This window comes from Cellulomonas triticagri (assembly GCF_003696205.1).
Taxonomy (GTDB): Bacteria; Actinomycetota; Actinomycetes; order Actinomycetales; family Cellulomonadaceae; genus Cellulomonas; species Cellulomonas triticagri.
Genome location: NZ_RFFI01000001.1, coordinates 57,672 through 115,342, shown reverse-complemented (window position 1 = coordinate 115,342; position 57,671 = coordinate 57,672). Strand labels below are relative to the sequence as shown.

Annotated in this window: 51 protein-coding genes and 3 tRNA genes (1 of these 54 only partly in view); 32 read left to right on the top strand and 22 right to left on the bottom strand. The window is 73.3% G+C overall.

Going from position 1 to position 57,671, the window contains the following annotated elements; translation table 11 throughout:
- From EBM89_RS00485 to EBM89_RS00465, 5 genes are all read left to right on the top strand, one after another.
- Positions 1-61 carry part of the coding region annotated (locus EBM89_RS00485) for a discoidin domain-containing protein (RefSeq protein ID WP_233571441.1) on the top strand (this coding region is incomplete at its 5' end). 728 nt of the annotated region lie to the left of the window's left edge, so 61 of the 789 annotated nt are shown.
- Between the two features lie 109 nt (positions 62-170).
- Complete coding sequence (gene trxB, locus EBM89_RS00480; RefSeq protein WP_122147491.1) at positions 171-1,232, top strand: thioredoxin-disulfide reductase; 1,062 nt, start codon at positions 171-173, stop codon at positions 1,230-1,232.
- A gap of 7 nt (positions 1,233-1,239) precedes the next feature.
- Positions 1,240-1,578: a thioredoxin gene (gene trxA, locus EBM89_RS00475; protein ID WP_122147490.1), complete on the top strand. Its 339-nt coding sequence runs from the start codon at positions 1,240-1,242 to the stop codon at positions 1,576-1,578.
- A gap of 90 nt (positions 1,579-1,668) precedes the next feature.
- Positions 1,669-3,009 (top strand): aminotransferase-like domain-containing protein, encoded by a 1,341-nt coding sequence (locus tag EBM89_RS00470; RefSeq protein WP_122147489.1) that lies wholly within the window; start codon positions 1,669-1,671, stop codon positions 3,007-3,009.
- A gap of 126 nt (positions 3,010-3,135) precedes the next feature.
- Complete coding sequence (locus tag EBM89_RS00465) at positions 3,136-4,098, top strand: D-alanine--D-alanine ligase family protein (RefSeq protein WP_122147488.1); 963 nt, start codon at positions 3,136-3,138, stop codon at positions 4,096-4,098.
- Positions 4,099-4,203: 105 nt separating this feature from the next.
- Here EBM89_RS00465 and EBM89_RS00460 read toward each other — a convergent pair whose 3' ends face one another.
- The 8 genes from EBM89_RS00460 to rpmH all read right to left on the bottom strand — a co-directional run bounded on the left by EBM89_RS00460 (position 4,204) and on the right by rpmH (position 12,570).
- Positions 4,204-5,457: a ParB/RepB/Spo0J family partition protein gene (locus tag EBM89_RS00460; protein ID WP_122147487.1), complete on the bottom strand. Its 1,254-nt coding sequence runs from the start codon at positions 5,455-5,457 to the stop codon at positions 4,204-4,206.
- The gene (locus EBM89_RS00455) at positions 5,454-6,341 is read right to left on the bottom strand and encodes a ParA family protein (RefSeq protein ID WP_147463400.1); all 888 of its coding nucleotides are present in this window, start codon (positions 6,339-6,341) and stop codon (positions 5,454-5,456) included. The genes EBM89_RS00460 and EBM89_RS00455 overlap by 4 nt, the downstream gene beginning before the upstream one ends.
- Positions 6,342-6,436: 95 nt before the next feature.
- Positions 6,437-7,201, bottom strand: coding sequence for a 16S rRNA (guanine(527)-N(7))-methyltransferase RsmG (gene rsmG, locus EBM89_RS00450; RefSeq protein ID WP_199731917.1), 765 nt, complete (start codon positions 7,199-7,201; stop codon positions 6,437-6,439).
- 2,820 nt (positions 7,202-10,021) lie between these two features.
- Positions 10,022-10,531 carry a Jag family protein gene (locus tag EBM89_RS00445; RefSeq protein ID WP_122147486.1) on the bottom strand — a complete coding sequence of 170 codons (510 nt, stop codon included), beginning with the start codon at positions 10,529-10,531 and terminating at the stop codon, positions 10,022-10,024.
- A 46-nt stretch (positions 10,532-10,577) separates the two neighbouring features.
- Positions 10,578-11,723 carry a membrane protein insertase YidC gene (yidC, locus tag EBM89_RS00440; protein ID WP_122147485.1) on the bottom strand — a complete coding sequence of 382 codons (1,146 nt, stop codon included), beginning with the start codon at positions 11,721-11,723 and terminating at the stop codon, positions 10,578-10,580.
- 20 nt (positions 11,724-11,743) lie between these two features.
- Entirely contained in the window at positions 11,744-12,055 is a 312-nt protein-coding gene (gene yidD, locus EBM89_RS00435) for a membrane protein insertion efficiency factor YidD (RefSeq protein WP_122147484.1), read from the bottom strand.
- On the bottom strand, positions 12,052-12,417 hold the full coding sequence (gene rnpA / locus EBM89_RS00430) for a ribonuclease P protein component (RefSeq protein WP_122147483.1): 366 nt from the start codon (positions 12,415-12,417) through the stop codon (positions 12,052-12,054). The genes yidD and rnpA overlap by 4 nt, the downstream gene beginning before the upstream one ends.
- A gap of 15 nt (positions 12,418-12,432) precedes the next feature.
- Positions 12,433-12,570, bottom strand: a complete 138-nt coding sequence (rpmH, locus tag EBM89_RS00425) for a 50S ribosomal protein L34 (protein WP_010849920.1) — start codon at positions 12,568-12,570, stop codon at positions 12,433-12,435.
- Between the two features lie 517 nt (positions 12,571-13,087).
- Between rpmH and dnaA the strand changes: the two genes are divergently transcribed.
- The 15 genes from dnaA to EBM89_RS00355 all read left to right on the top strand — a co-directional run bounded on the left by dnaA (position 13,088) and on the right by EBM89_RS00355 (position 29,240).
- Entirely contained in the window at positions 13,088-14,527 is a 1,440-nt protein-coding gene (dnaA, locus tag EBM89_RS00420) for a chromosomal replication initiator protein DnaA (RefSeq protein ID WP_233571443.1), read from the top strand.
- 797 nt (positions 14,528-15,324) lie between these two features.
- The gene (gene dnaN / locus EBM89_RS00415) at positions 15,325-16,455 is read left to right on the top strand and encodes a DNA polymerase III subunit beta (protein ID WP_122147481.1); all 1,131 of its coding nucleotides are present in this window, start codon (positions 15,325-15,327) and stop codon (positions 16,453-16,455) included.
- A gap of 152 nt (positions 16,456-16,607) precedes the next feature.
- Positions 16,608-17,540: a phosphogluconate dehydrogenase (NAD(+)-dependent, decarboxylating) gene (gene gnd / locus EBM89_RS00410; protein ID WP_122147480.1), complete on the top strand. Its 933-nt coding sequence runs from the start codon at positions 16,608-16,610 to the stop codon at positions 17,538-17,540.
- Positions 17,541-17,544: 4 nt separating this feature from the next.
- A complete protein-coding gene (gene recF, locus EBM89_RS00405) occupies positions 17,545-18,771 on the top strand; it encodes a DNA replication/repair protein RecF (protein WP_122147479.1) in 1,227 nt (408 codons plus the stop codon).
- Positions 18,761-19,369 (top strand): DciA family protein, encoded by a 609-nt coding sequence (locus EBM89_RS00400; RefSeq protein ID WP_233571440.1) that lies wholly within the window; start codon positions 18,761-18,763, stop codon positions 19,367-19,369. The genes recF and EBM89_RS00400 overlap by 11 nt, the downstream gene beginning before the upstream one ends.
- Positions 19,370-19,557: 188 nt before the next feature.
- Positions 19,558-21,612 carry a DNA topoisomerase (ATP-hydrolyzing) subunit B gene (gyrB, locus tag EBM89_RS00395; protein ID WP_122147478.1) on the top strand — a complete coding sequence of 685 codons (2,055 nt, stop codon included), beginning with the start codon at positions 19,558-19,560 and terminating at the stop codon, positions 21,610-21,612.
- Positions 21,613-21,682: 70 nt separating this feature from the next.
- Positions 21,683-24,301 carry a DNA gyrase subunit A gene (gene gyrA, locus EBM89_RS00390; protein WP_122147477.1) on the top strand — a complete coding sequence of 873 codons (2,619 nt, stop codon included), beginning with the start codon at positions 21,683-21,685 and terminating at the stop codon, positions 24,299-24,301.
- A gap of 46 nt (positions 24,302-24,347) precedes the next feature.
- Complete coding sequence (locus tag EBM89_RS00385) at positions 24,348-25,055, top strand: DUF3566 domain-containing protein (RefSeq protein ID WP_122147476.1); 708 nt, start codon at positions 24,348-24,350, stop codon at positions 25,053-25,055.
- A 69-nt stretch (positions 25,056-25,124) separates the two neighbouring features.
- A tRNA-Ile gene (locus EBM89_RS00380) sits at positions 25,125-25,198 on the top strand.
- Positions 25,199-25,224: 26 nt separating this feature from the next.
- Positions 25,225-25,344 (top strand): DLW-39 family protein, encoded by a 120-nt coding sequence (locus EBM89_RS21940; protein WP_233571439.1) that lies wholly within the window; start codon positions 25,225-25,227, stop codon positions 25,342-25,344.
- 33 nt (positions 25,345-25,377) lie between these two features.
- Positions 25,378-25,450, top strand: a tRNA-Ala gene (locus EBM89_RS00375).
- A 30-nt stretch (positions 25,451-25,480) separates the two neighbouring features.
- Positions 25,481-26,074, top strand: coding sequence for a dihydrofolate reductase family protein (locus EBM89_RS00370; RefSeq protein WP_122147475.1), 594 nt, complete (start codon positions 25,481-25,483; stop codon positions 26,072-26,074).
- A gap of 42 nt (positions 26,075-26,116) precedes the next feature.
- A complete protein-coding gene (locus tag EBM89_RS00365; protein ID WP_122147474.1) occupies positions 26,117-26,791 on the top strand; it encodes a class II aldolase/adducin family protein in 675 nt (224 codons plus the stop codon).
- Positions 26,788-27,621: a phosphotransferase family protein gene (locus EBM89_RS00360; protein WP_158609421.1), complete on the top strand. Its 834-nt coding sequence runs from the start codon at positions 26,788-26,790 to the stop codon at positions 27,619-27,621. Before EBM89_RS00365 ends, EBM89_RS00360 begins: the two co-directional genes overlap by 4 nt.
- On the top strand, positions 27,618-29,240 hold the full coding sequence (locus EBM89_RS00355; protein ID WP_122147472.1) for a glycerol-3-phosphate dehydrogenase/oxidase: 1,623 nt from the start codon (positions 27,618-27,620) through the stop codon (positions 29,238-29,240). The genes EBM89_RS00360 and EBM89_RS00355 overlap by 4 nt, the downstream gene beginning before the upstream one ends.
- Before the next feature lie 84 nt (positions 29,241-29,324).
- On the opposite strand, the gene EBM89_RS20955 is transcribed toward EBM89_RS00355, so the two are convergent.
- A complete protein-coding gene (locus EBM89_RS20955; protein ID WP_158609420.1) occupies positions 29,325-30,245 on the bottom strand; it encodes a hypothetical protein in 921 nt (306 codons plus the stop codon).
- Positions 30,246-30,407: 162 nt separating this feature from the next.
- On the opposite strand from EBM89_RS20955, the gene EBM89_RS00345 reads away from it, so the two are divergent.
- Positions 30,408-30,947: a peptidylprolyl isomerase gene (locus EBM89_RS00345; protein WP_122147501.1), complete on the top strand. Its 540-nt coding sequence runs from the start codon at positions 30,408-30,410 to the stop codon at positions 30,945-30,947.
- Between the two features lie 7 nt (positions 30,948-30,954).
- The gene (locus EBM89_RS00340) at positions 30,955-31,815 is read left to right on the top strand and encodes a rhomboid family intramembrane serine protease (protein WP_122147471.1); all 861 of its coding nucleotides are present in this window, start codon (positions 30,955-30,957) and stop codon (positions 31,813-31,815) included.
- 214 nt (positions 31,816-32,029) lie between these two features.
- Here the strand turns inward: EBM89_RS00340 and EBM89_RS00335 are convergent, their stop codons facing one another.
- Positions 32,030-32,278, bottom strand: coding sequence for a cell division protein CrgA (locus EBM89_RS00335; RefSeq protein ID WP_122147470.1), 249 nt, complete (start codon positions 32,276-32,278; stop codon positions 32,030-32,032).
- A gap of 118 nt (positions 32,279-32,396) precedes the next feature.
- Here EBM89_RS00335 and EBM89_RS00330 point away from each other — a divergent pair, with 118 nt between their 5' ends.
- Genes EBM89_RS00330 through EBM89_RS00320 form a run of 4 tightly spaced genes read left to right on the top strand, consistent with a single transcriptional unit; the run spans position 32,397 to position 34,888 of the window.
- Complete coding sequence (locus EBM89_RS00330) at positions 32,397-33,317, top strand: DUF881 domain-containing protein (RefSeq protein ID WP_233571438.1); 921 nt, start codon at positions 32,397-32,399, stop codon at positions 33,315-33,317.
- Positions 33,314-34,102, top strand: coding sequence for a class E sortase (locus tag EBM89_RS00325; RefSeq protein WP_122147469.1), 789 nt, complete (start codon positions 33,314-33,316; stop codon positions 34,100-34,102). The genes EBM89_RS00330 and EBM89_RS00325 overlap by 4 nt, the downstream gene beginning before the upstream one ends.
- On the top strand, positions 34,102-34,260 hold the full coding sequence (locus EBM89_RS21735) for a hypothetical protein (RefSeq protein WP_199731916.1): 159 nt from the start codon (positions 34,102-34,104) through the stop codon (positions 34,258-34,260). The genes EBM89_RS00325 and EBM89_RS21735 overlap by 1 nt, the downstream gene beginning before the upstream one ends.
- Before the next feature lie 4 nt (positions 34,261-34,264).
- On the top strand, positions 34,265-34,888 hold the full coding sequence (locus EBM89_RS00320) for an aminodeoxychorismate/anthranilate synthase component II (protein ID WP_122147468.1): 624 nt from the start codon (positions 34,265-34,267) through the stop codon (positions 34,886-34,888).
- 104 nt (positions 34,889-34,992) lie between these two features.
- On the opposite strand, the gene pknB is transcribed toward EBM89_RS00320, so the two are convergent.
- From pknB to EBM89_RS00285, 7 genes are read right to left on the bottom strand one after another with little or no spacing between them, the layout of a single operon-like run.
- Positions 34,993-36,987 carry a Stk1 family PASTA domain-containing Ser/Thr kinase gene (gene pknB / locus EBM89_RS00315; protein WP_122147467.1) on the bottom strand — a complete coding sequence of 665 codons (1,995 nt, stop codon included), beginning with the start codon at positions 36,985-36,987 and terminating at the stop codon, positions 34,993-34,995.
- Positions 36,987-38,372, bottom strand: a complete 1,386-nt coding sequence (locus EBM89_RS00310; protein WP_122147466.1) for a serine/threonine protein kinase — start codon at positions 38,370-38,372, stop codon at positions 36,987-36,989. The genes pknB and EBM89_RS00310 overlap by 1 nt, the downstream gene beginning before the upstream one ends.
- Positions 38,369-39,826 carry a peptidoglycan D,D-transpeptidase FtsI family protein gene (locus EBM89_RS00305; RefSeq protein ID WP_122147465.1) on the bottom strand — a complete coding sequence of 486 codons (1,458 nt, stop codon included), beginning with the start codon at positions 39,824-39,826 and terminating at the stop codon, positions 38,369-38,371. The genes EBM89_RS00310 and EBM89_RS00305 overlap by 4 nt, the downstream gene beginning before the upstream one ends.
- Positions 39,823-41,304 carry an FtsW/RodA/SpoVE family cell cycle protein gene (locus tag EBM89_RS00300; RefSeq protein ID WP_122147464.1) on the bottom strand — a complete coding sequence of 494 codons (1,482 nt, stop codon included), beginning with the start codon at positions 41,302-41,304 and terminating at the stop codon, positions 39,823-39,825. The genes EBM89_RS00305 and EBM89_RS00300 overlap by 4 nt, the downstream gene beginning before the upstream one ends.
- Positions 41,304-42,629: a Stp1/IreP family PP2C-type Ser/Thr phosphatase gene (locus tag EBM89_RS00295; RefSeq protein ID WP_122147463.1), complete on the bottom strand. Its 1,326-nt coding sequence runs from the start codon at positions 42,627-42,629 to the stop codon at positions 41,304-41,306. Before EBM89_RS00295 ends, EBM89_RS00300 begins: the two co-directional genes overlap by 1 nt.
- A 7-nt stretch (positions 42,630-42,636) precedes the next feature.
- Complete coding sequence (locus EBM89_RS00290) at positions 42,637-43,140, bottom strand: FHA domain-containing protein FhaB/FipA (RefSeq protein WP_122147462.1); 504 nt, start codon at positions 43,138-43,140, stop codon at positions 42,637-42,639.
- A 21-nt stretch (positions 43,141-43,161) separates the two neighbouring features.
- Entirely contained in the window at positions 43,162-43,875 is a 714-nt protein-coding gene (locus EBM89_RS00285) for an FHA domain-containing protein (protein ID WP_122147499.1), read from the bottom strand.
- 245 nt (positions 43,876-44,120) lie between these two features.
- Here EBM89_RS00285 and EBM89_RS00280 point away from each other — a divergent pair.
- Positions 44,121-44,203: transfer RNA gene (locus EBM89_RS00280), tRNA-Leu, on the top strand.
- Positions 44,204-44,373: 170 nt separating this feature from the next.
- Here the strand turns inward: EBM89_RS00280 and EBM89_RS00275 are convergent.
- Positions 44,374-45,519 (bottom strand): acyltransferase family protein, encoded by a 1,146-nt coding sequence (locus EBM89_RS00275; RefSeq protein ID WP_158609419.1) that lies wholly within the window; start codon positions 45,517-45,519, stop codon positions 44,374-44,376.
- Positions 45,520-45,918: 399 nt separating this feature from the next.
- Here EBM89_RS00275 and EBM89_RS00270 point away from each other — a divergent pair, with 399 nt between their 5' ends.
- Together EBM89_RS00270 and EBM89_RS00265 are read left to right on the top strand one after the other, a co-directional pair.
- Entirely contained in the window at positions 45,919-49,458 is a 3,540-nt protein-coding gene (locus EBM89_RS00270; protein WP_147463398.1) for an RHS repeat-associated core domain-containing protein, read from the top strand.
- Positions 49,459-49,897: 439 nt separating this feature from the next.
- On the top strand, positions 49,898-50,350 hold the full coding sequence (locus tag EBM89_RS00265; RefSeq protein ID WP_122147459.1) for a universal stress protein: 453 nt from the start codon (positions 49,898-49,900) through the stop codon (positions 50,348-50,350).
- A 37-nt stretch (positions 50,351-50,387) separates the two neighbouring features.
- On the opposite strand, the gene EBM89_RS00260 is transcribed toward EBM89_RS00265, so the two are convergent.
- The 4 genes from EBM89_RS00260 to EBM89_RS00245 all read right to left on the bottom strand — a co-directional run bounded on the left by EBM89_RS00260 (position 50,388) and on the right by EBM89_RS00245 (position 53,711).
- Positions 50,388-51,662 (bottom strand): aminotransferase class III-fold pyridoxal phosphate-dependent enzyme, encoded by a 1,275-nt coding sequence (locus tag EBM89_RS00260; RefSeq protein WP_122147458.1) that lies wholly within the window; start codon positions 51,660-51,662, stop codon positions 50,388-50,390.
- An 8-nt stretch (positions 51,663-51,670) separates the two neighbouring features.
- Complete coding sequence (locus tag EBM89_RS00255) at positions 51,671-52,444, bottom strand: hypothetical protein (RefSeq protein WP_122147457.1); 774 nt, start codon at positions 52,442-52,444, stop codon at positions 51,671-51,673.
- On the bottom strand, positions 52,438-53,082 hold the full coding sequence (locus EBM89_RS00250; RefSeq protein ID WP_233571437.1) for a TetR/AcrR family transcriptional regulator: 645 nt from the start codon (positions 53,080-53,082) through the stop codon (positions 52,438-52,440). Before EBM89_RS00250 ends, EBM89_RS00255 begins: the two co-directional genes overlap by 7 nt.
- Before the next feature lie 119 nt (positions 53,083-53,201).
- Entirely contained in the window at positions 53,202-53,711 is a 510-nt protein-coding gene (locus EBM89_RS00245; protein WP_122147456.1) for a small multidrug efflux protein, read from the bottom strand.
- Positions 53,712-53,865: 154 nt separating this feature from the next.
- Between EBM89_RS00245 and EBM89_RS00240 the strand changes: the two genes are divergently transcribed.
- From EBM89_RS00240 to EBM89_RS00230, 3 genes are all read left to right on the top strand, one after another.
- A complete protein-coding gene (locus EBM89_RS00240; protein WP_122147455.1) occupies positions 53,866-55,059 on the top strand; it encodes a sensor histidine kinase in 1,194 nt (397 codons plus the stop codon).
- A complete protein-coding gene (locus tag EBM89_RS00235; RefSeq protein ID WP_122147454.1) occupies positions 55,056-55,658 on the top strand; it encodes a response regulator transcription factor in 603 nt (200 codons plus the stop codon). The genes EBM89_RS00240 and EBM89_RS00235 overlap by 4 nt, the downstream gene beginning before the upstream one ends.
- A 187-nt stretch (positions 55,659-55,845) precedes the next feature.
- Positions 55,846-57,483 carry a methyl-accepting chemotaxis protein gene (locus tag EBM89_RS00230; RefSeq protein WP_122147453.1) on the top strand — a complete coding sequence of 546 codons (1,638 nt, stop codon included), beginning with the start codon at positions 55,846-55,848 and terminating at the stop codon, positions 57,481-57,483.
- Positions 57,484-57,671: the final 188 nt, after the last annotated feature.

The window sequence follows — 57,671 nt, the reverse complement described above, 5'->3', positions numbered from 1 at the left end:
GCTCTCGCAGACCCCTGACGGCGCCAACAAGGTCGAGCTGTCGAACGTCGCCGTCTCCTGACCAGCCCGGCCACCCGGAGCGGCCACCCGGCCGACCGGACGTGGAACAGACCGCGCCTAGGATCTGTTCTCCCGGCACCCGCCCCACCCCGGACCCCGAAGGAAGCACCGTGACCGAGACCCCCGTCCGCGACATCGTCATCGTCGGCTCCGGCCCCGCCGGGTACACCGCGGCGATCTACGCGGCGCGCGCGGGCCTGGCCCCCTACGTCGTCGCGGGTTCCGTGACGGCGGGCGGCGCGCTCATGAACACCACGGACGTCGAGAACTTCCCAGGCTTCCCCGACGGGATCCTCGGCCCGGACCTCATGGACAACCTGCAGAAGCAGGCCGAGCGGTTCGGCGCCGAGGTCGTGTGGGACGACGCCACCGAGCTCGACCTCACCGGCCCGGTCAAGACCGTCGTCACCGCGGGCGGCGAGACCGTGCGCGCCCGTGCCGTCATCCTCGCCACCGGCTCCGCGTACCGCGAGCTCGGCCTGGACGACGAGAAGCGGCTGTCCGGCCGGGGCGTGTCCTGGTGCGCGACCTGCGACGGGTTCTTCTTCAAGGACCAGGACATCCTCGTCGTCGGCGGTGGCGACTCCGCCGTCGAGGAGGCCACGTTCCTCACCCGGTTCGGCAAGTCGGTGACGATCGTGCACCGCCGCGACGAGCTCCGGGCGTCCAAGATCATGGCCGACCGCGCCCTCGCCGACCCGAAGATCCAGTTCGCCTGGAACAGCGAGGTCGTCGGCATCCAGGGCCAGGACAAGGTCACCGGCGTCACCCTGCGCGACACCGTCACCGGCGAGACCCGCGAGCACGGCGCCACCGGCCTGTTCGTCGCGATCGGCCACATCCCGCGCACCGACCTGCTGCACGGCCAGGTCGACCTGGACGAGAACGGCTACATCGTGGTCGAGGGCCGGTCCACCCGGACCAACCTGCCCGGTGTGTTCGCCGCGGGCGACGCCGTGGACCACACCTACCGCCAGGCGATCACCGCCGCCGGCTCGGGCTGCTCGGCGGCGCTCGACGCGCAGCACTACCTCGCCGCGCTGGGCGACGTGGACCCGGCCTCGCCGTCGGACATCCCCCCGGCCCTCGACGACGCCGACGTGGACGCGGCGGACGCCGTCGCGGCCCGCGGCGCCGACACGGCCGCTGCCGCAGCCGCCGCGGGGCACTGAGTCCCGGATGGCCACCGCGGTCACGGCGGCGGACTTCGAGGCGCAGGTCCTGCGCTCCGAGGTCCCCGTCGTGGTCGACTTCTGGGCCGACTGGTGCGTGCCGTGCCGGATGGTCGCGCCCGTCCTCGACGAGCTCGCCGTCACCTACACGGGGCGGCTGCGGTTCGTCGCCGTCGACACCGAGGCGGAGCGCGACCTGACCGACCGGTACGGCATCGTGTCGATCCCGACGCTCTACGTCTTCCACCAGGGCGAGCTCGTCCGTGCCCTGCCGGGAGCGCGGGAGAAGCGCGCGTACGCCGACGAGCTCGACGCCGCCCTCGCGGAGATCGCCACCTGGTCCTGACGGCCCGGCTCGTGGGGGTGCCGTGCACGTCCGGCGCGCCCGTCGTGGACGTCGCCGGGGCGGGCCCGGGGGTCGTGGCACACTCGGGAGATGACTGAAGAGACGCGTCCCGGCGAACCGCTGTCGGGCCCCACTCCGACTCCGGCCGCCGGCACGCGGCTCGACCGCTGGCTCGGTGCCTACGCCGCCCGCACGCACGGCATGCGGGCCTCCGAGATCCGCGCCCTGTTCGCCGTCGCGAACCGCCCCGAGGTGGTCTCCCTCGCCGGGGGCATGCCGTACCTGGAGGGCCTGCCCCTCGACGTCATCGGCGAGCTCGCCCAGCGCGTCGTGCAGACCCGCGGCACCACCGCCCTGCAGTACGGCTCCGGGCAGGGCGACGAGGGGCTGCGCGAGCAGATCCTCGAGGTCATGCGCCTGGAGGGCATCGAGGCGCACCCCGACGACGTCGTGGTCACCACCGGCTCGCAGCAGGCGCTCGACCTCGTGACCCGCCTGTTCGTCGACCCGGGGGACGTCGTCGTGGCGGAGGCGCCGTCCTACGTCGGCGCGCTCGGCGTGTTCCGGGCGTACGAGGCCGACGTCGTCCACGTCCCGCTCGACGCGCACGGCATCGTCCCCGAGGCGCTGGAGACCACCCTGGCGGACCTCGCCCGTGAGGGTCGCCGGGTCAAGTTCCTCTACACGATCCCGAACTTCCACAACCCCGCCGGCGTCACGCTGTCCCGGGAGCGCCGCCCGCGCATCCTGGAGATCGCGCAGCGCCACGGCGTCCTCGTCGTCGAGGACAACCCGTACGGCCTGCTGGGCTTCGAGGGCGACCCGCTGCCCGCGATGCGCTCGGTGGACGACGAGGGCGTCATCTACCTCGGGTCCTTCTCCAAGACCTTCGCGCCCGGCTACCGCGTCGGCTGGGCCGTCGCACCGCACGCCGTGCGCGAGAAGCTGGTGCTCGCGTCCGAGTCGGCCATCTTGTGCCCCTCCAACGCCTCCCAGCTCGCCATCAGCGGCTACCTGGCCACGTGCGACTGGAAGGGCCAGGTCAAGGCTTTCCGCGAGCTCTACCGGGAGCGGCGCGACGCCATGATCGGGGCGCTCGCCGAGCACCTCCCGGACGCGACGTGGACCGTCCCCGACGGCGGCTTCTACACCTGGGTGCGGCTGCCCGACGGTCTCGACGCCAAGGCCATGCTGCCCCGCGCCGTCACCGCGCGCGTCGCCTACGTGCCCGGCACCGCGTTCTACGCGGACGGCCAGGGCGCCGACCACGTGCGGCTGTCGTTCTGCTTCCCGACGCCCGACCGCATCCGCGAGGGCGTCCGGCGGCTCGCGGGCGTCGTCTCGGCCGAGAGCGAGCTCGTCTCGCTGTTCGGCACCGGCGGTGCCCGACCCGGCGACGACATGCAGTCGCCCGGTCCCGACCTGGCCTGAGCCCCCGGACCGGTACGGTCGAGGGGTCGGCGCGGTGCCCGCGCCACGCCGACCCGCACCCGCCTCACCAGCACCGACGTCGGCCCACCGGCCGGCGACCGCACCCCGCACCGGAGGACCGCACCCGTGCCGCACGATCCCGTCAGCGCCCAGCCCCGTGTCGTCGTCCTCGCCGGGGGCCTGTCGCACGAGCGCGACGTCTCCCTGCGCTCCGGACGCCGCGTCGCCGAGGCGCTGCGCTCCACCGGGCTCGAGGTCACCGTGCACGACGTGGACGCCGACCTCGTCCCCGCGCTCACCGAGGCCCGCCCCGACCTCGTGTGGCCTCTGCTGCACGGTGCGAGCGGCGAGGACGGCTCCGTACGCGACGTCCTCGAGCTGCTCGGTGTGCGCGCGCTCGGCACCGGGCCGCGGGCCAGCCGCGTGGCGTGGAGCAAGCCCATCGCCAAGACCTCGGTCACGCGAGCCGGCATCGCCACCCCGGATTTCGTCACGCTGCCGCAGAGCCTGTTCCGGGAGCTCGGAGCGAGCCGTGTTATGGACGCCGTCGTCGCCCGCCTCGGGCTGCCGCTCGTCGTCAAGCCGTCCCGCGGCGGCTCCGCCCTCGGCGTGACCCTGGTCCGCACCGCCGACGAGCTGCCCGGCGCGATGGTCTCCTGCTTCGCCTACGGGGACACCGCGCTCATCGAGCGCGCCGTCGAGGGCACCGAGCTCGCCATCAGCGTCATCGACCTCGACGGCACGCCCCAGGCGCTCCCCGCCGTCGAGGTCGTCACCGACGGCCCGTACGACTACGACGCCCGCTACAACCCCGGCCGGACCGAGTACTTCGCCCCGGCCCGGCTCCCCGACGACGTCGCCGCCCGCGCCGCCGAGACCGCCGTCGCCGCGCACCGCGCCCTGGGACTGAGCCACCTGTCGCGGACCGATCTCATCGTGGACGCCGACGGCGTGCCGTGGTTCCTCGAGGTGAACGTCGCTCCCGGCATGACCGAGACGTCCCTGTTCCCGCAGGCCGCCGAGGCCGGGGGGCACCACCTGGCGGACCTGTACCGGAGGCTGGTCGAGGCCGGTCTCCGCCAGGGCTGACCACGCTCCACTCCCCCGCCGACGGCGGGCCCGGACCCGCACGTCCCCGACGACGAGAGCCCACCGGCGCGTGCCGGTGGGCTCTCGTACTGCTGGGGTGCGCGGTCAGCCGCGCAGCAGGCCCGGGTCGTCCGGGGCGAGGCTGGACAGGATGCGGTTGAGGTCCTGCACCGAGGCGAACTCCACCGTGAGCTTGCCGCGCTGCTTGCCCAGGTCGACCTTCACCCGTGTCTCGAACCGGTCCGAGAGGCGGCTCGCGAGGTCGTCCAGCGCCTCGTTGCGGACCCCGGCGCGCGGACGGCGCTGCTGCCGCCGGCCCTCGCCCTCGGTGCCCAGGGCGACGATCTCCTCCGTCGCGCGCACCGACAGGCCCTCGGCGACGATCCGCTGCGCCAGGCGCTCGATCGCCGCGCCGTCGGCCAGGCCGAGCAGCGCCCGCGCGTGGCCGGCGGACAGCACTCCCGCCGCCACCCGACGCTGCACCAGCGGGGGCAGCCGCAGCAGGCGCAGCGTGTTCGAGATCTGCGGCCGCGAGCGGTGGATCCGCGTCGCGAGCTCCTCGTGCGTGCACCCGAAGTCGTCCAGCAGCTGCTGGTACGCCGCCGCCTCCTCCAGCGGGTTCAGCTGCGAGCGGTGCAGGTTCTCCAGCAGGGCGTCGCGCAGCAGGTCCGCGTCCTCGGTCTGCCGGACGATCGCGGGGATCGTGTCCAGGCCCGCCGCCTGGGTCGCGCGCCAGCGGCGCTCGCCCATGATCAGCTCGTAGCCGTCCTCGACCGGACGCACGACCACCGGCTGCAGGACGCCGATCTCCTGGATCGAGCCGACCAGCTCGTCCAGGGCGTCCTCGTCGAAGACGCTGCGCGGCTGCCGGGGGTTCGGGCGGATCGCCGTCACCGGGAGCTCCGCGAACGCGGCCCCGGGCACGGGCAGCAGGCCGCCGTCGTCGACCACCGTCGTCGTGGTCGTGGCGTCGCCGGACGCCACGCGGCCCTGAGCCGTCGGGCCGCCCGGTGCGCCGTCGTCGTCCGAGCCCGCGGTGCCGGCCGGGACCGCCGAGTCCGTCGAGTCGGTCGAGCCCGCCGAAGGCGTGCTGCCGGGCTTGACCGCGCGGTCCGTGGACGACGGGGTGGCACCCGCTCCCCCGTCCGTCGCGCCGACACCGCCCGCCGTCCCGGAGGTCTCGGCGGGAGCGTTCGCGCTGGTCAGCGCGTCGTCGACGGCCACCGCCTGCTCGCGCTCCGCGCTGCGGTCCGGGAAGAACACGTCGACCGGGCGCGCCCCGTCGCCGCTCCGCGTCTCCAGGCCCGTCGGGATGAGGGCCCCCAGGCCCCGGCCGAGCCCACGCCGCTTCTCGCTCACACGTCCTCCTTCAACCGGGTCGCGGTGGTCCCGCGGTCCGCGAGCTCTCGGGCTGCCTCCAGGTAGGCGAGCGCGCCGCTCGAGCCCGGATCGTACGTCAGCACCGTCTGCCCGTAGGACGGCGCCTCCGACACCCGGACCGAGCGCGGCACGGTGGTCCGCAGCGTCTTGTCCGGGAAGTGCTCCCGAACCTCCTGCGCGACCTGCTGCGCGAGGTTGGTCCGGCCGTCGTACATCGTCAGCAGGATCGTCGACACGTGCAGCCCGGGGTTCAGGTGCGCCTGGATCAGCTCGATCGACTTGAGCAGCTGGCTCAGACCCTCCAGGGCGTAGTACTCGCACTGGATCGGGATCAGCACCTCGTCCGCCACGACGAACGCGTTGACCGTGAGCAGGCCCAGGCTCGGCGGGCAGTCGACCAGGACGTAGTCGATGCGCGGCTCCCCCCGCTGCTCCCGCTCCGCGAGGTACGTCGTCAGGGCGTTCCGCAGCCGGGTCTCCCGAGCGACGAGCGAGACGAGCTCGATCTCCGCACCGGACAGGTCGATCGTGGCCGGGACGCACGTGAGGTTCGGGATGTCGGGGCACGGGTGCACGGCGGACGCCAGCGGCGCGCCGTCGACCAGCACGTCGTACACCGAGGTGATCCCGGCGTGGTGGTCGATGCCGAGCGCCGTCGACGCGTTGCCCTGCGGGTCGTTGTCGATCACGAGCACTTGGAGGCCCGACTGGGCCAGCGCCGCCGCGAGGTTCACGGTGGTCGTGGTCTTGCCGACCCCGCCCTTCTGGTTCGCGACCGTGATCACCCGGGTGCGGTCCGGTCGCGGGAAGACGCGGCCGCGCAGCTCGATCCTGCGGCGGGCGTCCTGCCGCAGCTCCGCCATCAGCGGCGTGTCCTCGTCCGCGGAGGGAAGGCTCTCCACGAGCGCAGCGCGGCGACGCTCCTCGGAGTCCTCGGCCCACGGGTTCAGGTCGGTCGTCACGCGCGGGGTCCCTTCGTCGAGCGGCGCGCGCGGCGCGACCGGCTCTCTGTTCCACGTGAAACTGGTGTCGGCGCGGGTGCGGTGCCCCGCGAGGTCCGCTCGACGACCACCACGCTGGTCGACTCCAGCCCGGGCGCGGTGGGCGCCTCCAGGATCCGGGCCGCTCCCCCACCGAGCCGCACGCCCGTCGCCTCGGCGGCCACGGCCTCGTCCGCCGCCCGGCCACCCTTGAGCGCGACGAGCCGCCCGCCGACGCGCAGCAGCGGCAAGGTCCAGCCGTAGAGCTTGTCCAGTGCCGCGACGGCGCGAGCAGTGACCGCATCGGCCTCCAGCAGGCCGATCTGGTCCTCCGCCCGACCGCGCAGCACGCGGGCGTTGTCCAGGCCCAGCGTGTCGACCACCTCGGACAGCCAGTCGGTGCGGCGCTCCATCGGCTCCAGCAGCACGACCTCGGCGTCCGGACGCATCGCCGCGACCACCACGCCCGGCAGTCCCGCGCCGCTGCCGACATCCACGATCCGCCCCGTCTCGGGGAGGAACGGCACGACGGCGGCCGAGTTCACCAGGTGACGCTCCCACAGCCGGGCGACCTCGCGGGGGCCGACGAGGCCGCGAAGCACGCCCTGGTCACGCAGCAGGCCGTGGAAGCCCTGGACGGCAGGCCACGACGCACCGAAGAGCGTGGGGAGCCTCGGGTCGTCCTGTAGCGGGTCGACCAGGTGGTCACCCGCGTCCGGTGCCGGGACCGACTCTGACCGCACAGCTCTCCCGGTGGCTCGTGACGTGGTGGCTGCACCCGCCGTCCGTGGGTGGCGCGCGGTGCGGGGTCAACGCTACCCCGCAGCGCCGACAGGTTCCGAGCCCACCACGCGTTCGGGCGCACCGACTCTCCCCGTGCCGCCGACCCGACCCGGCACTCCGACGCCGCGGCGCGCGGGGTCCGGACATCGGGCCGTGCGCGCCGCTGGTTCCACGTGGAACTTCGGACGACACGACCGTCACCCGGGACGTCCCCGCCGTCCGGCCCCGAGGCTGCGGCGGAGGTGACCGGCCGGGCACACCAAATATCGCCGCCGCCACACCCTGTGGCTGCGCGCCGCGTTTCCGGGGCTCCTCGATCGGGCCTCGGTCGCTGATCCACGTGGAACTGGCCGTTTCACGTGGAACCGCTGACCTCAGCGGTCGCCGCTCGTTTCACGTGGAACGGGCGAGCTCCGCGGTGGGGCCACCTGCCGTCCGCGCGGTCCGATCCGACACGCCCCGTATCGGCCCTGCCACGGGCCGTTCGACCACAGGAGCCTGGTAGGCGCACTCTCGCCATTGCCGACGCGTCGGAGCCGCGGACACCCTGCTCTCCGGACGTCAGCCCGCCCCTCTGCGTCACCCCTTGCCGAGCGGGAACACGCGCGAGGTCGTGGCGGCAGCCCTCCTTGCCCCAGCGGTGCCCTCTCGGCGCGTTGACCTCGCTACCGGGACGTCCTCTGCCCGTTGCCGACGTGGTCTCCGTGGCATCCGGGCGCCTGCCCCACAGCTCCGAGCATCCGACAGGACCACCGCCAGCGCGGTCCGTCCGCCGTGCTTCGTCGGTTCGGGCTGATGATGCCCGAACCGGCCCACCAGCTGGGGCGATCTCGTCCCGCACGACCACCTCGCGAGCCGCCTGCAGGACGCGCTCCTCCGCATCACGCGTCGGCGTCTCGACCCCGGGCCCGTGCGGCGTCCTCCCGCGACGCTAGGGGCGCGGCCCGCACGCGCGGTCGGCCGTGTCGCAGAGACGGTTCTCCGCGTTCCACGTGAAACGCGGCGTCAGAGGCGACCGTCCTGCGGCACTGTGCTGCGTCACGGAGAACCCGGCGCGTCGGACCAATCCCCACATGTCCGCCCTGCGATCTGTCCGCAGGGCGCGCGCCTGACTCGCCGGCCGGGGCTCGGCGCTTCGCTCCCCCGCTCTTCGCTCACCGCGCTGAGCGACCCTCGCGCGATCCGATCGTCGGACCCGGTTCTCGAGCCGGCACCGGCCGGTGCGCCTCGGTGGTCTCGAGAGCCGCGGCAGCAGCCGCACTCAGACGTCCCGTTCCACGTGGAACCGGACGCCGTCGTCGCCCGAGAGGAACAGGATGGATGCCGCCGGCTCCGGCACGCAGCGCGCCTCGCGCGTCCGTGTCGAGACCAGCGACCTGCCTCGTCGGTCCCGTCTCACGCGGCCATCGATGCGGTGCGGTCGACCCCGTTCCGCCGGACGGCGGGCCACACCTTCCGGCCTACGTCCTCTCGTGCGCGCGGCACACACGGCGGGGACAACGTCGCCGAGGCACGGCTCCTCCCCTCCCCCGACCGATCGCTCCCGCCGACCCCACCGGCGCCCGCGCGGAGGAGGCGTGGAGCAACGGCACGGGTCTCCCCAGCGGCGGCGCCCGACGACGACCACCGTCACGACCGGGCTCGACGGGGCACCTCCGTTCACCAGAGCGCGCGTCGACCTGGTGTGGCCTCGCGAACGCGGACCACGCGAGGCACCGCGAGCTGCTGGCGACCACGCGCCCCGCCCTTGATCAGGGCGCGTTCCACGTGGAACCGACCATGATCGACACGGCGCCGGCTCCGGGAACCCGACGCACCGGCTCCCACGGCTCAGACCGGCAGCGCCGCCGGCACGCGCGTGACCCGACGAGTTCTCGGCCCACTCAGGACCCGAGACGCGCCCGGACCGCCCGTACCGCCAGACGATCGAGCGCCTCCGAACTGCTGTCGTCCGGGTCGGGGGCTGCGGGCGGCGGCGACCTCGGCCACCGCTGCCTGCCCGCGCAGCCTCCGACCCCGGAGTCGCATCGGCGAGACACGGGTGCGGCAGACGACCGATTCCGCAGAACCTCCCAGCCGCGTGCACCCGGCGCGACGGTACCGGACCCGTCACCACCAGCGCCCGCGCCCAGATCCGTCCGGCACCGCGTCACATGGCCCGAGCCGGGAACGCTCTGCCCCAGGGCACCCTCTCTCACTCGCCGGAGCCGGCAGCGGCGTCGCACCGCAGCAGCAGGACGCGTCGTGCGCGCCGGCCTTCCCGCACCCGCAGACTCTCGCACCCGCAGGCCCTCGCACCCGCAGGCCCTCGCACCCCTTCGCCCGTGCACCCCACAGCCCGTGCACCCCTTGGTGCGCGCATGGCCATCTGCTCTCGCACCCCGTGGTACGCGCACCCCGCGGTTCGCGCACCCCGTCGCTCCCGCACCCTCGTGTTCGCGCACGGCTTCGTTCGTGCGCCCCGACGCCCCCGCGCGCCGTGGCCGGCATCCCACCACGACGCGGCCGCATGCGAGCGGCCCCGAGGACGGCCGCACCCGCGGGCGCACGCTCGCCACCGAAACCGCGAGACGACGACACCGGGTGACCGACCGCCCGCCACGCCCTCGTGCCTGCCGAACGGCGTGCTTGGCACTATCGCGCCCTGCGCGACATTCCTGCCGCTCGTTCACCCACGAACGACCTCGCCTCAAAGCCACCTCCGTCGCGACACAGAAACGCGAGAGGCCGGTCCCGAACGGGACCGGCCTCTCGGCGCAGCAGGGCGAACGCCCTCGGCGTCAGCTCGCGGGCTTGATGACCACGTACCGCCCCGGCTCGACGCCGTCGGAGTCGGACGTCAGCCCGGCGGCGGCGACCGCGTCGTGCACGACCTTGCGCTCGAACGGGTTCATCGGGTCGAGGGACACCGACTCGCCGGAGGACTGGACGCGGCCGATGGCCTCGCGTGCGACCTCCACGAGCTCGGCCTTGCGCGCGGCACGGAACCCCGCGACGTCGAGCATGAGCCGGCTGCGGTCGCCGGTCTTCGCCTGGACCGCGAGGCGGGTGAGCTCCTGGAGGGCGTCGAGGACCTCACCGTCCTCACCGACGAGGCGGTCGAGCGCGCGCTCGGCCCCCTCCTCCGCGACGATCTCGACGGCGGCACGCCCGTGGTCCACGTCGATGTCGATGTCGCCGTCGAGGTCCGCGATGTCGAGGAGCTCCTCGAGGTAGTCCGCCGCGATCTCGCCCTCTTCCTCGAGGCGGGTGGGGGACGCGGTGCCGGCGTCGCCGGACGGTGTGGTCATCTCTGCTCCTTGCTGGGGGAACGGGGCGCGCGCGGCGCGCGGGGTCTCAGTCCTCGGTCGCGCTGCTGGAGGTGGAGCCGCCGGTCTTCCCGGAGCCACCCTTCCCGCTGGCGCCCGACGTGCCGCCGGCGGGTCGCTTCTTCGCGGGCGTGCCGGCGCTGCCCGACCCGGAGGCGCCCGAACCCGTGGGGCGAGCACCGGAGCCACCCTGCGGGGTGGTGGGCCGCTTCTTCGCACGGGCCTTGCCGACGGGCTGCTGACGCTGGCCGGAGGCGGGACGGCTCTCCTCGATGCCGGGGGCGTCCTCCTCGATCGTGATGCCCTTGGCGGCGGCCTTCTTGGCCTGGCGCGCCTTCAGCGCCGCCTCGGCCTGCGAGCCGGGCGCCGGCATCTTGCGGATCGTGTAGAACTGCTGGCCCATCGACCACAGGTTGGTGGTGGTCCAGTAGAGCAGCACACCGATCGGGAAGTTCACGCCGGAGAAGGCGAAGATCAGCGGGAAGACGTACATGAGCATCTTCTGCTGCTGCGCCATCGGGCCCTCGAGGGCGGCCGGCGGCATGTTCTTCATGGTCAGCTGGCGCTGCGTGAGGAACGTCGTGAGCGACATCGCGACGACGAGGATGACGGTGACGATGCGGACGTGCACGGCCTGGTCGCCGAACTCGGCGGCGTTCATGAACGTCGACGACAACGGGGCGCCGAGGATGGTGGCGCTCTCCGCCTGGGCCGCGAGCTCCTGGTTCAGGGGGCCGAGGTTGGGCCGGCTGTACTCGCCGGACGCGAGCTGCGGCAGCGAGTTCAGCACCCGGAACAGGGCGAAGAAGATCGGCGACTGCGCGAGGATCGGCAGGCAGGACGAGAACGGGTTGGTCCCGTGCTTGCGGTAGAGCTCCATCGTCTCGCGGCTCATGGCCTCGCGGGACGCGGGGTCGGTCTTCCCCTTGTACTTCGCCTGGATCTTCTTCATGTCCGGCGCCAGCAGCTGCATGCCGCGCGACGCCTTGATCTGCTTGAAGAACAGCGGGATCAGGATGATCCGCATGACGATCACGAGGCCCACGATCGACAGGCCCCAGGCGAGGCCGCCGGCCGGGTCGAGGCCCAGGAAGTCGAACAGCGAGTGGAACTGGACCATGATCCAGGCCACGGCGACCATGATCGGGTACAGCAACGTGTCGAACCAGGCCATCGGAAGACTCTCCAGAAGGGTCAGTGCGCGGAGGCGACCGCGCCGTGCGGGTGTCGACGGTGCGGCCCCGCCGGTGGAACGTCGTCGACGCCGCCCCGGTTCCACGGGTTGCAGCGCAGGATCCGCCAGACCGCCAGCCGCGTGCCCTTGACCACGCCGTGCCGCTCGAGGGCGATCACGGCGTACGCGGAGCACGACGGGTAGAACCGGCAGGTCGGCGGGGTGAGCGGGGACAGGAACCGCTGGTAGCCCCGGATCGCGAGGACCAGCACCCGGCGCGGCAGCCGCACCACGGCCCGCAGCGTCGACGCGACGGACCGCTCGCTGCTCACGGCCGGTCCCCGCGTTCGGACCGCCGTCGGCCCGCAGTGCGCAGGGCGCCGTCCAGGTCCTGCCCGAGCGTCGCGTAGTCGGCGTCCGCGGCGGGCGCGAGCGCCCGAACGACCAGGTCGGCGTCGGCGGGCAGGCCCCCCAGGCGCTCGTGGGTCAGCGCACGCAGCCGCCGCTTGACGCGGTTGCGGACGACCGCGTTGCCGACGCCCTTGGACACGACGAAACCGACCGCCGGACCAGGTCCGGGGTCGGTTCGCGTCACGAGGTGCACCACGAGCGTGTTCCGCCCGGCGCGCGCACCCTGCCGCACGGTCCGTTCGAAGTCGACGGACCGACGCATCCGGTGCGCGGCGGGCAGCACCGCGTCAGGGTGCTGTCAGGCCGACAGCTCGGCGCGACCCTTGCGCCGACGGGCGGCGAGGATCGCGCGGCCGGCACGCGTCCGCATGCGCAGACGGAAGCCGTGGGTCTTGGCCCGACGCCGGTTGTTCGGCTGGAAGGTCCGCTTGCTCACGATGGTCTCCAAGGTACTTCGGTGCGGTCGACCGTACGCGCGCGTACGGTCAGGTCTGTGCCGTGCTCGACTGCTCCGGTACCCACGTCGTGCACGTGGCCGACGTCGGGGCACGCCAGCAGGAGCCATCTCGGAAGGCTGGTCAACGTTACGTCGGCGCGGCTCCCCGGTCAAACCCCGAGGCTGTGCGATGGGCCACCGCTGCCCGGTGATCACGCGGGACCCCCTCCCCAGAGGAGCCCTCGGCCACTAGCATCGACGGTCGAGCGTCCCGCGCGGGGCGATCTCCCCAACGGTGGACGCCAGCCGCGCAGCCATGTGGACAACTCCGCACCTCAGGGTCGGTCGCAGCTCGGCACCGCCGAGATCCTGCGGCTCCGACCGTCACGCACAGGTGTGGACAAGTCTGTGGACGCACGGCCGCGGCGTGCGACACTCGACCCCGCGAATCACGACGGCAGCGAGGTAGAGGGTGTCAGGACAGGACGATCAGCTGAGCCAGGTCTGGTCGGCCGCGATGGCGCAGCTCGAGGTGAGCCCGGACATCACTCCGCGCCAGCTGGCCTTCGTGCGGCTGGCCAAGCCGCTGGGGCTGCTCGACGGGACCATGCTGCTGGCGGTCGGCAACGACCTGACCAAGGACTACCTCGAGACGCGGGTCCGCCAGGAGGTCACCGACGCGCTGGCCGCGGCGCTGGGCCGGGACGCCCGGTTCGCGATCACGGTGGACCCGTCGCTCGACGGTGCCGGTGACCCGTCGCTCACGACGTCGCCCCCGCCCGCCCGCGCCGCGGACCCCGACGACTCCCCCGCCGGACCGGCCGCGTCCGGGCACCCGAGCACCGGGGACAGCGCCTCCGTCGAGCCGGTGCGCTCCGAGGGGTTCCGCCGCGAGCCCGCCGGTCCGACGCCGAGTGCGGAGCCGGCGCGGCTGAACCCGAAGTACCTGTTCGAGACGTTCGTCATCGGCTCGTCCAACCGCTTCGCCCACGCCGCCGCCGTGGCCGTGGCCGAAGCGCCCGCGAAGGCGTACAACCCGCTGTTCATCTACGGCGACTCCGGCCTGGGCAAAACGCACCTGCTGCACGCGATCGGGCACTACGCCCGCAACCTGTACCCGTCGGTGCGGGTGCGCTACGTGAACTCCGAGGAGTTCACCAACGACTTCATCAACTCCATCTCCGAGGGCAAGGCGGGCGCCTTCCAGCGCCGCTACCGCGAGGTGGACGTGCTCCTCATCGACGACATCCAGTTCCTGCAGGGCAAGGAGCAGACGATGGAGGAGTTCTTCCACACGTTCAACACCCTGCACAACGCCAACAAGCAGATCGTGCTGACGTCCGACCTGCCGCCCAAGCAGCTCAACGGGTTCGAGGACCGGATGCGGTCCCGGTTCGAGTGGGGCCTGATCACCGACGTCCAGCCGCCGGACCTCGAGACGCGCATCGCGATCCTGCGGAAGAAGTCCGCGAACGACAAGCTCCAGGCGCCGGACGACGTCCACGAGTACATCGCCTCGAAGATCTCCACCAACATCCGCGAGCTCGAGGGTGCGCTCATCCGGGTGACGGCGTTCGCGAACCTCAACCGGCAGCAGGTCGACCTGTCGCTGGCGGAGATCGTGCTGAAGGACCTCATCACCGACGACGACCAGGCGGACATCACCGCGACGGCCGTCATCGGGCAGACGGCGGCGTACTTCGGCCTCACCATCGAGGACCTGTGCGGGTCGTCGCGGTCGCGGGTCCTGGTCACGGCGCGGCAGATCGCGATGTACCTCTGCCGCGAGCTCACGGACCTGTCCCTGCCGAAGATCGGCCAGGCGTTCGGCGGCCGCGACCACACCACCGTGATGCACGCGAACCGCAAGATCCGCGAGCTCATGGCGGAGCGCCGGTCGATCTTCAACCAGGTCACCGAGCTGACGAACCGCATCAAGCAGGAGAGCCGGGGCTGACCGTCCCTCTCCCGGACTTCCCGGCACCATCCCCGAGACCCGCCCCGGCGACCGCCGGCGGCGGGTCTCGGTGTCTGTGCGGAACCCGAGTTCAACCTGAGCCTGAGACATGCGTCGGACGAATGTGCACACCTGTGGACGAGCCTGTGGAAAGCGGTGGACGACACGCCATGTGCGTGTGGACCGATCCTGCGCGACCGGTGGACGCAGAAGGACGCCTGACGAGCTGTCCACGTCCGCGCTCGTCGTCCCCAGGTGGTCCACAGCCGGTGTGCACAAGCCGAAAAGAGCGCTGACCTGCGCAAACAGGCATGGTCCCCAGAATCCACAGAACCGACGATGACGACGACAGATGTCTAGGAAGAAGATCCACAGCCCGTCAGTGCCCTGCGGGCCGAGCCTGAGCACCGACCCCTGATCCGACGACATCTCCCGGACGACCGGGCTCCGCCCGGGCCAGGACGACGAGGCCTGTGCACGACCTCGGAGGCCCTGGATCCTTCGTGGAGCGCCGTCCTGCGCACCGACGCTCCACCACGACCCGCCCGCCGACCGCCAGCGCCGCCACGCACGTGCCGTCCTGGCGAACGATCCAGCGACCGCGACGTCGTCCACAGGCCGCTTACCCCGGCACCACCCGAGCACCGCCCGGGCGCCACCCAGGTGGTCGCGACGCACCCCCGGTCCGGTTCCCGCGGCCTGGTCACTCGCGTAGTGTTCGGGTGTCCCGTGCGCCCTCCGTGCACCGGGTCGCACCGCACGGGACCCCGGGGTCCCCCGAACCGAGAGGGTGGGGCATGAAGTTCCGCGTCGAACGTGACGTCCTCGCAGAAGCCGTCACGTGGATCGCTCGCAGCCTGCCCACCCGCCCGCCGGTGCCCGTGCTCGCGGGCGTGCGCATCGAGGCCGCCACCGACGGCACCCTGCGCCTCGCGAGCTTCGACTACGAGGTCTCCGCGCGGTCCGAGATCCCCGCCGACGTCAGCGAGCCCGGCACCGTCCTGGTGTCCGGCCGCCTGCTCGCCGAGATCTCCCGCGCGCTGCCGAACAAGCCGGTCGACGTCCAGCTCGACGGCACCAAGGTGTCGGTCACCTGCGGCGCCAGCCGCTTCACGCTGCTGACGATGCCGGTCGACGACTACCCGCAGCTGCCGGCCATGCCGGCGCTGACCGGCACGGTCGACGGCGACGAGCTCACCAAGGCCGTCGCGCAGGTCACGGTCGCCGCCAGCCGCGACGACACCCTGCCGCTGCTCACCGGCGTCCGCGTCGAGATCGAGGGCGAGAAGGTCACGCTCCTCGCGACGGACCGCTACCGCCTCGCGCTGCGCGAGATGACGTGGCGCCCGGCGACCCCGGACGTCTCCCAGGTCGCCCTGGTGCGCGCCCGCACGCTCTCCGACGCCGCCAAGTCGCTCGGTGCCTCGGGCTCCGTGAACGTCGGCCTCGCCACCGGCCAGGGCGTCGACCTCATCGGCTTCGAGGCTGCTGGACGCCACACCACGTCGCTGCTGGTCGACGGGGACTACCCCGCCGTGCGCCGGCTGTTCCCCGACGAGTCCCCCATCCACGCGGTGGTGAACACGCAGCTGCTCGCCGACGCCGCCAAGCGCGTCGCGCTGGTCGCGGAGCGGAACACCCCGATCCGGCTGACGTTCTCCGACGGCCAGGTCGTGCTCGACGCGGGCCAGGGCGACGACGCCCAGGCGTCCGAGGCGCTCGAGGCCACGCTCGTCGGCGACGACATCGCCGTGGCGTTCAACCCGCAGTTCCTGCTGGACGGCCTCGGCGCGCTGACCACGTCGTTCGTGCGGCTGTCGTTCACGCACCCGAACAAGCCGGTCGAGTTCACGGGCCAGGAGTCGCTCGAGGGCGAGGACCTCAAGGAGTACCGGTACCTGCTGGTGCCGATCCGCTTCGCGTCCTGACGGGTCGCTCGCGGTCACCCGTCGCGGCGGTGTGACCGGCGAGACGCCCGTCTCGGTCGTCAGCACACCGCCGCAGCAGGAGAATGGCGGCGACAAGGACGCCACCGGGGCCCGTGCGTCCCGGTGGCGGTCGGGCGAGGGAAGGTGGAGCGATGCAGATCGGCCTGGTGGGTCTGGGCAGGATGGGCGCGAACATGCGCGACCGCATGCGGCGCGCGGGGATCGACGTCACGGGCTACGACCAGAACCCGGACGTCTCCGACGTCGCGTCGCTGGCCGACCTCGTCGCGGCGCTCCCGGCCGGTGAGCGTGTCGTGTGGGTCATGGTGCCCGCGGGCGCGGTCACGCACGGTGTGGTCGAGGAGCTCGGCGGCCTGCTGACCGAGGGCGACCTCGTCATCGACGGCGGCAACTCGTACTTCGGCGACGACAAGGGCCACGCGGAGCAGCTCGGCGCGAAGGGCATCCACTTCGTCGACGTCGGCGTCTCCGGCGGGGTCTGGGGCCTCGCGAACGGCTACGGCCTGATGGTCGGCGGCGACGCCGCGCAGGTCGAGCGCGTGATGCCGGTGTTCGACGCGCTGCGTCCCGAGGGCCCCCGCGAGGAGGGCTTCGTGCACGCGGGCGCGGTCGGTGCCGGGCACTACGCGAAGATGGTGCACAACGGCATCGAGTACGGCCTCATGCAGGCGTACGCCGAGGGCTACGAGCTGCTGGCCGCCAAGGACATCGTCACCGACGTCGCCGGGACCATGAAGGCCTGGCAGCGGGGCACCGTCGTGCGGTCGTGGCTGCTGGAGCTCCTGGTCAAGGCGCTCGAGGAGGACCAGCAGTTCGAGGCCATCGACGACTGGGTCGCCGACTCGGGCGAGGGCCGCTGGACCGTGGACGAGGCGATCGAGGCCGCCGTGCCGCTGCCGGTCATCACCGCCGCGCTGTTCGCGCGCTTCCAGTCCCGCCAGGAGCAGTCCCCCGCGATGAAGGCGGTCGCGGCGCTGCGCCAGCAGTTCGGCGGGCACGCGGTCAAGGCTGCGGGTGCGCCGGTCGCCGGTGACACCCCGTCCGGCGTGGGCTCCGCCGACTGACCGGATGTACGTCTCGCACCTGTCCCTGACGGACTTCCGGTCGTACCACCAGGTCGACCTGACCTTCGAGCCCGGCATCACCGCGCTCGTGGGGCCGAACGGGCAGGGCAAGACGAACCTCGTCGAGGCGATCGGGTACGTCTCGACGTTCTCCAGCCACCGGGTGCCGACCGACGCCCCGCTCGTGCGGGCGGGCGCGTCGGCGGCCGTGGTGCGGTCCCGCATCGTGCGGGCCCAGGACGACGGGTCCGAGCGGGCGCTCGTCATCGACGTGCAGCTCGGCTCCGGTCGGTCCAACCGGGTCAAGCTCAACGGCGCACCGTCCCGTGCCCGGGACGTCGTCGGCGCGCTGCGCTCGGTGCTGTTCGCCCCGGAGGACCTCGCGCTGGTCAAGGGCGACCCGGACGGGCGGCGCCGGTTCGTGGACGCGCTGGCCGTGCAGGTGACGCCGCGGCTGGCCGGGGTGTTCAGCGAGTACGACCGGGTCGTGCGGCAGCGCACCGCCCTGCTGAAGTCGGCGGGCGGGTTCCGGGGGTCCCGGACGAAGCCGGACCTGAGCACCCTCGACGTGTGGGACAGCAAGCTCGCCGAGCTCGGCGCGCACGTGATCATCGCGCGGCAGGCCGTGGTCGCGGCGCTCGCGCCGTACGTCGCCGACGCCTACGAGCGGGTCAGCGACGGCCAGGGCGCCGCGCACGTGGGCTACCGGTCCTCGCTCGCGGCGGTGCTGGAGGGGGGCGAGCCCGCCGAGGGCGCCGACGCCACCACCCCGTCGCGCGTGGTCGAGCAGCAGATGCTCGAGGCGCTGTCGCGGGTGCGCCCCAAGGAGCTCGAGCGGGGTGTCTGCCTGGTCGGGCCGCACCGCGACGACCTCGTGCTCACCCTCGGCGACCTGCCCGCGAAGGGGTACGCGAGCCACGGCGAGTCCTGGTCGGTGGCGCTCGCGCTGCGGCTCGCGTCGTACGAGCTGCTGACCCACGGCCCGCAGGCGGGCACCGAGCAGGACGCCGCGCAGCTCTGGGTCGCGGACTCCGGGCCGGACGGCGAGCCGGTGCTCATGCTGGACGACGTGTTCGCGGAGCTCGACGCCAAGCGGCGCGCCCGGCTGGCCGAGATGGTCGCGGGCGCCCGGCAGGTGTTCGTCACCGCGGCCGTCCCCGGGGACGTGCCCCCGCAGCTGCAGGGCGCGCGCTACGACGTGCTGGCCTCCGAGGTCACCCGTGGCGCCTGACGGGGACGCCGCGCCTGGCGCCGCCACCCCGGGCGACGCCGAGGAGCCCGTCCTCCCCCCGCCCGACCCGTCGGTCCCGGTCACCGAGCGGCTGGAGGACGCCACCCCGGCGACGCAGATGGCGAAGCAGTCCCTGGCCCGGTTCCGCGCGGTCGCGCGGTCCAAGGGCTACCGCCCGGGCGAGAAGCCGCGCGGTCGGTCCCCGCTGTCCGCCGCCGAGCGGGACGCCCCGGGCGTGCACGCGCGGGACCCGCAGACGGTGTCGAGCACGATGTCGTCCCTGTTCCGGGACCGCGGCTGGGTGCAGGAGATCTCGGTCGGCGGCGTGGTCGGCCGGTGGCGCGACGTCGTGGGCGACCAGATCGCGGACCACTGCACGCCGGAGACGTTCGCGGACGGGGTGCTGGTCGTGCGGACGGACTCGACGGCATGGGCCCAGCAGCTGAAGATGCTCGCCCCGCAGCTCGTGCGGCGCATGGCCGAGGACGTCGGCGAGGGCGTCGTGGTGGACGTCCGGGTGCTCGGTCCGGCGGGCCCGGGGTTCGGCAAGGGCAAGCGGGCGGTGCGCGGCCGGGGCCCCCGGGACACCTGGGGCTGAGGCCGTCGTCCCCAGGGTGGGGCGATCTCCGCGGTTTTTCGGCAGGGACGGGTACACTAAGAGGGACATCTCTGGCGCGTCTGCGCCGGTCCAGGACGCACGATCTCCGCCGTCGTGGAGTGATCCGCCCTCCCGCGTGGAGGACGGGCGCCTCCGCCGCGTACGAGAACTGAGGAGCACCACCGCTCGTGGCAGACCAGAGCCCCTCCACCGCACCTGATCCCTCCGCACCCGGGGGGGCGGCGAACGGGACTCCCGCCTACGACGCGTCCGCGATCACGGTCCTCGAGGGTCTCGAGGCCGTGCGCAAGCGCCCCGGCATGTACATCGGCTCGACCGGTGAGCGCGGCCTGCACCACCTCGTCTACGAGGTGGTCGACAACTCCGTCGACGAGGCCCTCGCCGGGTACTGCGACCACATCGAGGTCGTGCTGCGCGCCGACGGCGGCGTCCAGGTCGTCGACAACGGCCGTGGCATCCCCGTCGCGATGCACCCGACGGAGGGCAAGCCCACCGTCGAGGTCGTCATGACCATCCTGCACGCGGGCGGCAAGTTCGGCGGCGGCGGCTACGCGGTCTCCGGCGGCCTGCACGGCGTCGGCATCTCCGTGGTCAACGCGCTGTCGACCCGTGTGCAGACGGTCGTGCGGCGCGACGGCTTCGCCTGGGAGATGGACTTCGCGGACGGCGGCAAGCCGGCCAGCGAGCTGCGCCAGGGCGCGGCGACGGAGGAGACCGGCACCTCGCAGACGTTCTGGGCCGACCCGAGCATCTTCGAGACCGTCGAGTACGACTTCGAGACCCTGCGGTCCCGGTTCCAGCAGATGGCGTTCCTCAACAAGGGGCTGCAGATCTCACTGACCGACGAGCGCCCGCAGCACACCGGTACCGAGGACGAGGTCGCCGGGGACGACGCCTCCGCGACGGACGCCCCGAAGGCCCGCACCGTGACCTACAAGTACGACGGCGGCCTGGTCGACTACGTCAAGCACCTGAACGCGGCCAAGAAGGTCGACCTGGTGCACCCCGACGTCATCGACTTCGAGGCCGAGGACACCGAGCGCCGCCTGTCGCTCGAGGTCGCGATGCAGTGGACCAGCGCGTACTCCGAGTCGGTGCACACGTACGCCAACACCATCTCCACCACCGAGGGCGGCACGCACGAGGAGGGCTTCCGTGCGGCCATGACCTCGCTGGTCAACCGGTACGCCCGCGAGAAGGGCATCCTCAAGGAGAAGGACGACAACCTCACCGGCGACGACATCCGCGAGGGCCTGACCGCCGTCGTGTCGATCAAGCTCGGCGAGCCGCAGTTCGAGGGCCAGACCAAGACGAAGCTCGGCAACACCGAGGCCAAGACCTTCGTGCAGCGCGTCGTCAACGAGCAGCTCGCCGACTGGCTGGACTCGCACCCGAACGAGGCCAAGGACGTCATCCGCAAGGCCATCCAGGCGTCCCAGGCCCGGCTCGCGGCCCGCAAGGCCCGGGAGGCCACGCGCCGCAAGGGCCTGCTCGAGTCCAACTCGATGCCGGGCAAGCTCAAGGACTGCCAGTCCAACAACCCCGCCGAGTGCGAGATCTTCATCGTCGAGGGTGACTCCGCCGGCGGTTCCGCCGTGCGCGGCCGCAACCCGCAGACGCAGGCGATCCTGCCGCTGCGCGGCAAGATCCTCAACGTCGAGCGCGCCCGCCTCGACCGGGCCCTCGGCAACGCCGAGGTGCAGGCGCTCATCACGGCGTTCGGCACCGGCATCGGCGAGGACTTCGACGCCTCGAAGCTGCGGTACCACAAGATCGTGCTCATGGCCGACGCCGACGTCGACGGCCGGCACATCTGCACGCTGCTGCTGACGCTGCTCTACCGGTACATGCCGGACCTCATCCTCAAGGGCCACGTCTACATGGCGCAGCCGCCGCTCTACCGCATCAAGTGGTCCAACGCGGCGCACGACTACGTCTACTCGGACCGCGAGCGGGACGCGATGCTCGCCGAGGGGCAGGCCAAGGGCAAGCGGATCCCCAAGGACAACGGGATCCAGCGCTACAAGGGTCTCGGTGAGATGGACTACTCGGAGCTGTGGGAGACCACGATGGCGCCCGAGCACCGCACGCTGCTGCAGGTCACGCTGGACGAGGCGGCCGCCGCGGACGAGATCTTCTCGGTGCTGATGGGCGAGGACGTCGAGTCCCGCCGTTCCTTCATCCAGCGCAACGCGCGCGACGTCCGCTTCCTCGACGTCTGACCGCGGCGCCCCGCCTCCTCCCGACCTCCCGGCCCGGCGCCGGGACCAGTCCCACCGAAGGACCTGACCTGTGACTGAGCTGACCGGCGACAACATCGAGCACGGCCGCATCGACCAGGTGGACCTGCAGCTCGAGATGCAGCGGTCCTACCTGGACTACGCGATGGCCGTCATCGTGGGTCGCGCGCTCCCCGACGTCCGGGACGGCCTCAAGCCGGTGCACCGCCGCGTGCTGTACGCCATGTACGACGGCGGCTACCGGCCGGACCGGCAGTTCTCCAAGTGCTCCCGCGTCGTCGGCGACGTCATGGGCAAGTACCACCCGCACGGCGACACCTCGATCTACGACGCCCTGGTGCGGCTGGTCCAGGACTGGTCGCTGCGGTACCCGCTGGTCGCGGGCCAGGGGAACTTCGGCTCCCCCGGCGACGACCCGGCGGCCGCCCCGCGGTACACCGAGTGCAAGATGGCCCCGCTCGCCATGGAGATGGTCCGGGACATCGACGAGGACACCGTCGACTTCCAGGACAACTACGACGGCCGCACGCAGGAGCCGTCGATCCTGCCGTCCCGGTTCCCGAACCTGCTGGTCAACGGATCCGCCGGCATCGCGGTCGGCATGGCGACCAACATCCCGCCGCACAACCTGCGCGAGGTCGCCGAGGGCGTCCGCTGGCACCTCGACAACCCGGAGGCGTCCAAGGAGGAGCTGCTCGCGGCGCTGCTGATGCGCGTCAAGGGCCCCGACTTCCCCACCGGCGCGACGATCCTCGGCCACAAGGGCATCGAGGAGGCGTACCGCACCGGTCGCGGCTCCATCACGATGCGCGCGGTCGTCGAGGTCGAGGAGATCCAGGGCCGCATCTGCCTGGTCGTCACCGAGCTGCCCTACCAGGTCAACCCGGACACCCTCGCGAAGAAGATCGCCGACCTGGTCCGCGAGAACCGGGTCCAGGGCATCGCGGACATCCGCGACGAGACCTCTGGCCGCACCGGCCAGCGCCTGGTCATCGTGCTCAAGCGCGACGCCGTCGCCAAGGTCGTCCTGAACAACCTGTACAAGCACACGCAGCTGCAGGACACGTTCGGCGCCAACATGCTCGCCCTGGTCGACGGCGTGCCCCGCACGCTCAGCCTGGACGCGTTCATCCGCCACTGGACGACCCACCAGCTCGACGTCATCGTCCGGCGGACGAACTTCCGGCTGCGCAAGGCCGAGGAGCAGATCCACATCTACCGCGGCTACCTCAAGGCGCTGGACGCGCTGGACGAGGTCATCGCGCTGATCCGCCGCTCCCCCGACGCCGACGAGGCCCGCACCGGCCTGATGGCCCTCCTCAACATCGACGAGGTCCAGGCCAACGCGATCCTCACCCTGCAGCTGCGTCGCCTGGCCGCCCTGGAGCGCCAGCGCATCCTGGACGAGTACGCGAAGCTCGAGACCGAGATCCTCGGGTACCGCGAGATCCTCGCCTCCCCGGACCGCCAGCGCGGCATCGTGCGTGACGAGATGGACGAGATCGTCACCAAGTACGGCGACGAGCGCCGCACGACGATCCTGCCGTTCGACGGCGAGGTGTCCGTCGAGGACCTCATCGCCGAGGAGGAGATGGTCGTCACCATCACCCGCGGCGGCTACGCCAAGCGGACGCGCTCGGACAACTACCGGGCGCAGCGCCGGGGTGGCAAGGGCGTGCGCGGCGCGCAGCTGCGCGAGGACGACATCGTCGACCACTTCTTCGTGACGACGACGCACCACTGGCTGCTCTTCTTCACGAACCTCGGCCGCGTGTACCGCGCCAAGGCGTACGAGCTGCCCGAGGGCGGCCGGGACGCCAAGGGCCAGCACGTCGCGAACCTGCTGGCGTTCCAGCCGGGCGAGAAGATCGCCCAGGTCCTCGACCTGCGCAGCTACGACCAGGCGGAGTACCTGGTGCTGGCGACGCAGCGCGGCCTGGTGAAGAAGACCCGGCTCACCGAGTACGACTCCAACCGGTCCGGCGGCGTCATCGCGATCAACCTGCGCGAGGACGAGCACGGCCTGCCCGACGAGCTCGTCTCGGCGCGCATCGTGGACTCGGTGAACGACCTGATCCTCGTCTCCCGCAAGGGCCAGTCGCTGCGGTTCACCGCGACCGACGAGGCGCTGCGCCCGATGGGCCGCGCGACCTCGGGCGTCACCGGCATGAAGTTCCGCGCCGACGACGAGCTGCTGGCCATGGACGTCGTCCGCGAGGAGGCGTTCCTGTTCACCGTCACGCAGGGCGGCATCGCCAAGCGCACCGCCCTCACGGTGGAGAACTACCGGGTGCAGGGCCGTGGCGGCCTCGGCATCAAGGTGGCCAACCTCCCCGAGGCCAACGGCGACCTGGTCGGCGCGCTGGTCACGGACGCCGACGACGAGGTCCTCGTCATCATGGAGCGCGGCAAGATCGTGCGTTCCGCGACCTCCGAGGTGAACGCGACGGGCCGCACCACGCAGGGCGTGATCTTCGCGAAGCCCGACAACGGGGACCGCATCATCGCGGTGGCCCGCAACATCGAGCGCCACCTGGGTGACGAGGCGGGTACCGTGGACGGGTCGGCCGAGTCCGACGTGGCGTCCGACGTCCCCGCGGGGACCGACGAGACCGCCACCGCGGCGCCGGAGGTCCCGGACGCCGACGAGACCGCCGAGGAGGACGCGTGAGCCGCACCGCCACCGCCTCCCCCGCTCCTGATCCCGAGGAGAGCCGATGAGCAGCGACACCCCGCCGTCCATCCCGCCGCGCAAGTCCGGCGGGTCCGACGCGCCGGAGAAGCCCGCCGCCGGCCGCACGGCCACCGACACCGGCACCCGCGCGCCGGCGACGGCCGCGCAGCCCAAGACCGGTGCCGCCGCACGGACCTCCGCCGTGAAGACCAAGCCGGCCGCCGCGCCCGCGTCCGGTACCACGACCGGTACGACCCCGCGTCCGGCGTCCTCCGGCACCGGGTCGTCGTCGTCCACCCCGGCCGCGGCCCCCACGCCGGCCGCTGAGGCGCCTGCCGCCGGCAGCACCACCGCCGCGCGCCCCGCCTCGTCCGGCCTGACGACCGGTTCCGGCCCCCGCCGGGTGCGCCTCGCGATCTCGCGGGTCGACCCGTGGTCGGTCATGAAGCTGTCGTTCCTGATGTCCGTCGCGATCGGCATCATGATCGTCGTCGCGACGGCCGTCGTGTGGCTGGCCCTGGACTCGCTCCAGGTGTTCGCGACCATCGAGGGCCTGGTCACCGAGATCCTCGCGGACTCCGACTTCGACCTCATGCAGTACGTCGAGTTCGACCGGGTGCTCTCGGTCGCGACGCTGGTCGCCGTCGTGGACATCGTGCTCATCACCGCGCTCGCCACGATCGGGTCGTTCCTGTACAACATCACCGCGGCGCTGGTGGGTGGCATCCACGTCACCATGACCGACGAGTGACGCACGGTTTGGGCGGGCGGCCCCTGCTGGGGTAGTCTCGTCCGGCACGCCAGGATGCTGGTGTGCGACGGGCCTATAGCTCAGACGGTTAGAGCGCTTCCCTGATAAGGAAGAGGTCAGAGGTTCAAGTCCTCTTAGGCCCACTCCCGAGCCCTTGGGGGTAGTACCCGTGAAGAAGCTCCTGCTCCTGACGGCTGTCGCCGCGGTCGCCTACGTGGCGTGGACCCGGTACGCCGCCGAGCGTGATGACCGCGACCTGTGGGCCGAGGTCACCGACACGGTCGAGTAGCACCCCCGCAGCACCCGGACCCCGGTTCGGTACGGGGCCATGGCGCAATTGGTAGCGCACCTGCTTTGCAAGCAGGGGGTTAGGGGTTCGAGTCCCCTTGGCTCCACTCAACGCGTCGACCCGTGAGGGACGTGCCATGGCTGCCACGTACACGTTCGACGTCTTCACCAGCCTCGACGGCTTCGGCTCCTACGGGCCGCCCGGCGACTGGGGAGGCTACTGGGGCCGGCAGGGCCCGGAGCTGCTCGCCCACCGCGAGGAGCAGTACCGCGCGCCGCAGCGGATGGTCCTCGGTGCCCGCACCTACCGCGAGTTCGTGCAGATGCTCGACGGCCCCGCCGACTCCGAAGTGCACGACCCCTGGGTCACCGCGATGCGCGCCCTGCCCGCGACCGTGGTCTCCGGCACGCTCGACGAGCCCGTGGACTGGCCGGACGCCACCGTCGTCCGTGGGGACGCCGTGGACGTCGTCCGGCGGCTCAAGGCGGACTCCCCCGTGCCGCTGCGGTCGCACGGCAGCCTGAGCCTCAACCGGGCGCTGCTCGCGGCAGGGCTGGTCGACATCCTCCAGATCACCGTGTTCCCCGTGGTCACCGGGCGCAGCGGCACCGAGCCCGTCCTGGCGGGCGTCCCGGACCTCGACCTCGACCTGCTCGGGTCCCGGACGCTGGACGGCCGCACCCTGGAGCTGCGGTACCGGCCGCGGCTGCACCACCGACGACCCGCCTGACGGGTCCTTGACTCCGGCGCGCGTCCGGGCCAGGTTCTCCCCATGACGACGACGTCAGACCTGCACGACCTGCGCGCCGCGGTCGCCGCGGCCTCCCGCGGCATCGCCGCCAGCGGGCTGGTGATCGGCACCGCCGGGAACGTCAGCGCCCGCGACGGGGACCTCGTCGCGGTGACCGCCACCGGGTGCGACCTCGCCACCACCACCGTCGACGAGGTCACCGTCGTCGACCTGGACGGGCGGGTCGTGGCGGGGGACCTGCAACCGACCTCCGAGCGCGACCTGCACCTCGGCGTCTACCGGCACGCCCCGCCTGCCCAGGTCGGGGCCGTGGTGCACACCCACTCCCGGATGGCCACCGCGATGGGTCTGGTGGCCGACGAGATCCCGGTGCTCCACTACCAGCAGCTCGTGCTGGGCGGCTCGCTGCGGGTCGCACCGTTCCACACCTTCGGCAGCGCCGACCTCGCCCGGGCGGTCGGGGCCGCGCTCGACGGGCGGCTCGCCGCGCTGATGGCGAACCACGGGGCGGTCGCCCTCGGCGCCGACCTGCGCGCGGCCGTCGGGAACGCCGAGCTCACCGAGTGGTTGTGCGACCTCGCGTGGCACGCCCGCGCCGTGGGGGAGCCCCGGGCGCTGACCGCGGGACAGCAGCGCGACGTGGTCGAGGCCGCCACCGCGACCGGCTACGGCAGCACCCGGAGAGCGGACCGGTGACGGCGCCCGACGAGGGTGCGCTGCTTGGGCACGGGCGCACGTCCGAGGTGTACGCGTACGGCGTCGGCACCGCCATCAAGGTGTACCCGGAGGGCACGGATCGCGCCCTGGTGGCCCAGGAGCGGGACGCCGCGACGCTCGTGCACGCCCTGGGCGTCCCCAGCGTGCGCTGCCTCGGGCTCGCGGAGCGGTCCGGGCGACCCGGCGTCGTCTTCGACCGGCTCACCGGGCCGGGCATCGCGCGGCAGGCGGAGAAGGACCCCCGGCGCCTGCCGGAGATGTCCCGCACGCTCGCCGACCTGCACGCCCGGGTCCACGAGGCGCGCACCGACGCGCTGCCCGACGTCCGGGACCTCGCGGTGTCGCTGCTCGACACCCCGCGGCTGCGGACGCTCGGCACGGTGACCCGCACCCGGCTGCGCGCCCGGTTCCGGGACCTGCCCGACGGTGACTCGGTGCTGCACCTCGACTTCCACCCGCAGAACGTCTACGAGCACCACGAGGGCCACGCCGTCATCGACTGGCAGTCCGCGTGCCGGGGACCCGCGGCCGCGGACGTCGCGATGTCCGTCGTCCTCATGCGGGAGGTCGAGCTGTTCCCGGGGACGCCGCCGCTGCTCCTGGCCCTGTACGCGGCGTCGAGACGCGCGGTCCTGCGGTACTACCTGGCCCGGTACCTCGCCGTGTCCGGGCTGACCCCGGCCGAGGTCGAGCGGTGGCTCACCTGCGCGCGGGTGCTGCGGCTCGGACTGCTGGACGTCCCGAGCGAGCGGCGGCGGTTCCTGCGCCGCATCGAGGCCGGGTCGGCGGCCGTCGGGGGCCCCGCGTGACCACCACGCTCACCCGTGCCCGGTTCGCCGGGGACGACGAGGTCGACGTGCTGGTCATCGGCGGCGGCATCACCGGGGCGGCGCTCGCCCACGAGGCCACCAGCCGCGGCCTGTCGGTCGCGCTGGTCGAGCAGGGCGACGTCGGCGGCGCCACCTCCGCCGCGACGGGCAAGCTCGTCCACGGCGGGCTGCGGTACCTCAAGCGCCTGGAGGTCGGCCTGGTCCGGGAGTCGCTGGCCGAGCGCCGCACCCTGATGCGGATCGCGCCCAACCTCGTGGAGCCGCTGCCCATCGTGCTGCCCGACCCGGGACCGGTGGAGCACGCCGGGCTCGTCGCGTACGACCTGCTCTCCGCCGACCGGAACCGGGGCGCCTCACCCGACCGGCGCATCCCCGCGCACCGGACCCTGCGCCGCAGCGAGCTCGACCGCCTCGGCCTGCCCACGCTGCGCTCCGGGCTGCTGTACCACGACGCCCTCTGCCTCTCCCCGGAGCGGTTGACCCTCGCGTTCCTCCGCACCGCGGCCGCGGCCGGGGCCCGGTGGGCGTCGTACACCCGCGCCGACCGGTTCGTGGTCGAGCGCGGGCGGGTCGTCGGGGCCGAGGTCACCGACCTCGCTGCGGACCGACCGGGTCTGGTGCGGGCGCGGATCACGGTGAACGCCACCGGTCCCTGGGCGCGCGACCTGCTGCTGTCCACCCCGCTGACTGCCGCGCTCGCCGGACCCGAGCCGACCGTGCGGTCCGAGGGCATCTACCTCGTCACCCGGGTCCCGACGGAGGTGATGGTGCTGACGGTCCTGCCGCACGGGCACTTCAGCTTCGCGCCCTGGCGCGGGCTCAGTCTCGTCGGACCCACCGAGACGCCGTACCACGGGCGGGTCGCGGACTGGCGGCTCACCCGGCGCGCCGTGGACGACCTGGTCGCCGCCGTCAGCACCGGCAACACCGGCGGCATCCGGATCGCGCCCGAGGACGTCGTCGCCGCGTACGGCGGGCTACGACCGCTCACCGAGAGCGGCGGCACCGACACGTACACCGCCTCCCGGGCCTCCGAGGTGGTCGACCACGACCGGGACGGGGCCCCCGGGCTCGTCACCGCCACCGGCGGCAAGTACACGACCGCGCGGGCCTTCGCGTCCCGGGTCGTCACCGGGCTCGCGACCCGGCTCGGCACGACCGTGCGCCGGTCCACCACGGACCGGACGCCGCTGGACGGGTGCGTGCCCGGGGACCTGCCGGGTGCGGTGGACGCGACCACCGCCGCCGCGGCCGCCGTGGGCGTCGACGCGCGGTCGGCCGCCCTGCTCACCCGGCTGCACGGCACCGAGGCGGCCGCCGTGCTCGACCTCGTGCGGGAGGACCCGGCGCTCGCCCGCCCGGTCACGCCCGACGGGGAGCCGCTCGCCACCGTGGCGTACGCGGCCCGGCACGAGGCCCCCGTGCACCTCACGGACGTGCTGCTCCGGCGCACCGGGGTCGGGCAGACCGGCGACCCCGGGGACGAGGTCCTGGGGCTCGCGGCGGACGTCGTCGCGCGCGAGCGCGGCTGGGACGCGGGACGGCGGGCGGCGGAGGTCGCCGCCGCCCGGACGGCGGTGCGCCTGCCGGTCGACTAGGCCGACGCCTCGGACCAGGACGACAGGACGCCGCAGGGCCGGGCACCGTGCGGTGCCCGGCCCTGCGGGTGGATCAGCGGGAGGTCAGGACTCCGGCGCGGCGTCCGTGTCCGGCTTCTTCGGGGCCGCGCGGCGCGGGGTGGCCTTCTTCGCGGCCTCCGCGACCTTCTCGGTGGCCTCGGTGAGCTTCTCGCCGGCGTCGGCGACGCGCTCCTCGACGTCCTCGCGGACCTCGGCGACCTTCTCGGCGGCCTTGCGGGTGGCCTCGCGGCCGCGGGCCACGGCCTCGCCCGCCGCCTCGCCCACGGCCTCGGCGGCGTCACCCGCGCGGGCGCGCAGCTGGTCCGCGGTGGGGGCCTCCGGCTCCCAGGGCTCGGCCCACGGGTCCGTGGTCGTGCGCGACCGGCTCCACGCGAACACGGCGGCACCCGCGCCGACGACGGTCGCGACCAGGAAGAACCGCTTGACGCCCTTGTGCTTCTTCTTCTCCGCCTTGGTCGCCGCGGCGGCGGCACCCGCGGCCGCGGCGGCGAGCGCGCCGCCCTTGTCAGCGGCCTTGTCGGCGACGTGCTCGACGGCACCGCCCGCGCGCACCGCGGCGTCGTTGACGGCCTGCACGAGCTTGGGCAGCAGGTCGTCGACGAGCTTGTCGTGCGCGGTGTCGATGACGGGGGCGGCCTTGGTCGCGGCCTTCTCCACCCGCGGGGCGGCGGCCTTCACGCTCTCCTTGTACAGGTGGTCGATGCGCGGGATCAGCCACTCGATCGCGGCCTCGACGCGCGGCTGCGTCCACTCGACGGCGTGCTCGGCCGCGGACTTCGCGGCGACGCCCGCGTCGGCGGCCTGCTCCTTCGCCACGGCGGCGAACCGGCCGGCGCTGTCGCCGGCCTTCCCGCCCGCGTCGGCGAGCACGGCGCCGACGTCGGCGGCCTTCGCCTTCAGGCTGTCCGAGGTCAGGTGGTCCGTGACGGTCTCGAGCTTGCTCCGTCGGGTCAGGAAGGCCATGTCCACACTCTCCCGCTCAATGCTGGTCCGGTGACGTCCCACTCTGCCACCGTCGGGCCTCCCGCGCAGGTGGCAGCGGGCGAAGTGGGTGGTGTTCGTCCCTCTGCGAACACCGGTCGGGTCCCCGGCGGACGTCCAGGGGGGCGTGACAGGATGATCGGCATGAAGGCGACCCTGCACACGAACCGCGGCGACATCCGTCTCGAGCTCTTCGAGAACCACGCCCCCACCACCGTGGAGAACTTCCGCGGCCTCGCCACCGGCGACAAGGAGTGGACCGACCCGGCCACGGGTGAGAAGAAGAACGCCCCGCTGTACGACGGCGTGATCTTCCACCGCGTGATCGACGGCTTCATGATCCAGGGCGGCGACCCGCTGGGCCGCGGCACCGGCGGCCCCGGCTACACCTTCGACGACGAGATCCACCCCGAGCTGCGGTTCTCCGAGCCGTACCTGCTCGCGATGGCCAACGCCGGCCTGCGCCGCGACCCGGTCTCGGGCCAGGTGGGTGGCACCAACGGCTCGCAGTTCTTCATCACCGTGACCGCGACGCCGCACCTGAACGGCAAGCACACCATCTTCGGCAAGGTACTGGACGCCGAGAGCCGTGCCGTCGTCGACGCGATCGCGACCACCCCGACCCGCCCGGGCGACCGCCCGGTCGAGGACGTGGTGATCGAGTCGGTCTCGTTCGAGTCCTGACTCCTCGATGACCACTCCGCAGCCGGGCTCTGCCCCTGCTCCGCCCCCGGTCTGCCCGCGCCACCCCGACCGCGTCGCGTACGTGCGGTGCCAGCGGTGCGGCCGGCCGACGTGCCCGGAGTGCCAGCGCCCGGCTGCGGTGGGCATCCAGTGCGTGGACTGCGTGCGCGAGGCCGCGCAGCAGACGCGCCCCGCGCGGACCGCGTTCGGCGGCCGCGTCACCGGCGGCCGACCGGTCGTCACCCTCACCCTCATCGCGCTGTGCGTGGCGAGCTACCTCGCCCAGCTCGCGGTCCCGGGGTGGACCGAGGCGCTGGCGTTCGCGCCGGTGCTGGGGGAGAGCGAGCCGTGGCGGTTCCTCACCGCGGCGTTCCTGCACTCCACCGGCGGCGGCATCGGCATCGCGCACATCGCGTTCAACATGATCGCGCTCTGGTCGGTCGGGCCGTTCCTCGAGGCGTCGCTCGGCCGCTGGCGCTACCTCGCGCTGTACCTGCTGAGCGCCGTGGGCGGCTCGGTGGCGTACCTGCTGCTGTCCTCGCCCGCCGACCTGTCCTGGTACACGTACCTCGTCGGGGCGTCGGGTGCGGTGTTCGGTCTGTTCGGCGCCGTGCTCGTCGTGCTGCGGCGCGTGGGTCGCAGCGCCGGCGGGATCATCGGCGTGCTCGTCATCAACGGCGTGCTCGGCTTCGTCCTGCCGGGTGTCGCGTGGCAGGCGCACCTCGGTGGCGCCGTCGTGGGCGCGGCGCTGGGTGCGGCGTTCGCGTACGCCCCCCGGGAGCGGCGGCTGCCGGTCGCGGTGGGGTCGTGCGTCGCCGCGGGTGTTCTGCTCGTGGGAGCCGTCCTGGTGAGCTACGGGACGCTCTGATGCTCGTCCCCAGCGTTGCTCACAGGTGTGGAATTACACGGCTGTAGTTATCCACAGGGTTGTGCACCGTTGGGGACAGGGCCCCGCAACGACGCGTCGGAGCCCGGGATCATCGGGATCTCACCCTGGGGACAACCGGCGTCGACCTGGGGACGACGGTGGGCGACCCGGCGGGCGGCGCGGCCCCGCAGGACCGTCGCCGCCCACCCGTAGGTCACTTCCAGCGGGTCGCCATCCCCATGCCGACGAGGGCGAACGCGAAGCCCACGGCGAGGTTCCAGGCACCGATGCCCGGGATCGGGAAGGCGAAGCTCGTCAGGTAGGTGACGACGATCCACAGCAGACCCGCCACCAGCAGGCCGACGAGCACCGGGACGAACCACGGCGGGCTCACCTGGGGCCCCGCCGGGCGCTCCTGCGGGGCGGTGTAGTGCGACTTCTGCCGCGTCCTGGACTTGGGCACGGTTGCTCCTGACCTCGACCGATCGACCACGTGGCCGGTCCGGGGACATCACCTGTGGACGAACGCCCGGACCCGCGTGACGTGGCCTAGCGTAGTGGGGAGACCGAGGGGGACGAGCGTGCCCGAGCCGCACCGTGAGCACCACGCGCACCGCGCGGTCCCCGGCGCGCCCACGGACGACGCCGACCGGCTGCACCACGCCCGCGCCCGCGCCGCCCACCGGCTCGCCCGCCAGCGTCGCACCCGCACCCGTCGGGCCCTGCGCGGCACCTTCTCCATCGCGCTCGTGATGGCCCTCGCCGGGGCGCTGTTCACCGCGAACGCGCGCATCTCCCGAGGCACCGACGCCCGCCAGCCGCAGGACCTCGCCGGGCTGCAGACCAACGAGGACGCCCGGCGCGAGCGCCTCGCCGACCGCGTCGCCGACCTGCGCAGCCAGGTCGACGCGCTCACCGAGGAGCAGACCGGCACCGTCGGGCTCGAGTGGCAGACCGCCGGCCAGGCGTACGACATCGCGTCCGGCAAGGTCGCGGTCTCCGGTCGCGGCATCACCGTCACCCTGGACGACGCGCCCGCCGACGGCCCCCGTCCCGCCGGGACGGGACCGGACGACCTCGTCGTGCACCAGCAGGACCTGCAGGCCGTGATCAACGCCCTGTGGGCGGGGGGAGCGGAGGCCATGGCCCTGATGGACCAGCGGGTCATCTCCACCAGCGCGTTCCAGTGCATCGGCAACGTGCTGTCCCTGCAGGGCCGCCGGTACTCGCCGCCGTACGTCGTCACCGCCGTCGGCGACCCCGCCGAGCTGCTCTCGGCGCTCGACGCCGACCCCGCCGTGCGGGCCTACCGGTCCTGGGTCGACGTCGTCGGCCTCGGCTGGGAGGTCTCGCGCCCGACCACCGACCTCGACGTGCCCGCCTACGATGGGGCGGTCGACATGCGGTACGCCAGCGTGCCGCCCGGGACCGAGGTGCTGCCGGGCCTCGTCTCGGGGGACAGCACCGCCACGCAGGCACGCCGGGAGGACGGACGAGGATGAGCAGCACGGAGGTGCCGCCCGTCGCGCCCACGACGCGACGGGACCGGCACGAGCGGCAGCAGCGGCGCGGTGGCGGCTTCCTCCTCGGGACCGTCGGGGTGCTCGGCGAGCTCCTCATCACGGCCGGGGTGCTCCTGCTCGCGTTCCTCGCCTGGCAGCTGTGGTGGACCGACGTCGAGGCCAACAGCGCCCAGGCCGCGATCGTCGAGGAGCAGGGCTGGGACGTCCCGCTCCAGCCCGTCGGCGACGAGGGGCCGACCGTCGTCACGCCGCGCTACGACGACCCGCCCGTCCTCGACGAGCCCGAGTACCTGACGACGTTCGCGTCCATGCGCGTGCCGCGCTGGGACGGCGAGCCCACCCGCACCATCACGCAGGGCACCGACCGGCCCCGGGTCCTCAACCCGCTCGGCGTCGGGCACTACGAGGGCACCGCGATGCCCGGCGGTGTCGGGAACTTCGCCCTCGCCGCGCACCGCACCACCTACGGCAAGCCGTTCAACCGCATCGAGGAGCTGCAGGAGGGCGACCCGATCGTGGTGTGGACCCAGGACACCTGGTACGTCTACCGGGTCACCGCGTCCGAGGTCGTCATGCCGCAGGACGTCCGCGTCATCGCGCCCGTCCCGAACCAGCCGGACGCCGAGCCGACCGAGCGGTACATCACCCTGACCACCTGCCACCCGATGTTCTCCGCGCGGGAGCGGTACATCGTGCACGGCGTGCTGGACTACTGGGCGCCCGTCTCCGAGGGCGTGCCCGCCGAGCTCGCGGAGGTCTCCTGATGTACGGCTGGTTGTGGCGCCACCTGCCCGGACCCGCCGTGGTCCGCGTGCTGCTGCTGCTCGTCCTCGCGGCCGCCGTGCTCGCCACCTGCTTCACGTGGCTGTTCCCGTGGCTCGCGCCGTACATGCCGTTCAACGACACCACCGTGGGGGAGTGAACCCGTGACCCGCATCCTCGTCGTCGACAACTACGACTCCTTCGTCTACACGATCGTCGGCTACCTCGACCAGCTCGGGGCCGAGACCGTCGTCGTGCGCAACGACGCCGTCCCGCCGCTCGCCGAGCGCGCCGGGTTCGACGGCGTCCTCGTCTCGCCCGGCCCCGGCACCCCCGCCGACGCGGGAGCCTCGATGCAGGTCATCCGTGACTGCGCCGCGACCGGCACCCCGATGCTCGGTGTCTGCCTCGGGCACCAGGCGCTCGGCGAGGTCTTCGGCGGCACCGTCACGCACGCCCCCGAGCTCATGCACGGCAAGACCAGCCAGGTCGAGCACGACGGGCAGGGCGTGTTCGCGGGCCTGCCGACGCCGTTCACCGCGACCCGCTACCACTCGCTCGCCGTCGTGGACGGGACCGTGCCGGACGACCTCGTCGTCACCGCCCGGGCCAACGGCATCATCATGGGCCTGCAGCACCGCGACCTGCCGCTGCACGGGGTCCAGTTCCACCCCGAGAGCGTCCTCACCGAGGGCGGGCACCGGCTGCTGGCGAACTGGCTGGAGACGACGGGCGCGCAGGACGCGGTCGCGCGCTCGGCGGGCCTGCACCCGCTCGTCCGGCCCTGACGACGCGCGACCACCCACCACCGGGGGCGCCCCGCGGACGACGACGGCCGAGGTCGAGCAGAACCTCGACCTCGGCCGCCGTCGTGCTGCCGCCCGGGCGCTGATCAGCCGCCGGACGTGTCTCCCTCGGACCCGCCGCCGTTGCCGCCGCCCGTCGCCGGACCCCGGCTGAGCACGAGGGTCACGGTGCTGCCGGGCTGCACCTGGGTCCCCGCACGCGGGTCGGTCGAGAGCACGGTGCCGGCCGGCTGGTTGGACGGCTGGTCCGACTCCACCGACTGGACCTGCAGGTTCAGGGCCTGGAGCTGGGCCGTGGCGTCGGCCTCGAGCTTGCCGATCACGTCGTTGGGGATCTGCACGGTCGTCGGTGCCGCGCCGATGGTCAGCGTGACCACGGTGCGCTGCTCCAGCAGGCCGATGCGGTCCTGGCCGATCACCTTGCCGACGAGGTTGGGGTCGGAGGTCTCGCCCGACACGATGGAGGTGCCGAGGTTGAGCGCGTTCAGGCGGGCCTGGGCATCGGCCTGCGCTGCTCCCTCCAGGCTCTCCAGCTGGACGTTGCCGGAGGAGATGAACACCGCGACGGCCGTCCCCTCGGGGATCGACTGGCCACCAGCGGGGTCGGTGCGCAGCACGCGACCGGCCGGCTGGGCCGGGTCGTCCTCCTCGGTGACGGCGCCGACCGTCAGCCCGAGCCCTTCGATCTGCTGGCGGGCCTGGTCCTGCGTGTACCCGCTGAGGTCGGGCAGGGACACCGCGTCCGGACCGCCCGAGACCACGACGGTCACGGTGCTGCCGTCGGCGGCCTGGGTGCCGCCCTCGGGGTCCGTGCTGATCACGGAGCCCTCGGCGACGGTCGTGCTGGCCGCGGACTCCCGCCGGGTCTCGAACCCGGCCTCCGTGAGCGTGGCGACGGCATCGGCCTCGACCTGGCCGACGACGTCCGGCACCGGCACCTGCGCGACCGGCTCCTCCCGGTTCTGCATGAGCAGCCAGATGATGCCGCCGATGGCGATGGCGGCGACCACCGACAGGGTGATCCAGAGCCAGCGCTTGGACTTCGTCTCGTCCTCGGGCTCCTCGTCGCCCTGCGGGGGCAGCACGGACGTCCCGGGGCCGGTGGGCGCCCACGCGGGGGCGCCACCGGGCATGACCTGGGTGGCGCCGGCGTCGGCCGCACCCATGACCTGCGTGGCAGCGCCGGCGCCGAGGGCGGCGACGGCAGGTGCGGACACGTGGCCCCCGCGCGCGGCGGCCTCCAGGTCGGCGCGGAACTCCGCGGCCGAGGAGTAGCGGGCGTCGCGCTCCTTGGCGAGGGCCTTCGCGGTGATGCGGTCCAGCACCTCGGGGACGTCGGACGCGACGGAGGACGGCGCGGGCGCGATCTCCCGGACGTGCTGGTACGCGACGGCGACGGGCGAGTCGCCGACGAACGGCGGACGCCCCGTCAGCAGCTCGAACAGCAGGCAGCCGGCGGAGTACAGGTCGGAGCGGGCGTCGACGGTCTCGCCGCGCGCCTGCTCGGGGGACAGGTACTGGGCGGTGCCGATGACGGCCTGCGTCTGCGTCATGGTCGCGGCGGAGTCGGCGACAGCGCGGGCGATGCCGAAGTCCATGACCTTGACGGCGCCCGTGGGAGTCAGCATCACGTTGGCGGGCTTGATGTCCCGGTGCACGATGCCCGCGTGGTGGGAGTACTCGAGCGCGGACAGCACGCCCGCGGTGATCTCGATGGCCTCCTCGATGGGCACGGCCTGGCCGTCGCGGAGGATGTCGCGGACCGTGTGGCCCTCGACGTACTCCATGACGATGAACGGCACGTGCGCCACGGCGCCCGTGGGCTCGGTGTACACGTCCTCGCCGGTGTCGTACACCGCGACGATGGACGGGTGGTTGAGCCCCGCCGCGGCCTGGGCCTCGCGGCGGAACCGTGCCTGGAAGGACGGGTCGCGAGCGAGGTCGGAGCGCAGGATCTTGATCGCGACCGTGCGGCCGAGCCTCGTGTCGTGCCCGATGTGCACCTCGGCCATGCCGCCGCGGCCGATGAGCTCACCGACCTCGTACCGTCCGGCGAGGATCCGGGATCCGTCGTCCACCACTAGGCGTCCTTCGCTGTCGTCGTTCGCGCGTCCGTCGCGGCTGCGTCGGGCACGTGCGGGGAGATCATCCCACCTGCGGGGTCCGCGTGGGTGGAGGTGAGCGTGGTCAGGGGGGCACCGCCGGCGCCGCCGCCGTCGGCGCGGGTGAGCTGGTCCGCGAGGGCGGCGCCGAGCAGCGCCACGACCAGCACGGCGAGCACCAGCAGGGGCCACCGGACGTGGAACCGGCTGCCACCGCCCGCGGTCTGCACGCGGGCGTGCGCGCGGGTGGTGGGCTGGCTGTGCTGCCCCCGGGCACCGGGGGCGCGGTAGGTGGGCGCGTGGCTGCCGTCGGTGGGCCGCCCGGTGCGGGGGTCGAAGGAGGGCGGCGCGCTCACGGGGGCGGACGCGGTCGACGTGCTGGACCCGCGCACGCGCATCGCCCCGGCCTCGCTGGGGCGCCCCCCGGAGGTCGCGGCCGCGGTCGCGGGCCGGTCGGTGGTGCCGCCACGAGCGGCGGGCACGTCGCCGCGTCGGTTCGCTGCACGGCCGGGGACGATCGACACGGGTGCGGCCCCGCGGGCGGGGGTGTGCGGCACGAGCGCGTCGAACATGTCCGCGAGCTCGTCCGCGTTGTCCGGCCGGGACGCGGGGTCCTTCGCGAGCAGGCGCATGACGAGCTGGGCGATGGGCCGGGACACCGTGGACGGCAGCGGCGGCACGGGCGTGTTCACGTGCGCCACGGCGATGTCGACCGCCGTCGGGCCGGTGAAGGGCCGGTGCCCGACGAGGGCCTCGTACGCGACGATGCCGAGCGCGTACATGTCGGACGCCGCGGTCGCGGGGCCGCCGACGGCCTGCTCGGGGGAGAGGTACTGGGCGGTGCCCATGACCATGCCCGTGGCGGTCATGGGGACCTGGTCCGCGGACAGCGAGACGCCGAAGTCGGTGATCTTCACCTTGCCGGTGGGCGTGATGAGGATGTTCCCAGGCTTGACGTCGCGGTGCACGACCCCGGCGAGGTGCGCGGCGTGCAGGGCCCGGGCGGTCTGCGCGAGGATCGGCAGCAGCCGCCGCGGGGGCAGCACGGGCTCGCGCTCCAGCAGGTCGCTCATGGGCTCGCCGACGATGAGCTCCATGGCGAGGAACGCGGAGCCGTCCTGCTCGCCGTAGTCGAACAGCGCGGCGATGCCCTCGTGGGACAGGCTGCCCGCGTTGCGGGCCTCGGTGCGGAACCGCTCCAGGAACCCGGTGTCGCCCGCGAACTCCTCGCGCAGCACCTTGATGGCGATGTCGCGCTGCAGCGACGTGTCGTGCGCCGCCCAGACCTCGCCCATGCCGCCGACGGCGATCTGGCGCGTCAGGCGGTAGCGGCCGCCCATCAGGACGTCGGGTGCGGGCCTCACTGGCCGATCACCGCCTGCATCACGGCGCGCGCGATCGGGGCGGCGACCCGGCCGCCAGTGGCCTCCGAGCCCGCGTCGCCGCCGTTCTGCACGATGACGGCCACCGCGACCTGGGGGTCGTCGGCGGGCGCGAAGCCGGTGAACCAGGCGTGCGGCGCCTCGCCGTCGCGACCGGTCTGGGCGGTGCCGGTCTTGCCCGCGACCTGCACGCCGGAGATCTGCGCGGAGGTGCCGGACCCGGACTGCACGACGCCGAGCATCATGTCGGTGAGCTGCTGGGCGGTCCCCGCGGAGACGGCCTCGGAGAGCTCGGACGGCTTGGCCTCGCTGACCACGTCCAGGTCGGCGGTGCGCACGGTCTGCACCAGGTACGGGCTCATCAGGGTGCCGCCGTTGGCGATGGCCGCGGAGACCATGGCCATCTGGATCGGCGTGGCGCGCACCGACTCCTGGCCGATCGCCGACAGCGCGGTGCGGTCGGGGGCGAGCTCGGCCGGGTAGGTGGACTCGGCGACCCGCATGGGCACGGTGAGGTCGGCGGAGTCGAAGCCGAACCGCTCCGCCTGCTCGCGGATCGCGTCGTCCCCGAGGTCGACGCCGAGTTCCGCGAACGCGGTGTTGCACGAGATCCGCAGGGCGTCGGCCAGCGACATCTGCCCGGTGGCGGCGCAGGAGGAGCCGCCGAAGTTCGGCAGCTGGGTCTGCGTGCCGGGCAGCGTGTACGTGTCCGGGGCGGGGACCTGGGTCTCGGCGGTGTAGTCGCCGGACTCCAGCGCGGCGGCAGCGGTGATGAGCTTGAACGTCGACCCGGGCGGGTAGTTGTCGCTGGTCGTGGAGTTGCGCAGGGGGTCGCCCTCGGCACCGAGCAGCTGCTGGTACGCGGAGCTGGCGGCCGTCGTGTCGTGGGTGGCGAGCGCGTTCGGGTCGAACCCGGGGGTCGACACCATCGCGAGGATCTTGCCGGTGGACGGCTCGATGGCGACGACGGCGCCCTGCTGGCCGCCGAGCGCATCGACCGCCGCCTGCTGCGCGGCGGGGTCGAGCGTGAGCTCGATGGACGAGCCCTGCGGCTGGGCGCCGGTGATCAGGGCCTGCATCCGCTGCCAGAACAGCGAGTCGGCCTGCCCGGTGAGCACGTCGTTCATGGACCGCTCGAGCTGGCTGCCGCCGTTCACGACCGAGTAGAAGCCGGTGACCGTCGAGTAGAGCTCGGGCTGGGAGTAGGAGCGCTGGAAGCCGAACGGGTCGTCCACAGCGGTGGACTGCGCGATCGGCTGCCCGGCCACGATGATCGGGCCGCGCGGCTTGCCGTACTCGCGGTACAGGGTGCGGACGTTGCGCGAGTCGTTGTTCAGCGCGGACGCCTGGCCGAACTGCACCCACGTGGTGCCCGCCAGCAGGGCGAGGAACATGATGACGACGACGCTCGCCAGACGACGCAGGGCGGTGTTCACGACCGACCACCCCCGTTGGTGCGGCGGATCGCCTCGGTCGGCTGGTCGTCCCCGGGTCCGGCCACCGCCACGGGGTTGCGGGCCTCCTCGTCGAGCGGGATGCCGCCCGCGGGCGTCTCGAGCAGCAGGCCGGTCACCTCCGGGGCGGGGCGGCGCGCGTCGTCCGACACGCGCAGCAGCAGGGCGGCGATGATCCAGTTCGCGAGCAGCGAGGACCCGCCGTACGCGAGGAACGGCATGGTCAGACCGGTCAGCGGGATGATCCGGGTGATGCCGCCGACCACGACGAAGCACTGGAACGCGATCACGAAAGACAGGCCCGCCGCGAGCAGCTTGCCGAACCCGTCGCGCACGCCGATCGAGGTCCGGATGCCGCGCTGGCACAGCACCAGGTACATGACGAGGATCGCCATCAGCCCGGTGAGGCCGAGCTCCTCGCCCAGCGAGGCGACGATGAAGTCGGACTCCGCGTACGGGACCAGGTCGGGCCGCCCCTGGCCCCAGCCAGTGCCGAACAGGCCTCCGCTGGCCAGGCCGAACAGGCCGCGCACGAGCTGGCCGGAGCCGCCGGGCGCGCGGTCGAAGACGTCCTGGTCGAGGGCGTGCAACCAGATGTGGAAACGCGCGGCGACGTGGCCGAACGTGGCGGACGCGAACGCGACGCCCCCGGCGAACATCACGAAGCCGATGACGATCCAGGACAGCCGCTCGGTCGCGACGTAGAGCATGGCGACGAACATGCCGAACAGCAGCAGCGACGTGCCGAGGTCCTTCTGCAGCACCAGCGTCGCGATGGCGCCGGCCCACACGACGAGGATCGGTCCGAGGTCGCGGATGCGGGGCAGCTGCAGGCCGAGCACCTTCGGCCCGGCGAGGGCGAGCGTGTCGCGGTGCGTCACCAGGTAGCCGGCGAAGAACACCGCGAGGGCGATCTTCGCGAGCTCCGAGGGCTGCAGCGAGAAGCCGAGCGCGCGGATCCAGATGCGTGCGCCGTTGATCTCGACACCGAGCCCCGGGATCAGCGGCAGCACGATCAGGCCCAGCGCGACGATCATCGCCGTGTACGTGTACCGGCGCAGCGTGCGGTGGTCGCGCAGCACGATCAGCACGACGCAGGCGAGCGCCACCGAGATCGCCGACCAGGCGAGCTGCTTGCCCGCGAACATCTCGTCACCGCCACGGGCCTCGCGCGCCAGGTCGATGCGGTAGATCATCGCGAGCCCGATGCCGTTGAGCGCGATGACGACCGGCAGGATCACGGGGTCCGCGTAGGGCGCGCGCCAGCGCAGCACGACGTGCACGACCAGGGCGAGCCCGGCCAAACCGGCGCCGTACCCGGCGACGTCGGCGGGCAGCTCGTCGGTCGCGCCCAGCCCGACCAGGGCGTACGCGGACACGGCGATGAGCAGCGCGACGACCAGCAGCCCCAGCTCGGTCCCGCGTCCGGCGCGCACGCGGTGCGCCTCCACGGTCGCCATCAGGGCGCCGCCGGTGTGCTGCCGGGGGACGCTGCCGGTGCGGAGGGGGAGGGGGCCGCGGTCTCGTCGTCCTCGGGGGGCGTGACGTCGGCGGCGAGCTGCTCGACGCGCTCGCGGGCGTCGGCCAGCGACGCGGAGTGGATGGTCTGCTCGACCCGGTCGCGCACGAACGCGGGGAGGTCCTCGACCTGGAGGTCGGACGTCTCGACGACCTCCGAGAACGCCAGCGGCCCGACGGCCTGCGGGATGCCGCGGTAGATCGCGACGGCCTCGCCGTCGACGCCGACGTAGTACTGCGTCTGGGTCCACCGGTAGAACCCGAACGCGGCGCCCGCGAGGACGACCAGCGCGAGCACGGTGAGCAGCCAGCCCCGCACGCGGCGGCGTCGGCGCGCACGCCGCTCGTCGGCGTCCTCCGCGTCGTCGTCCTCGACCACCGGGACACCGCCGCCGGGGGTGCTCGCCGCGACCTGGCGGGAGTGCTCCGCGGCGCGCGCGGCGGGACCGTCCTGCGCGGACGTCGGGCGGTTCCGGTTGATGGCGGCGGAGCCGACCACCACCGCGTTCGTCGTCGGACCAGCCCCGTCGCGCACGGCGTCGAGGTCGAGGACGTCCGCGACGACGACCGTCACGTTGTCGCCGCCGCCCGCACGCAGCGCGAGCTGCACCAGCCGCTCCGCGCAGGTGTCGACGTCGGTGATCTCGTGCAGCGTCCGCGCGATGGTCTCGCCGCTGACGAAGCCGGACAGCCCGTCGGAGCACAGCAGCCACCGGTCGCCCGCGCGCGCCTCGCGCACCGACAGGTCCGGGGCGATGTCCATGTCGAAGTCGCCGAGCACGCGCATGACGACGGAGCGCTGCGGGTGGTGCTCGGCCTCCTCCGGCGTGATCTTGCCGGTGCTGACCAGGTGCTGCACGAAGGTGTGGTCCGTCGTGACCTGCGTGAGCACGCCGTCGCGCAGCAGGTAGCCGCGGGAGTCGCCCAGGTGCACCATCGCGAGCTTGTTGCCCGCCCGGAGGATCGCCGTGACCGTCGTGCCCATCCCGGCGAGCTCGGGGGTCGCCTCGGAGCGCGCGATGATCTCCTCGCGCGCGTCCTCCAGGGCCCGCTCGAGCTCGTCCAGCGCGTCGTCCGGGCCGTGCGACTCGCCGTCCAGCGGCGCCAGCGCGGCGATGGCCACCGACGACGCGACGTCGCCGCCCGCGTGGCCGCCCATGCCGTCGGCGACGACGAGGAGGTGCGGTCCCGCGTACGCGGAGTCCTGGTTGTTCGACCGGACCAGACCGACGTCGGACCGGGCGGCGTAGCGCAGCGCGATGCTCACGTCCCCGCTACCCCTGCAGCTCGAGGACGCTCTGGCCGATGCGGATCTGCGCCCCGGCGCGGACCGGCACCGCGTCCGTCACCGGCTGGTCGTCGAGGAAGGTGCCGTTGGTCGACCCCATGTCCTCCACCAGCCACTGGTCGCCCTCGGGGAACACCCGGGCGTGGCGGGACGAGGAGTAGTCGTCGTCGAGCACCAGCGTGCAGGACGGTGCCCGACCGATCAGCACCGCCGACGTCCCCAGCGGCAGCGTCGTCCCGCGCAGCGGGCCCTCCGTCACCACGAGGCGCGTCGGACCCGTCCGCCGACCGCGCGACGAGCGCGACGGCGCCGGCGCGGCGGGCGTCCCGCCCGCCGGGGCAGGCGCCGGGGCGGACGCGGCGGGGCGCTTCCGGCTCACGATCCGCGTGCCGTACAGGTCACGGCGCAGCACGCCGATGGCGGACAGCACGAAGGCCCACAGGAGGACCAGGTACCCCAGCCTGAGCAGGGTGACCGTCAGCTCACTCATGCGTGCCGTTCGTGGAGCGCATCACTCGTCCGGTCCCTGTCCGTCGCCGTCGCCCGTCCAGAACATGATGCGCGTCCGGCCGATCGTCAGCGTGTTCCCGTCCAGGAGTGTCGCGGCCGGGACCTGGTGACCCTCGACGAACAGGCCGTTCGTCGAGCCCAGGTCCGAGGCCACCACGCCCTGCGAGGACACGCGGATCTCCAGGTGCCGACGCGACACCCCCGGGTCGTCCACCACGATGTCCGCCTCGGAGCCGCGACCGATCACGGTCACCGGGCCCGTCAGCAGGTAGCGCTGCCCGTCGATGTCGATGAGCGGGTGCCGGGGGCTCGGCGCGGCGGTCGTCGCCGGGGCGGCCGCGCCGCGCACCGTCGCCGACTTCACGCGGAACCGGCCCGTCTCCAGGTCCTCGTACTCGTGGAACGCCACGGTCACCGGACCGACGAACGCGTACCGCTGGCCCGTCGCGTGCTCCGTGACGTTGGCCGCGAGCTCGTCCGCCAGCGCCTCCGCGCCCCAGGCCTCGACCTGGTCGTAGTCGCCGGGCGACAGCTCCACCGTGAACTCGTTCGGCACGACGGTGCGGTCCCGGCCCACGACGGCGGCCCGGTCGTCCACCTCGCGGCGCAGGGCGCTCGCCAGCTCGACGGGCTTCACCTCGCTGCGGAACGCCTTGGCGAACGCGGTGTTCACGACGCGCTCCACGCCGTGCTCGAACCGGTCCAGGATGCCCACGCCCACCACCTCCTCACCGCACGCGCGCAACGTCGGGCGCCCGGACGGCACTCGACTCCTGGTCGATGGTAGCCGGGCAGGGGCCCGCACGACCCGACCTGGGGACGTCGGGGTGGCGCGGACCTCGTGAAAGGCCTGCGTGCACGCGTGGGGGAGGCGTGGTGACGGGCCGGACGCGGACCCGGTGGGGTCCGGGAGAGGGGGTGGTCAAGGGCGCCCCCCGGATCGTGCTAATCTTCTGCGGCGCGCGAGTGGCGGAACGGCAGACGCGCTGGCTTCAGGTGCCAGTGTCCGAAAGGGCGTGGGGGTTCAAATCCCCCCTCGCGCACACAGACAGAGAACCGCCGGTCGGAGAGATCCGACCGGGGGTTCTCTGCTGTGCCCCGATGCTCGTCGGCGACGACTCCAGCCCGTGCAGCGCGGTGCCGTTGCGGTGGTGCGCCATGGTCTCGCTCGCAGCGAGCGCGGTCTGGTCGGTGCGGTGCCAGTTGCCTCACGTCAGCGCGGGTTCGTCGCGGGAGCCGCGGTGTCGCTGAGCGCGTTCGTGTCGTCGGTCGCCTGAGGCCGCGGCTCGTCGTGGGTGGTGCGGGGGAACCGCCGGCGCCCGGCGTGGTGGCTCGGTAGCTCGACGGTCCGGTAGAGGACCTCGGCTGCGGTGATGGTGAGGGCGAGCACGCCGGCCCCGCCCAGGAGGAGCTGCACCGGTGTGCCGCCGGGGAGTGCGGCGACCAGCGGTGCGCAGACGAGCATGACGGGCTGGTGCATGAGGTAGAAGCTGAACGAGCGGGTGCCGAACCGTTCGAGCGGGGTGCGTGCGAGAGTCTGGCCGAGCGGGCCGGCGAGCAGCAGGACCGCGCAGGAGCCGACGGCCGCCCAGGCGACTCCGGTCAGGACGCCGAGCTCGAGGGTCGAGAGCACGAGCGCGACCACCCCGGATGCCAGGAGCGCGGGGACGAGGCGCCTCGTGGTCCAGGTGCGGCCGGTGCGGATGGCGACGGCGCAGGCCATGCCGGCGACGAACTGGTCGAGGCGGGCCGGGACGACGAGGTCCGAGCCGAGGGGTGCGGGGCCGCCGAGCAGCCCGCTGGTGCGCCAGATGAGGTCGAGTGCGACCGCGGCGACCAGGACGGGGACGATGCCCCAGCGTCGCCAGGCGAGGACCAGCAGGGGGAACAGCAGGTAGAGCTGGACCTCCAGCGCTACGGACCACAGCGAGCCGTTGATCGTGCCGGCCTGCCCGGGCGCCCAGGTCTGGCCGGTGACGACGTGCAGCAGGACGTCGCCGAGGGTGGCCTGCCGGGCGACGGTCAGGTGCCAGGTCGCCGGTAGCAGCGCGATGATCGCGGCGACGGCGAGGGCGGCGTAGTAGGGCGGAAGGATCCGCCAGGCGCGCCTGCCGTAGAACTGCGGGACGCGCAGGGTGCGGGGTCGTCCGGCCAGGGGCAGGGCGAGGCAGAACCCGGAGATGACGATGAACACGTCGACGCCGTGCGCGCCGACCGCGAGCAGCTCGGGTGTCTTGCCGGGCAGGGTGAGGAACCCCCAGTACCCGCCGATGTGGCAGACGAACACGGCGAGTGCCGCGAGCCCGCGCAGCGCGTCGACGCCCTCGACGCGGTTGCTGGTGGTGGTCTCGATCGTCACGTCGCCCCCTGTGGTGACCTGCGGTGCCGCGCGCCCCTGCACGACGCTCGAACGCTAGGGACATAGCGGGCATCTCGGACAGGAAAGCGGTCACCTTCACCCGATCGGATGCACGCGGACGCGCGTCGACCGGTCGCCGCTGGTGGGAGCCTCGCCCGGCGATCGCTGACCTCCAGCCGCAGCCTGCGGCGCGTCGTTCGTTCGACGTGATGACGCGAGGGTGCCGTATGGGTGAACTCCGCACCGTTCCCGACCCGTGGGCGGGCAGCCGTCGGTAGGCAGAGCGCGACGACCAGGCTGCAGGGGCGCGGCACCGGCGTCACGAACCGAGGGGGACCCATGCGGGTTCGGTTGCGTGCTGTTGTCGTTCTGAGCGTCGGGGCGTTGGTGGTGACGGCCTTGCCGGCCGCAGCCGCGACCCCGGTGGCTCCCGGCGGCCTGGCGTTCGAGCGCGCGGCGACGCACACGCCCGTGCTCGCTGCGACGGTCTCGGACCCTGACGGTGGGAGCGTCGACGGGCAGTTCTTCGCCCGCCGCGCCGGGTCGACGGGATGGGACCTCGCCGACGGGGCCCGCGTCAGCGTGACCTCGGGGCAGGTCGCCCGGTTCACGCTCCCGGCCCTACCTGCGGGGCAGGGCGTGGAGTGGCAGGTCGCCGCGTGCGACGCCACCGCGTGCTCCCCGGTCTCGGCGCTGCAGTCGAACCGGGTGCAACCGCTGGTCGGGGCCGGGTCGCGCAAGAACGCCACGACGGTCGGCCTCCAGGTCGGTGACCGCGTCAGCGCGTCCGTCGATGTCGCGACCGGCAACCTGCAGGTCACCGCGAGCGGTCTGGTCGCGCCGGGCGTCACCGGGGACCTGCCGGTGGACCTGGCGTACAACTCCCTGGCGATCGGGTCCGGGACGATCCAGGACCAGCCGGTCTCCCCGTTCGGACGCGGCTGGTTCCCGACCGCCGCGCACACCCTGTCGGCGCAGGGCGACGGGTCGATCGTGCTGCACGCCGGGTCGGGCCAGGCCGCCACGTTCGTCCCGAACGGGACAGGCGGGTGGACGCCCCCGGCGGGCATCACCGCCGACCTCGTGCCGGCGACCGGCGGCGGGTGGACCCTGACCGACCACTCCTCGCAGCAGAAGTGGACGTTCGACGCCGCGGGCCTCCCGCAGTCCGTCGCTGACCGCAACGCCAACACCCACACCCTCGTCTACGGCGACGGCGGGTCCGGGATGCCCACCGCCGTCACCGCGACCCGCGGCGGCGCCGACCTGGACGTCGACCTGACGTACGACGACCAGCAGCTCGTCGAGATCGCGCAGGGGCCAGCGAACGACCGGCGCAGCGTCGAGCTGTCCTACGACAGCAACCGGATGCTGGACACGGTCACCGACGCCCTCGGCCGGGACACGACCTTCGAGTACACCGGCGCCCTGCTGACGAAGATCACCGCACCGGGCGTCCCCGCGACCGAGTTCACCTACGACGCGCGCGGTCGTGTCACCGCGGTCACCCAGGACACCGGCGACGCCTGGACGCGGTTCGCGTACACCTCAGACACCGAGACCCTCGTCTCCGACCCCGAGCAGGACCAGGCCGGGTCCCCGGGCACCGGCCCGCACACCACGTACACGCTGACCTCGGACATGCAGGGGCGGGTGAGCAAGGCCGTCGACGCCGAGGGGCGCGAGCGTGGGGCGACGTTCACCCCGAACATCGACCCCGCCACCCAGACCCAGGGGTCCGGGACCGGTGCGCAGACCACGACCTACACGTACGACGCGAACGACGGTGAGTCCCTGACGAACCTCGCGACCCAGGGCGGGGCGTCCTCGACCTGGGAGTACGGGAACACGTCGGCATCCTCGAAGTACTCGCCGTCGGGGATGACCGACGACGCCGGCAACGCCTCGCTGTACACGTACAACGGGACCGGCAACCAGCTCACGTCGACCGACGCGTTGGCCGCCGAGGCGGCGCTGACGTACAACGCCGACGGGACCGTGGCCACGGCCACCGCCCCGGGGAACACCGGCAACGCCACCACGTACGGCTATGACGCGAACAAGCAGCTGACGTCGATCACCCCGCCGACCGGCACCAGCCTCGGGGTGCGAAACCTGACGTACGACCAGTACGGGCGCACCGCCACCGCGTCGAACGGCAACGGCGTCACCACCACGTACACCTACGACGACCTCGACCGGCTCGTCGCCCTCGACCACGACACCACGACCGCCAGCCCGGACGTCGAGTACTCCTACGACAACGCCGGACGCGTCGCCACCCGCGAGGACGTCTCGGGCACCACGACGTACTCCTACGACGCGCTGTCCCGCTTGACCTCGCGGGTGCACACCCTGGACTACGAGCCGGTCGTCTACTCCTACGACAAGTCTTCCCGCCTGAAGACCACGACGGACGGGCGCGGCACCACCGAGTACCTGTACGACGACGCCGGTGCGCAGATCGCGCAGGTGACGCGGTTGGGCGACGAGGAGAGCTGGACCCGGTTCGCCGTCGACGACAAGGGCCGGCGCACCGACACCTGGATGCGCACCAACGAGGACAACACCGTGTGGGCCGCACACTCCCAGTCCACCTACGACCCGTCCGGGCGGCTGACCGGCACCAAGGCCGACTCCTCGATCTGGGGCAGCAACATCACCCCGGTCGTCGACATCACCCTGTGCTACACCGCCGGCACCACCGCACCCACCTGCTCGGGCACGGCTGCGAGCGACCGGTCGCTGATCCAGTGGCGCAAGGACAACATCACCGGTCAGGTCGCCACGTACACCTACGACGGCGCCAACCGCCTCACCGGGGTCTCGGTCACCGCCGGCACCGACGGCGACGGCAACCCGCTGCCCGCCGAGACCTACACCTACACCTACGACACCCGCGGCAACCGGCTCACCGCCACCGGCCCGGACGGCACCCAGACCCGCACCTACAACGCCGGCAACCAGACCACCACCGCCGGGTTCGTCTACGACGGCGCCGGGAACCTCATCACCGATCCCGAGGCCGGGGACCTGACCTACACCGCCGGCGACCAGCTCGCGACGGCCGAGAACAACGGGGTCTGGGAGTACACCTACGCCGGCGTCGGCAACGGCGAGCTCCTCGCGCAGACCGACCCGAACGGCCAGGACAAGTACCGCTACGGGTACGGGCGCACCAACTCGGTCGGCAAGCCGATCATCGAGCAGGTCTACCACTCCGGCTCCCGGGCCTACCTGGAGCACGACGCGAACGGCACCCCGCTGATCATCCGGTCGGACTCGGGGAACATCGACGACCAGTCCCTGTACGTCTACGACAACCTCGGGTCCCCGATCGCGCTCATCACGCAGAACAACACCGTCTCCGACGCCTGGGAGTACGACCCCTACGGCGTCGCCGACCTCACCGAGCAGTCCGTCACCCAGGCGTACACCCCGTTCATGTACACCGGCGGCCTCAACGACCGCGTCACCGGCTGGACCCTCAACGGCGCCCGCTACTACGACGCCGGCGAAGGCCGCTGGACCCAGATGGACACCCTCGACGCACCGCTCGACCCGTCCAACGGCAACCGGTACGCCTACGCCGCGAACAACCCGATCAACTACGTCGACCCGACCGGGAAGGTCTCGGCCTCGAGCGTGCTCGGGGCGATCGGTCTCACCGCGAGCATCGTTGGACTCGCTGCGACAGGGCTCGGCGCCCCGCTCGCGGTCGGGGCTGGGTTGTCGGCCATCGGCACGGCTGCCGACGTCGGCTCGAACCTCGCCGCCGGAAACAAGAAGGGCGCACTCGTAGCGGGCGTGTTCGGAGCGGTGACTGCCGGATTCGGAGGTGCTGGGCACGTGCTCGGAGTATCTAGCCGGGCCGCGTTCGGAGTTGAGGCCGGATACAGTGCGGTGAGCATCGGCGCCGGTCTTGCGGCGAACAACTAGCGATCGGGAGACCGCGATGACGGCGGCAGCCGCGCGTTGGCCAGCGCTCACCATCACCCTTTTCGTCGTCGTCGTGCTTGGCGTTCTCGCCTGGTGGTTCATCCAGGACCGACGGAAGAAGTAGGGAGTGGCCGGCCGGGCTTGCGCCGCGTGCCCTCGCCAGCCTGTACACAGCACCACCTCGGGCCTGTACACGGCAACTGACCAGCGAAGACGTACCGCCTGGTCGGAGAGTTAGCCGAACAAGCCACACCGCAGAGAACCCCCGGTCGGAGAGATCCGACCGGGGGTTCTCTGCTGTCCGGGTGGTCCGGGTGGTCCGGGACGTCCGGCCAGATGCCGGGACCAGGTGTCCCGTGCCCCGGAACCCGCCCGCTCGGGCCGTGGGCTCCGCCATCCTGGGGACCCCTGCCGTCGGGATCCCGGGGAGGCGTACGCCGTGGCAGTCGGCTTCGAGATCGGCACGGACGGCCCGTCGGTCGTCGTCATCGGCGTCGACGGGTCGGACTCGTCGGTCCGTGCCGCCACCTACGCCGTGGGGATGTGCCGGCGGCAGGGCAGCGGTGCGGTGCTGGTGCACGTGCGCGAGGCCGCCGGGCCGTGGGCCGTGATGGACAGCACGGGGATGTCCTCGACGGTGGTGGCGCAGGAGCAGGACGCGGTGGAGCGGGAGATCCGCGCGGCGCTGCCGCAGATCGCGGACGCCGGGGTCCGGGCGTGCCTGGTGGTCCGCTCCGGGGACCCGTACCGGGAGCTGTCCGCCGTGGCGGAGGAGCTGCGCGCCGACCTGGTGGTCGTCGGGTCGTCGGCGACCCTGGGGCGCCGGATCGCGGGGTCGATCGCGGTGCGGCTGGTGCGGGACGCGCGGGTGCCGGTCACGGTCGTGCCGTGACGGCACGCGCCGGGACCGTGACCGGCTGCGCGACGGGTCAGGCGGCCTCGGGGTGCCGGGACCGCAGGGCGGTGAACGCGTCGTGCGCGATCTCCACCGTCCGGTCCACGTCGGCCTCGGTGAGCGCGGCGTTGAGGAAGTGGTTGTGGTGCGACGTGAGGAACACCCCGCGCCCGACGCACTCCGCGATCCACTCCTGGTGCAGCCGGAGCGAGCGCTGCGGGTCGTCCAGCCGCAGGTAGAACAGGGCGGGTGCCCCCGAGGCGACGAGCGTGAACCCGGTGTCCGCGGCGGCGGCGACCAGCCCGTCCGTGAGCCGGGTGCCGAGCCTCTCGAACAGGGCGGGGGCGTCGAGCTCGCGCAGCTTGCGCTGGGTGGCGATGCCCGCCGCGAACGGCACGGCGCTCATCCAGTACGAGCCGGTGTAGGTGATGGAGCTGACGACGTCCTTCAACGCGTCGGTGCCCATGAGGGCGGACACGTTGTAGCCGTTCGCGATGGCCTTGCAGAACGTGATGAGGTCGGCGTTGAACCCGAAGTGGTGGTCCGACCCGGCGAGGTCGAGGCGGAACCCGGCGCGCACGTCGTCCACGACCAGCACCACGCCGTGCTCGTCGCACAGGGCGCGGACGGCCTGCCAGTAGCCGGGGGCGGGCAGCTCGTTGTCGACGAAGTTGCCGTGCATGTACGGCTGGGCGATGAGCGCCGCGATCTGCCCGCGGTGCTCGGCGAACGTCCGGCGCAGCGCGTCCAGGTCGTTCCACGGCGCGTACAGGTTGTGGACGACGTCCTCCTCGAGGACGCCCGGGTAGTCGAGCTTCTGCGTCCACGGCGCGACCCCGTGGTAGTACCCCTTGATGAAGACGATCTTCTTGCGGTGGGTCGCGGCGCGGGCCGTCATGATCGCGAGCGTGGTGGTGTCGCCGCCGTTCTTCGCGAAGAACGCCCAGTCCGCGGAGGCGACCTGGTCGACCAGCAGCTCCGCGAAGTCGACCATCACCGTGGACGGCAGCGTGACGACGTCCTCGCGCTCCGCCTGGGCGCGGGCGGCGGCGTCCACGTCGGGGTCGCGGTAGCCGAGCACGTTGGGCCCGTACCCGCACATGTAGTCGAGGAACTCGTTGCCGTCGACGTCCCAGAACCGGGTGCCCTCGGCGCGGGCCGCGAACTTCGGGAACCGGTCGTGCGGCAGGTGCAGGCCCTCGGTGGGGCCGAGGTGCCCGGGGATGCCGGACGGGATGACCCGCTGCGCGCGGGCGAACTCCGCCAGGCTGCGGTCGAACCGGTACGGGGCGGGCGTGGGCTGGCTCATCGGGTTCCTCACAGGTACTGGCCGACGCGGTCGAGGACGCGGCTGGCGTTGTCCACCAGCGGGATGTAGCCGCTCAGGGCGATGCGGCCGTCGCCGACGCACGCGAGGGCGCTCTCCCGCCCGGCGAGCACGTCGCCCGCGGTCACCAGGTCCGCGAACCGGAACGTGGCCCGCGCGGGGGTGCCGTCGACGGGGACGAGGCGCAGCCGGTGCCCGGTGATCCGCACCCGGTACCGCAGGTCGTCGCCCGCCTCGACGTCGAGGTCGCCGTCCGGCATCTGCCCGGCGCTGAACCGGCCCGCGCGGTCCTCGTTCGCGACGACGACGAGCGCGGCGACGGCGACGTGCACGACGAGCTCGCGGCTCGCGGCGGCGAACGCCTCGTCCGCGAGGTCGGCGTCGGACGGCTGCAGGTACCGGGACAGCAGGGCGCTCAGCGGGGTGAACGTGCCGGTGAGGAACCGGAGGCCGGCCGGGCCGGCGACGGGGACGGGCTGGGACGTCCCGTCGATCACCGCGTTGAGGTGCGCGGGGGAGCGCAGCAGCAGCCGGGCGGAGGTGCCGGGGGCGCCGGGGGCGGGCGCGGCGGTGATGCCGTCCCGGGCGAACCGGAACCGGGCCGTGCTCCCGCCGAGGACGGTGAACGTCAGCGTGACGGGGCGGTCGAGCCCGGCGAGCAGCGTCCGCGCGTCGGGGGCGAGGTCGACCAGCCGGGGCAGGGCGCCGAGGACGGCGCGCAGGTTGATCTCGGCGAGGACCCGCGGGTCGGTCTCGGTCAGCACCGGCCCGCCTCCTGGGTGGCGGGGACCACGGGTGCGGCGCCGGCGTGCGCCGGGCGGGCGTGGGCGGCCAGGGCCGCCGCGGCGAACGCCGCGGTCTCGCGGGCGGCGGCCGAGTCGTGGTCGGCGAGCCAGGTCGTGGTCATGCCGTCCAGGACGGCCACGAGGTGCCGGGCGAGCGCCTCGACCGGGGTCGTCCACTCGGTGCGGGTCAGCGTCGCCGCGTAGCGCAGCAGGTCGCGCGCCGTGGCGTAGTACGTGCGCCACTGGTCGCGCATCTGCCCGTCCGGGTCCTGGCGCCGGGCGAACAGCGCGAGCTCCAGCAGCGCGAGCTCGCGCTGCGGGTCGGCCTCGAGCAGGTCCACGTAGGACTCCAGGCCGGACCGCAGGGCCGCCTCCAGCGAGGTGGCGTCCGCGGTGCGGATCTCGGCGGTGAGCCGTTCCTCGTCGGTGACGGCCTGCACGACGGCCCGCATGAGGTCGTCCTGGGAGCCGAACACCGAGTGGATGGCGCCGAGCGGCATCCCGGCCTCGGCGGCCACCGCACGGGTCGTGGCGCCCGCGACGCCGGACCGGGCGATGACCCGGACGGCGGCGGCGACGAGCTCGTCACGACGCTGGTCTGGCGGGATGCGGCGCATCGGGCGGGTCCTTCCGGGCGGGGCCGAAGATGGTCATGTGACCAACTCGGAGTATGCCCGCCCGGTCGGGGCCCGCCAAGGGGTGCGGGAAGGAGTTTCCCGGCCCGAAACACACGGCGTCAGCCCGCGAACCGGATCACCCCGGTGATGACCAGCGCGAACCCGGTGGTCCACAGCGTGATCGCGACGGCCTGCCACGCCAGCACCCGGGCGCGGGACACCCCGGACGCGGTCAGCGCGGCGGCGGTGAAGTGCGTCGGGATGAGCAGGGGACCGAGCAGGCACACACCCGCGACGCCGTAGCGCGCGAACGCCCGGTCGAACTTCTCGCGGCGCGCGCTCGGCGGGGCGGGCGGCGCGTCCCCGCGCCGGGCCGCGGCGACCACGGCCTTGCGGGTCCCGGCGCTCACCAGCACGACGAGCGTCACGGCGAGGACGTTGCCGAGGATCGCGGCCACGACGACCAGCGGGGTGGGGATGCCGCCGAGGACGCCGACGACGGCCGCGCCCTCGCCCTCCACGAAGGGCACGGCGCCGGCGAGCGCGACGCCCGCGGGCTGCAACCACTCGGGGAGCCCGGCGACGAACTCCTGGAACTGCGGGACGAGGTCGGTGAAGAAGTCGGCCACGGTGGGGCCTCCTGTCGGTGTCACGAGGGGTGTTCCGGACACCGTCCATCCGACGTCAGGACCGGGGTGCGGCGGCAGTACCGCGACGTCACCGGCTTCCGTGCGGTCGCGCTCGCCCGCCCATGACGGATGTCATGCCCGTACGGTCGGGACCATGACCCGCACGCGGATCTCGCTCGCCGGCTGGGTGCGCGCGACCTGGTGGTACACCGTCGCGGGCGTCGTCGTGCTCGACGTCATGGTGGTCGGGTACTGGTGGCTGTGGCTCGCCGGGCTGCCGCCCGAGCACGTGCTGCCCGCCGCCCCCGTGCTCGCCGGGCTCGGCGCGGTGCTCCAGGTCGGGGCCGTCGTGCTGCTCGTCCGCGACTACCCGGCGAGCGCCGACCACGACGACACCCGGGACGGACGGCACCGGCGCCGGACCCTCGGGGTGCTCGTGGCCGGGGCGGTCGGGTCCGCGCTGCTCGGCGTGACGACCGGGTCGTGGATGCTCGGCGTCGGCCTGCTGGCCGTGCTCGTCGGGCTGCTGCGGTGGCCGCCGGGCATCCGGTGGCGGCTGACCGTCGTCCTGACGCTGCTGCTCGTCGCGCTGTGGGTCGTCGACGCGCCCCGGCTCGGCACCGACGCGCCCGAGGGGCCCGACCTGTCCCGCGTGGCCGCGACGCTGCTGCTCACGCTGCCCACGCTGTGCGCGTTCTCGCTGTGGTGGTGGGACGTCGTGCGCGAGCTCGACCGCGCCCGCGCCACCGCCGGGGCGCTGTCCGCGACGCGCGAGCGGCTGCGGCTCGCCGGGGAGGTGCACGACCTGCAGGGGCACCACCTGCAGGTCGTCGCACTGCAGCTCGAGCTCGCCGAGCGGCTCATCGAGCACGACCCGGCCGCGGCCGCCGAGCAGATCCGCACCGCCCGGGCGTCCGTGGACGAGGCCCGGGCGGGCACGCGGGACCTCGCGACCCGGTTCCGGGGCGTGCCGCTGCCCGACGAGCTCGCGAACGCCGCGGACCTGCTGCGGGCCGCCGGGCACGACGTCCGCGTCGACCTGGGGCCGGACGCCGCGCAGGCCCCCGCCGACGTCCTCGGCCCCCTGGTGCGCGAGAGCGTCACCAACGTGCTCAAGCACGGCGCCGGCGCCCGCGCGCGGATCAGCCTGCGCCGCGAGGCCGACCGCTGGGTCTACGCCATCACCAACGACCGCCGCCCCGGCCCCGCGCCGGACGCCGACGGCACGGACGGCACGGGGCTGGCCGCGATCCGCGAGCGGATCGCTGCGCTCGGCGGGACGGTGCAGGTCCGCGCCGACGCGGACTTCGCGCTGACGGTCGCCGTCCCCGCGGGGGGTGCCGCGTGATCCGGGTGCTGGTCGCGGACGACGAGGAGATGATCCGCAGCGCGCTCGCCATGCTGCTGCGCCTGGAGCCCGACCTCGACGTCGTCGCGGAGTGCGCGTCCGGGGCCGAGGCGCTCGCGGCCGCCGAGCGCACCCGGCCCGACGTGTGCCTGCTCGACCTGGAGATGCCGGGCCTGGACGGCATCGAGACCGCCGAGCGCCTGGCCCGCACCGTGCCGACCCGCTGCCTGGTCGTCACCCGGCACGCGCGCCCCGGGGTGCTGCGCCGCGCGCTCCAGGCCGGCGTGCACGGGTTCCTGCCCAAGTCGCGTCCCGCGCAGGACGTCGCCGAGGTGATCCGCCTCGTCGCCGACGGGCGGCGCTACGTCGACCCCGAGGTCGCCGCCGACGCCCTCGCGGACGAGCGCAGCCCGCTCACCGACCGCGAGCTCGACGTGCTGCGTGCCGGACGCCGCGGCGAGACCGTCGCGCAGATCGCCGCCACCGTGCACCTGTCCCCGGGGACGGTCCGCAACCACGTGTCCTCGATCCTCGGCAAGATCGGCGTCGCGACCCGGCAGCAGGCCGTCCTCGCGGCCGAGGAGCGCGGCTGGATCTGAGGGCCGGTTTTCACCCGCCAGGACCCCGGAGGTCCCTTGTGCCTGGGGTCACGAGGCCCCGACCTGCACGAACGGTGCCCGGTGTGGGCCGTCTCACCCGGTGACCCCCCTCAGCGGACGTCCGGCGCGCGCGATCGGGCCCTCGTCGGGCGGTGTGCCCGACGAGGACGACCCACGGAGACACCCGATGAGCACCGCCGCCCCCGACCGCCCCGCCGCGACCCCGGCGCACCGACGTCGCCCGCACCCGCGCGACTGGTCGATCCGCACCAAGTTCCTCGCGGTGGTCGCGCTGCTCGGCGTCGTCGCCGCGGGCACCGGGGTCATGGCGGTGTCGTCCCTGCGGTCGCTCGCCGACGCCACCGCCGACCTCGCCGCCCTGCAGTCCGGCCCGGTGTACATCCGGTCCCAGGTGCACATCAAGCAGCAGGCCGCCCGAATGACGCTCGCGAACCTCGCCGCCGTCACCTCCCCGGAGGGCAAGGACGAGTGGCTGACCAAGCAGTCCGACAACGACGCCGGGATGCAGGAGAAGATCGACGAGTTCAACGCGACCCCCGAGGCCGACCACGAGGCGTGGCAGGCGTTCCTGGACGACTACGCCGCCTGGCTCGACGCCCGGGACGCGCAGCTCACCCCCGCGGCGCTCGCGGCGCCCGAGTCCGACGACTACGAGCGGCTGCTCGCCGAGGTCTCCGTGCCGATGGCCTCGGCGTTCGCCGGTGACCTGGACGAGCTCGACCAGGCGCTCATCGCGCAGGCCGCCGACCTCGCGGCCGACGCGCAGACCCAGACCCGCACCTCGACGGTGCTCATCGTGACCTTCCTCGGGTCGGCGCTCGCGCTGGTGCTCGCCCTCGCGTTCGCCGTCGCCACGGGGATGCGGTGCAGCGTCGAGCGGGTCCGCACCGCGCTCGCCGCGATGGCCCACGGCGACCTCACCGTCGCCGCGCCCGTGCGCGGCCGTGACGAGATCGGCGAGATGGCCGCCGATCTCGCCGTCGCCCAGGGCGCCCTGCGCCGCACCATGGCCGGGGTCGTCGAGAAGGCGCAGACCCTGTCGGCCGCCGCCGAGCAGATGGCCGCCGCGAACGCGCAGGTCGAGAGCGGCGCCCGCGCCACCGGGGACCAGGCCGGGGTCGTCGCCGCAGCGGCCGAGCAGGTCTCCCGCAACGTGCAGACCGTCGCCGCCGGGGCCGAGGAGATGGGCGCCTCCATCCAGGAGATCGCCCGCAACTCCACCGAGGCCGCCGCCGTCGCCTCCCGCGCGACCGAGGCCGCCGCCGCGACCAACGAGCGCGTCGCGCGCCTCGGGGAGTCGTCGCAGGAGATCGGCAACGTCGTCAAGGTCATCACCAGTATCGCGGAGCAGACCAACCTGCTGGCCCTGAACGCCACGATCGAGGCCGCACGGGCCGGTGAGGCGGGCAAGGGCTTCGCCGTCGTGGCCGGTGAGGTCAAGGAGCTCGCCCAGGAGACCGCGAAGGCCACCGAGGACATCGCCCGCCGCGTCGAGGCCATCCAGAACGACACCGGCGACGCCGTCACCGCCATCGGCGAGATCTCCCAGATCATCGCGTCGATCAACGACTACCAGCTCACCATCGCCAGCGCCGTCGAGGAGCAGACCGCCACCACCGACGAGATGTCGCGCGGCGTCCAGGAGGCCGCCACGGGCTCCGGCGACATCGCAGGCAACATCGTGTCCGTCGCCAGCACCGCGACCGAGGCCGCCACCGTCGTCGCCGAGCTCGGGCAGTCCGTGGACGAGCTCGCGCGGCTCGCGGCGACGCTGCGGGGCGACGTGGAGGCCTTCACGTACTGACGCACCCACCCCCCGGGCGCCGACCACGGCGCCCGACCAGGACCGGCCGGGTGCCGGCGGCAGGGCGACGGAGACGGCCCCGCCGGCACCCGGTCACCCTGCGCGGGCGCGGAGGACGAAGGACCCAGGCGAGCACCGGCTGACGCGAGGTACCGGGTGAACGGATCCGGTCGGTCGTCCGACCTACG

What these genes read in the sequence shown, in the direction of transcription:
- EBM89_RS00385 (WP_122147476.1), top strand. Translation starts at nt 24,348, where the DNA reads ATGAGCAGCGACACCCCGCCGTCCATCCCGCCGCGCAAGTCCGGCGGG.
- EBM89_RS00240 (WP_122147455.1), top strand. Translation starts at nt 53,866, where the DNA reads ATGACCCGCACGCGGATCTCGCTCGCCGGCTGGGTGCGCGCGACCTGG.
- trxA (WP_122147490.1), top strand. Translation starts at nt 1,240, where the DNA reads ATGGCCACCGCGGTCACGGCGGCGGACTTCGAGGCGCAGGTCCTGCGC.
- EBM89_RS21735 (WP_199731916.1), top strand. Translation starts at nt 34,102, where the DNA reads ATGTACGGCTGGTTGTGGCGCCACCTGCCCGGACCCGCCGTGGTCCGC.
- EBM89_RS00370 (WP_122147475.1), top strand. Translation starts at nt 25,481, where the DNA reads ATGGCTGCCACGTACACGTTCGACGTCTTCACCAGCCTCGACGGCTTC.
- EBM89_RS20955 (WP_158609420.1), bottom strand. Translation starts at nt 30,245, where the DNA reads ATGGCCTTCCTGACCCGACGGAGCAAGCTCGAGACCGTCACGGACCAC.
- EBM89_RS00290 (WP_122147462.1), bottom strand. Translation starts at nt 43,140, where the DNA reads ATGAGTGAGCTGACGGTCACCCTGCTCAGGCTGGGGTACCTGGTCCTC.
- EBM89_RS00325 (WP_122147469.1), top strand. Translation starts at nt 33,314, where the DNA reads ATGAGCAGCACGGAGGTGCCGCCCGTCGCGCCCACGACGCGACGGGAC.
- EBM89_RS00260 (WP_122147458.1), bottom strand. Translation starts at nt 51,662, where the DNA reads ATGAGCCAGCCCACGCCCGCCCCGTACCGGTTCGACCGCAGCCTGGCG.
- dnaA (WP_233571443.1), top strand. Translation starts at nt 13,088, where the DNA reads ATGGCGCAGCTCGAGGTGAGCCCGGACATCACTCCGCGCCAGCTGGCC.
- EBM89_RS00300 (WP_122147464.1), bottom strand. Translation starts at nt 41,304, where the DNA reads ATGGCGACCGTGGAGGCGCACCGCGTGCGCGCCGGACGCGGGACCGAG.
- EBM89_RS00365 (WP_122147474.1), top strand. Translation starts at nt 26,117, where the DNA reads ATGACGACGACGTCAGACCTGCACGACCTGCGCGCCGCGGTCGCCGCG.
- EBM89_RS00345 (WP_122147501.1), top strand. Translation starts at nt 30,408, where the DNA reads ATGAAGGCGACCCTGCACACGAACCGCGGCGACATCCGTCTCGAGCTC.
- EBM89_RS00250 (WP_233571437.1), bottom strand. Translation starts at nt 53,082, where the DNA reads ATGCGCCGCATCCCGCCAGACCAGCGTCGTGACGAGCTCGTCGCCGCC.
- EBM89_RS00230 (WP_122147453.1), top strand. Translation starts at nt 55,846, where the DNA reads ATGAGCACCGCCGCCCCCGACCGCCCCGCCGCGACCCCGGCGCACCGA.
- EBM89_RS00455 (WP_147463400.1), bottom strand. Translation starts at nt 6,341, where the DNA reads ATGGCGGAGCTGCGGCAGGACGCCCGCCGCAGGATCGAGCTGCGCGGC.
- EBM89_RS00445 (WP_122147486.1), bottom strand. Translation starts at nt 10,531, where the DNA reads ATGACCACACCGTCCGGCGACGCCGGCACCGCGTCCCCCACCCGCCTC.
- dnaN (WP_122147481.1), top strand. Translation starts at nt 15,325, where the DNA reads ATGAAGTTCCGCGTCGAACGTGACGTCCTCGCAGAAGCCGTCACGTGG.
- recF (WP_122147479.1), top strand. Translation starts at nt 17,545, where the DNA reads ATGTACGTCTCGCACCTGTCCCTGACGGACTTCCGGTCGTACCACCAG.
- EBM89_RS00470 (WP_122147489.1), top strand. Translation starts at nt 1,669, where the DNA reads ATGACTGAAGAGACGCGTCCCGGCGAACCGCTGTCGGGCCCCACTCCG.
- yidC (WP_122147485.1), bottom strand. Translation starts at nt 11,723, where the DNA reads ATGGCCTGGTTCGACACGTTGCTGTACCCGATCATGGTCGCCGTGGCC.
- gnd (WP_122147480.1), top strand. Translation starts at nt 16,608, where the DNA reads ATGCAGATCGGCCTGGTGGGTCTGGGCAGGATGGGCGCGAACATGCGC.
- EBM89_RS00340 (WP_122147471.1), top strand. Translation starts at nt 30,955, where the DNA reads ATGACCACTCCGCAGCCGGGCTCTGCCCCTGCTCCGCCCCCGGTCTGC.